Here is a 54682-nt window from a genome sequence, read left to right on the forward strand (position 1 = left end):
CAGGCCGGTCGCCTTCTCGATGACCGAGAACATGCCCTCGCCCTGCAGCGCCCACATCCCGGCCACCGAGGCCATGGCGCGCCAGACCTCGTGCTTCGACTGCACGCCGCCGATGAAGCGCGTCGTCTCAGGGTCGCTCATGAAGTCGGCCCAGCGCGGGAAGTCGTCATGCGTCGGCGGGCGCAGGAACAGGCGCTCCGTCTCCAGCGTGGGGCCGAGGGGCGAGGTGGGACGCTCGATCACAACAGATACTCCCGCTCCAGAGTGTAGACGCTGCCGTCCCCGGTCAGGACGCTGGAATAGAGGCCGAAGCGATCCACCCGGATCGGCGGCGACTTCAGCAGATTGTGTCCGGCGATCCAGGCGCCGATCCGGTCAGGATTCGCCTGCGGCTTCAGATAGGCCAGGGTGACGTGGGGCCGGTATTCGCGCTTCTCCGGCGGGACGCCCGCGCGCTCGCCCGCCGCGCGGCACCGTCCGGCCAGGACGTTCAGCGGTTCGGACCGCTCCAGCCCGGCCCACAGGGTGTGGCTGCGGTGGGCGTCGCCAAAGGCGCCGACGCCACTCAGGGCGATCTCGAACGCCCCCCCGCCCTCGGCGCGGGTCAGTTCAGAGGCCAGGTCGTCGGCCGTGCGCTCTGACGCCTCGCCATAGAAGGCCAGGGTGACGTGCAGCGCATCCAGCGGCCGCCAGCGGGCGCCGGGCAGGCCGGACTGCCGCCGCGCCAGGGTCTCGGCGACGTCCTCGGGAATGGCGATGGCGGTGAACAGGCGCAACATGCGACCCTTGGTAGCGGGCGGAACCGGCAGCCGGAAGCCCGCTTTTTCTTGCATGGACGCCCCGGCGTGCCGATATTTGAGCCAAAGGTCGGGACCATCCCGGCCGAATGGGAGACTTCTTTCGCGATGAGCGATTTCAACAACGGCTATGCGCGCCCGCTTCCGCAGTCGGCGGACATGTCCGTCGACGCCGGCCTGCGCGCCTTCATGCTGGGCGTCTACAACAAGCTGGCGATCGGTCTGGTCGTCGCCGGCGTCCTGGCCTACGTCACCGGCAACGTCCCGGCCGTGCAGCAGCTGCTGTTCGCCCGCATGCCGGACGGCCGCATCGGCCTGACCATGCTGGGCATGATCATCCAGTTCTCGCCGCTGGTCATGCTGTTCGGCTCCATGTTCTTCATGAAGAACCCGACGGCCAAGGGCGTGAACATGCTCTACTGGGCCGTGGTCGCCACCATCGGCGCCGGTCTGGGCGTGCTGTTCCTGCGCTATACGGGCGGTTCGCTGGCCTCGACCTTCTTCGTCACGGCGGCGGCCTTCGGCGGTCTGAGCCTGGTCGGCTACACGACCAAGAAGGACCTCAGCGGCATGGGCACCTTCCTGATCATGGCCCTGATCGGCCTGATCCTGGCCATGCTGGTCAACGCCTTCCTGGTGAAGTCGGGCATGTTCGGCCTGGTGATCTCGGGTCTGGGCGTGCTGATCTTCTCGGGCCTGATCGCCTATGACACCCAGCGCCTGAAGATGACCTACTACGCCCTGGGCGGCGACAAGAACGCCATGGGCGTGGCCACGGGCTTCGGCGCCCTGAGCCTCTTCATCAACTTCATCAACCTGTTCCAGTTCCTGCTGGCCTTCATGGGCGGCAGCCGGGAATAGGGGCTTTTTGAGTGCGCTATGGCCGTGACGCGGTCACGGCCGACTTGAGCGCCAACGGCCTCAAGCCGCCCGAAGGGCGATAGGCAAATAAGGAACGGGCCCCGGCAGCGATGTCGGGGCCTTTTCTTTGGCGCCCTTACTCCACCACCGTGAACTTCCGACTGTCGAAGACCCGCAGCACCTGCGCCAGGTCCCGGCCGCGCTTCAGCACATGGCCGCCCTCGCCGATCACCGCCCACTCTCCCTGCTTCAAACGCAGGGCCGGACGCTTCTCGATGCGGTAGACCGGCGCATCGCCGTGACGGCGAAAGACGGCGAATTCGGCGTGGTCTTTCTGGCCCGCCATGGCGTAGTCGCGCCATTCGCCCGCAGCCACCATCCGTCCGTAGACCCGCAGCATCTGATCCAGTTCGCGGCGGTCGAAGAAGACCGGCCCGCCTTGGGGCTGCGCATTCGAACTGTCTGCCTCGAAGCTCATGGCTTCAACTTAAGGCCCGGATCACGAAACGCCAGCGCGGCCGCACCTTGTCACCCGCCGCGCGGGCGTCCAAAAGGCGCGTCAACGATCTGATTTGACGGAGACGAACCATGGCGACGAGCGAAGGCTGGGACATGCCCACCGGCGACCTCATGAAGGGCAAGAAGGGCCTGATCATGGGGGTGGCCAACTCCAACTCCATCGCCTGGGGCATCGCCTCGCAGCTGGCCGCCCAGGGCGCCGAGCTGGCCTTCACCTACCTCGGCGAAGGTCTTGAGCGCCGCGTGCGCCCCCTGGCCGAAAGCGTCGGCGCCAAGCTGCTGATCCAGGCCGACGTCACCGACGACGCCTCCATGGACAAGGCCTTCGAAGAGCTGGAGAAGGAGTTCGGCACGATCGACTTCGTCGTCCACGCCATCGCCTTCGCCAACAAGGACGAGCTGAAGGGCTCGTTCGTCGACAACACCACGCGCGACAGCTTCCTGCTGGCCATGAACATCTCGGCCTTCAGCTTCGTCGACGTGGCGCGCCGCTCGGCCAAGCTGATGCCCAACGGCGGCTCGATGATCACCCTGACCTACCTCGGGTCGGAGCGGGTCATCCCCAACTACAACACCATGGGCGTGGCCAAGGCCGCCCTGGAGGCCGCGACCCGCTACATCGCGCGCGACCTGGGGCCGAAGGGCATTCGCGTCAACGCCATCTCGGCGGGCGCCATGCGCACCCTGTCGCTGGCGGGCATCGCCGGCGGGCGCGGCCTGCACTCCAAGTCGGCGCAGTTCTCGCTGATCAAGGAAGAGACCTCCATGGAAGGCGTCGCCGGCGCCGCCCTGTGGCTGTGCTCGGACCTGGGCCGCTCGACCACGGGCGAAGTCGTCCACGTCGACGCCGGGTTCCACGCCGTCGGCCTGCCGGACGACATGGAGGGCTGAGCCAGCCTCGCCTCTGCGGAAATCAGGGCCGTCGGTTCGCCGACGGCCCTTTTCTTTGCCCCTCTTCCGATGATGCGCCGCCCGGCCTAGCTTGGGCGCATGAGTTCCTTACGCCTGCCGCCGCCCGCCAGCTTCTCCGCCGCCGCCGTGGCCACGATCGTTGGTTTCGGCGGCACGGTCGCCCTGGTGGTGCAGGCCGGACAGGCGATGGGCGCCTCGCCTGAACAGATCGTCTCCATGGTGACGGCCCTGTGCCTGGGCATCGCCGTGCCGGGCGCCTTGCTCAGTTGGCGGTTGAAGACGCCAGTCATCCTGGCCTGGTCGACGCCCGGCGCCGCCCTGCTGGCGGCTTCGACGCTGAGCCTCGGGTGGAGCACCGCCGTCGGCGCCTTCGTCCTGGCCGGCGTGATGATGACGCTGACGGGTCTGGTTCCGGCCCTGGGCCGGCTGGCCGAGCGCATCCCCGCGACCGTCGCCTCGGCCATGCTGGCGGGTGTGCTCCTGCCCTTCTGCCTCAAGCTGTTCCTGGTGTTCCCGAGCGATCTGGCCCTGGCCGGCGGCCTGCTGCTGGTGTTCCTGATCATGCGCCGCCTGGCGCCCGCGTGGGCCCTGCCGGCCGTCCTGGCCGCCGCCTTCGCGGTTCTGGCCTGGCGCGGCCAGCTGGGCCTGCCGCAGGGAAGCGGCCTGTTCGGCAGCCTGTTGCCGGTTCAGCTCGCCTTCGACTGGAAAGCGGCGGTCAGCCTGGCCCTGCCGCTGTATCTGGTGACCCTGGCCTCGCAGAACCTGCCGGGGCTGGTGGTGCTGAGGGCCGCGGGCTACGCGCCGCCGGCGGGCAAGCTGATCTTCTGGACCGGCCTGGCTAGCGCCCTGCTCGCCCCCTTCGGCGCGCACGGCGTCAACCTGGCCGCCCTCGTCGCCGCCATCGGCGCCGGGCCCGAGGCCCATCCCGATCCGGCCCAGCGCTGGGCCGTGGGGGTGCTCTACGGCCTGTTCTACCTCGGCGTCGCCCTGTTCGCCGCGCCCCTGGCCGGCCTGTTCATCGCCATGCCGACGGCGGCGCTGGCGCTCCTCACCGGCCTGGCCCTGATCGCTCCGCTGACGGGGTCGCTGAGCGGCATGATGAGCGCGGCCGAAGATCGCGAGGCGGCCGTGCTGACCTTCGCCGCCACGGCGTCGGGCATGGCGCTGTTCGGGGTCGGTTCGGCCTTCTGGGGCCTGGCGGTCGGCTTCATCGCCCTGGCGGCGCGTCGCTGGATCGGCGCGCGCTGAACACCCGGCGACAGGGAAAGCGGTCGCGGATGCGCGGCCCGAAGAAGCGCCCTTTCGACGGCGCCTGAGCCAGGCCCTCGGCCACCTCCGGCGGCACATCGTCGTAGTCGTAGACGTCGCCCGAGACGAAGGTCAGCCGCAATCGACGGGCGGCCTCGTCATAGCTGAAGCGACGGATGACGCTGGACGGCATGAGACAGGAACGGCCGGACCGCGTCTCGGCTCCCCCTCACGCACCCGTGTTCGGCGCGACATTGACGACCGAACCGACTGTGTCAGCTTGACCTTGGCCCGACTGGGGCCTGCGAAGCGAGGCGATCATGGCGCACAAGTTCGAGGTCTACCAAGACAAGGCAGGCGAGTATCGCGTCCGGTTCAAATACAATTCGGAGATCATCTTCTCGACCGAGGGTTATTCCGACAAGTCGGGCGCCAAGCGCGCCATCGAGTCGATCAAGAAGCACGTCGGCGACGCGCCGACCGAAGAAGTCTAAGTCGGCGCGGGGGCGCGGCGTCGCGCCCCCGCCTCCATTTACGCCCGCGCCGGGATCTCCAGCCCGCGCTGCACCGCCGGACGCGCCAGACCCCGCTCCAGCCAGGCGGCGACGCGCGGGAAGTCGGAAAAGCCGACCAGATCGCCCGCCTCATAGAAGCCGATCAGGTTGCGCACCCAGCCCAGGATGGCGATGTCGGCGATGGTGTAGTCGGCGCCCATGATCCAGTCGCGACCCGCGAGCCTGCCCTCCAGCACCCCCAGCAAGCGCTTGGATTCGGCGACGTAGCGATCGCGCGGCCGCTTGTCCTCGTACTCGCGCCCCGCGAACCGGTGGAAGAAGCCGAGCTGGCCGAACATCGGGCCGATGGCCGCCATCTGGAAGAAGACCCACTGCAGCGTCTCATAGCGCGCCGCCGGATCGGTCGGCAGGAAGCGCCCCGCCTTTTCAGCCAGATAGACCAGGATGGCGCCGGATTCGAACAGGACCAGCGGCTTTCCGCCCGGGCCGTCAGGATCGATGATGGCGGGGATCTTGCCGTTGGGATTCAGCGACAGGAACTCCGGCGTCCAGGTCTCGTCCTTGCTGATGTCGACCAGATGAGGCTCATAGGGCAGACCCAGCTCCTGCAGAAGAATCGAGACCTTCACGCCGTTGGGCGTGGGCAGCGAATAGAGCTGCAACCGGTCAGGATGCTGCGGCGGAAACTGACGGGTGACGGGGAAGGCGGACAGGTCGGCCATGGAATGCTCCGGCTGGTGTGACCCTGTCCATGTCGGGAGCCGCAGGGCGATCCGCAACCGTGTCGGCGTCAGTCTTCGTCGCGGTCGCTGACTTCGGTCGGGCGGACGATGCGCAGCCAGCCCTCTTTGATGTGCAGTTCCGGCGCCGCCTCACGGGTGAAGGGCAGGTACCAGGTCGGACCGTCCTCGGCCGGGGCGATCTCCAGCATGTCGTCGGCCCCGAAGTTCTGGACCGACTTCACCTTGCCCAGCACCACGTCGGCCGGATCGCGCCCTTCCAGGCCGATCAGGTCGGTCAGGTAGAACTCGTCCTCTTCCGGCTGGGGCAAGGCGTCGCGCGTGACGAACAGCTTCTGGCCGCGCCGGGCGTCGGCTTCTTCCTTGGTCGCGATCTCCTTGACCCGCGCCACAACGCCCGCCTTGTCCGGCCGCGCCGAGATAAGGGTCAGCGCCGGTTTTCCGTCGGGGCCCAGCAGCGGCGAATAGCCGACCAGGGCCATGGGCTCGGCGGTATAGGCGCTGATGCGCACCTCGCCCTTCACGCCGAAGGCGCCGCCGATCTGGCCCACCAGGATCAGTCTGTCTTCGCTGCTCATGACCGGGCTCCGTTTGCCGATGCGATGGGTCCAGATAGCAGAAAAGCAGCGCCCCGGAAGGACGCTGCTTTCCCGTTTCAACCGGCCGTGGCCGGATGAAGAGATAAGGCTTAGGCCTGCTCTTCGGTCGCCTCAGCGGCGGCTTCAGCGGCAGGAGCCTCTTCAGCCGGAGCTTCTTCCGCGGCCGGAGCGGCGGCGGCGGCGGCGGCGGCCTCAGCGGCCTCGGCCTTGGCGGCGGCTTCGGCTTCCAGGCGGTCGGCTTCGCGCTGGGCGCGCTCGGCGGCGCGTTCCTGGGCCTTCTTGCCCGGCTCGGCCTTCTTCGGGTTGTTGCCCTGGGCCCACTGGACCTTGCCGGCCAGCGCTTCGTCCTGGCTCTGGCTGATGAAGCGGGCGACGCGGTCGGTCGGCTGGGCGCCCTTGGCGAGCCACTCGGCGATGCGGTCGGCCTTCAGGACGATGCGCGGGGTGGCGCTGTCCTTGGGCAGCATCGGGTTGTAGCTGCCGACGCGCTCGATGAACTTGCCGTCGCGCGGGGCGTGCGAGTCGGCGATGACGATGTGGTAGTAGGGGCGCTTCTTGGCGCCGCCGCGGGACAGACGAATCTTCAGCATTTTCAGTCTCTTTCTAGAAAGGCGTTAGTTCTTTTTGGGGAAGCCCGGCAGACCCGGAAGGCCCCCCGGAAGTTGTCCGCCGCCCAGACCCGCCAAGCGGTCCTGAATGGCTTTCATTTCATCGGCCGAGGGTTCCGGCATCTTGCCGCCGCCCAGAGCCTTCAGACGGTTCATGTCCGGACCGCCGCCGCCCATGCCCGGCAGGCCGCCCATCATGGAGGCCATCTTCTGCAGGTTCTTGCCGCCGCCCTTGGACAGCGACTTGACCATGTCGGCCATCTGGCGGTGCTGTTTCAGCAGGCGGTTGATGTCCTGGACCTCTACGCCGGCGCCCTTGGCCACGCGCTTCTTGCGGCTGGCGTTCAGCAGGTCCGGCTTCTTGCGCTCGGCCATGGTCATGGAGTTGATGACGGCCAGCTGGCGGTCGATCATCTTGTCCGAGACGTTGTTCTCGGCCATCTGGTTCTTCAGCTTGGCCACGCCGGGCAGCAGGCCCATGATGCCCTGAAGACCGCCCATCTTCTTCATCTGGTTCAGTTGACCCGCCAGATCGTCCAGATCGAACTGGCCCTTGGCCAGCTTGCGGGCCATCTTCTCGGCCTTGGCCTGGTCCAGCTCGCCCGCGGCCTTCTCGACCAGGGCGACGATGTCCCCCTGACCCAGGATGCGGCCAGCGACGCGGCGGGCGTCGAAGACGTCCAGCGCATCGACCTTTTCGCCCGCGCCCAGATATTTGATCGGCAGGCCGGTGACGGCGCGCATCGACAGCATGGCGCCGCCGCGCCCGTCGCCGTCGGCGCGGGTCAGCACCAGACCCGTCAGGGGCAGACGCTCGTGGAAGGCGGCGGCGGTGCGCACCGCGTCCTGACCGGTCAGGCTGTCGGCGACCAGCAGGGTCTCGACCGGCTTGGCGATCTCGGCGACCTCGGCCACCTCGTTCATCAGCCCTTCGTCCAGGGTGATGCGGCCGGCGGTGTCGAGGATCAGGACGTCGAAGCCCTGCAGCTTGGCCGACTGAAGCGCACGGCGGGTGATCTGGACCGCGCTCTCGCCCGCCACGATGGGCAGGGTCGCGACCTCGATCTGCTGGCCGAGCGTGGCCAGCTGCTCCATGGCCGCCGGACGACGCGTGTCCAGCGAGGCCATCATGACCTTCTTCTTGTCGAACTTCGACAGGCGCAGGGCCAGCTTGGCCGAGGTCGTCGTCTTGCCCGAGCCCTGCAGACCGGCCATCAGCACGACGGCGGGCGGGGTCGCATTGGTGTTCAGCGGAACCGGCTCTTCGCCGCCCAGCATGTCGACCAGGCCGTCATAGACGATCTTGATGACCTGATCGGCGGGCTTGACCGCGCGGATGACGTCTTCGCCGGTCGCGGCCGTCTTGGCGCGGGCGATGAAGTCCTTGACCACCGGCAGGGCGACGTCGGCCTCGAGCAGGGCGACGCGGACCTCGCGCAGGGCCTCCTCGACATCCTTTTCGGACAGGGCGCCGCGGCCGGTGATCCGGTCGAAGACGCCTGTCAGCCGCTCGTTCAGAGCCTCGAACATTCAAACCCTTTCATGCGCCTGGGCCTTGGCCTCCGTGAGCAGCGCCCATGGGCGGGCGACCTCTGCGAACGATCACGTCGACAGAGGCCCTCTCCCGCCTCGTCCTGAAGAAGATCAGGGGTCGTGCGGGTGGAGGCGCAGGTTCAATTGCGCCGGAAGTCGCGGCTTATGGCGGAAAAGCAAGGCGATGTCGACTCCGTTCTCATGACGAAAGGCGACTCCTCAAGGGTTTGCGCGTTGCCTCATGGACTAGCGCGCCGGGATCACCCTGATACGGTTTGGCTTCCGGCCTCGCCCTTGAGAGACAATCCATGAGCCAGACTACGGAACTTCCCCATGATCGTCTCCGCGCGGAGGTCCGGCTTCTGGGCGCCCTTCTGGGGGAGGTGATCCGGGACGAGGGGGGACAGGCGCTCTACGACCGCATCGAGGCCGTGCGCCAGGCCTCGGTCGCCTATCACCGGGACCCGGCCTCGGACGGCGCTTCGAAACTGGAGCGGCTCTTGGGCGAGCTGTCGCTGGATCAGGCTATCGGCCTGACGCACGGATTCGCCGCCTTTTCGCTGCTGGCCAATGTCGCCGAGGACCGGGCGGGCAAGCGCCGCGCCCAGGCTCAGGCCGAGGCGGGCGAACGGGCCGACACCCCCGAGGGCGTGCTCAAGCGTCTGGCCGAGGCAGGCGTCGACAAGGGCGCCGTGCGCGACCTCCTGGCCCAGGCGTTGATCTCGCCGGTGCTGACCGCTCACCCGTCCGAGGTGCGACGGAAGAGCGTGTTGGACCGCACCGCGGCGGTCGGCGAACTGCTGGATGGCTGCGACCGCGACGGCGTCGCCTGCGACGCCATAACCCTGAAGGACGCGCTTCGCCGCCAGATCGTCATCCTGTGGACCACGCGGCTGACCCGCGCCTCGGCCCTGGTGGTGCAGGACGAAATCGACACCGTGGTCGACTGGCTGCGGCGCATCTTCCTGCATGTCGCCCCGGCCCAGCTGGCCGAGTGGCGCAAGCTGCTGGACGCGCCGGACCTGACGCCCTTCGTGCGCATCGGCTCCTGGGTCGGCGGCGACCGCGACGGCAACCCGAACGTCGACGCCGACACCCTGCGCGCCGCCTTCCGCAGTCAGGCCCGCGCCGCGCTTGGCTTCTATCTGGACGAGGTGCACGCCCTGGGCGCCGAGCTCAGCCTGTCCATCGACCTGACCCGCGTCACCCCGGAACTGGCCGCATTGGCGCAAGGGTCGGGCGACGCCTCCATCCAGCGCGCGGACGAGCCCTATCGCCGAGCCCTCAGCCAGATCTACGCCCGCCTGTCCGCCGCCTATCCGAATCTGACCGGAGAGCCGACGCCGCGCCCTGCCCGCTTCGAAGCCCCGCCCTACGACGGACCCGACGCCTTCCGCGCCGATTTGAACACCCTGCACGACAGCCTGGTGCGGACCCACGGCGCCGTCTTCGCCGATGATCGGCTGGCGCGGCTGATCACGGCGGCGGACGTGTTCGGCTTCCACATGGCGACGCTGGACCTGCGTCAGAACGCCGACGTGCATGAGCGCGTGGTCGCCGACCTGCTCAAAGTGGCGGGTGTCTGCCCCGACTACGCCGCCCTGGACGAGGCCGATCGGCTGGCCGTGCTGGCGCGCGAACTGGCCGGCCCCCGCCCCCTCTTCTCGCCCTATGCCGACTATGCGACCGAGACGCTGAAGGAGCGCGCCATCCTTCAGGCCGCCGCCGAGGCTCTTTCGACGTTCGGCCCGCAGGCGATCCGCACCCACATCGTGTCCAAGACCGACGCCGCCTCGGACATGCTGGAGGTCTATCTGCTGCTGAAAGAGGTCGGCCTTTACGACCCGGCCGACGCGTCCGCCTGCCCCATCCAGGCCGCCCCCCTGTTCGAGACCATCGACGACCTGCGCGCCGCCCGCGCCACGCTGGAGCGCGTCCTGGCCGAGCCGTCCGCCCGCGCCGTGGCCGAGGCGCGCGGCGTGCAGGAGGTGATGATCGGCTATTCCGACAGCAACAAGGACGGCTCCTACCTGACCTCGGGCTGGGAATTGCACGAGGCCTCGCGCGGCCTGCTGGACGTCGCCCACGCCGCCGGCGTGCGGCTGCAGCTGTTCCACGGCCGGGGCGGCGCTGTGGGGCGCGGTGGCGGTTCCGCCTTCTCCGCCGTGCTGGGCCAGCCCGCCGGCACGGTGGCGGGCCGCATCCGCGTCACCGAACAGGGCGAGGTCATCGCCAACAAATACGGCGAGCCGGAGGTGGCCCAACGCAACCTCGACGCCCTGACCTGCGGAACCCTGCTGGCCTCGCTGGGGCCGCAATCGGACGCGGACTACAGCGCCCGCTACGGCGCGACGGCGGCGCGTCTGTCGGCCGCCTCGATGAAGGCCTATCGCGCGCTCGTTTATGAGACGCCCGGCTTCGTCGACTATTTCCGCGCCGCCACCCCCATCGCCGAGATCGCCGACCTGAAGATCGGCTCGCGCCCGGCCAGCCGCACCGCCTCGCCCGCCATCGAGGACCTGCGCGCCATTCCCTGGGTGTTCAGCTGGTCGCTATCGCGGGTCATGCTGCCCGGCTGGTTCGGCTTCGGCTCGGCGGTGCAGGGCGAGGACCCCGCCGAGCTGCGCGCCATGGCCGAGACCTGGCCCTTCTTCCGCACCGTGGTCCAGAACATGGAGATGGTGATGGCCAAGGCCGACATGGCCATCGCCCGCCGCTACGCCGGGCTGGTCCCCGACGCGGCGCTGGCCGAGCGGATCTACGCTTCCATCCGCGCCGAATGGGACCGCACCGTCACGGCCGTGCTGTCGATTACCGGACAGCAGACCCTGCTGGGCGGCCAGCCCGAGCTGGATCGGCTGATCCGTCAGCGAATGCCTTACGTCGAGCCGCTGAACCATGTGCAGATCGAACTGATCCGCCGCCGCCGGGCGGGCGACGACGACCCGCGCGTTCGCAACGGCATCCTTCTGGCCATCAACGGCGTGGCGGCGGGTCTCAGGAACAGCGGCTGATCACAGCCACCGCGTCCGCTTGAAGGTCACGTACAGGCCGATGCAGATCACCACGATCAAGCCTAGGACCGCCGGATAGCCATAGGTCCAGCGCAGCTCGGGCATGTGCTCGAAATTCATGCCGTAGATGCCCGCCACCGCCGTCGGTGTGGCCAGGATAGCGGCCCAGGCGGCCAGCTTGCGGGTGATGACGCCCTGACGCTGCTGCTCCAGCAGGTTGGACACCTCGAACACCGAGGCCAGGATGTCGCGCAGGCCCGCCGCCCGGCTGGACACCCGCCGCACATGGTCGGCCACGTCGCGGAAATAGGGCCGCACCTCGCGGTCGATGCAGGGCAGATCCAGCGACTGCAGCTTGACGCTGACTTCCTCCATCGGCCCCAGCACCCGACTGAACTTCACCAGTTCGCGGCGCAGCTGGAACAGACGGGTGATGTCGGCGCGCGACAGAAAGCTGTCCAGCGCGACCTGCTCCATCTCGAGCACCTTGTCCTCGATGGCGTCGATGATGGGGATGTAGCCGTCGACGATGAAGTCCAGCACCCCATGCAGGATGAAGTCCGGCCCGTGTTTCAGCTGTTGCGGCGAAGCCTCCAGCTGGGCGCGCAACTGGGTGTGGGCGCGGGCCGAGCCGTGGCGGATGGTGATGACGTAGTTGGGTCCGACGAAGACGTGCGTCTCGCCGTACAGGATGCGGTCGCCCTTGGCCTGGGCCGTGCGGGCGACGATGAACAGCTCGGAGCCATAGACTTCCAGCTTCGGGATCTGGTGCGCCGTCAGGGCGTCCTCGACCGCCAGGGGGTGCAGGTGAAAGCGCCGCACCAGAACGTCGAACTCCTCGTCCGTGGGCTCATGCAGGCCGATCCAGAGATACTCGCCCGCCGCCAGGGTCAGGCCCTGATCCGTCAGCGGCGCCGCGCGCACCCGTTTGCCGTCCTTGTAGACGTAGGAGGCGACGACGCTCATGGGCTCTCCTTCCTAGTGGGGCCGCGATCAGAAGGCTTGCGCCTTCTCGACCCGACGCGGCCCGTGACGCGACCCGTGACGCGACCAAGGCTTAGCATGGACGCAGGCCCCGTCGAGGCCTCCATCTTCCGTCATGCTCGGGGCAAGTCCGAGGATGACGGAGCATAACTGGCAACGAAAAGGCCCGGCGGATTTCTCCTCCGAGCCTTTCCATGTTCAGCGTCTAACGGGCCTCAAGTAGGCCGAAGGCCGATAGGCCCCTTAAGAGGTGGGGAACCCGCGCACCTTCAGAAGGGCCGTCACGTCGGGATTGCGGCCGCGGAAGCGGCGATAGGCCTCGGCGCGGTCCGTGGTGTTGCCCTCGGCCAGGATGATGGCCTTGTAGCGGGCGCCGATGTCCGGGTTGAAGACGTCGCCGGACTCTTCGAAATAGGCCCAGGTGTCGGCGTCCATCACTTCCGACCACAGGTAGGAGTAGTAGCCGGCCGAATAGGCGTCCGAGGTGAACAGGTGATTGAACTGCGGCAGGCGGTGCCGCATCACGATCTCCTTGGGCATGCCCAGACGGTTCAGGCTGTCGCGCTCGAAGGCGTCGATGTCGGTCGGCGGCGTCGCCTGGGTGTGCAGGTCCATGTCCACCAGGGCCGACGACAGGTAGGACACCGTCGTATAGCCCTGGTTGAAGGTGGCGGCGGCCTCGATCTTCTCGACCAGGGCCTGGGGCATCGGCTGGCCGGTTTCGACGTGCTTCAGGAAGCCGTCGATGATCGGACGCGACAGCACCCAGTGCTCGTGCACCTGCGACGGATATTCGACATAGTCGCGCGGCGTGCCGGCCAGAGCCGGGTAGCGCACTTGCGACGACAGCGAGTGCAGGGCGTGGCCGAACTCGTGGAACAGGGTCTCGGCGTCGTCCAGCGAGATCAACAGCGGGCCGCTGGCGGCCTTGATGAAGTTGTTGTTGTTCGAAGCCAGGACGTTCTTCACGCCGTCATAGGTCGAGTACGACCGGTAGGTCGTGGCCCAGGCGCCCGACCGCTTGCCCGAGCGGGCGAAGTCGTCGGAGTAGAACAGGCCGACGTGCGAGCCGTCCGCCTTGTTGCGGACCTCGAACACCTCGACGTCCGGATGGAAGACCGGCACCGAGCCGTCGGTGATCTTGTGGAAGGTGAAGCCGTACAGGCGCTCGGCCATGTAGAAGGCGCCGCGCTTGACGTTGTTCAGCTCGAGGTAGGGCTTCATCTCGTTCTGATCGAGGTCGTACTTCGCCTTACGCACCTTCTCTGCGTAGTAGAGGTAGTCCCACGGCTCGATGTCGTGACCGGCGATCGCCTTCATGTCGGCGACCTCCTCGGCGACGCGGGCCTTGGCCGGCGCCCAGACGCGCTCCATCAGCTCCATGGCCGCCGCAGGCGTCTTGGCCATGGTGTCCTGCATGCGCCACTCGGCATGGTTGGTGAAGCCCAGCAGCTTGGCGCGCTGCTGACGCAGGTCGACGATCTGGGCGATCGTCGCATTGGTGTCGTTGGCGTCGCCGTTGTCGCCGCGGTTGACGAACTTCTTCCAGACCTGCTCGCGCAGGGCGCGGTCATCGGCGAACGACAGGAAGGGGTCGACGCTGGAGCGGGTGTTGTTGATGGCCCAGCCGCTGAGGCCGTGGGCCTGTGCGGCGGCCGCTGCGGCGGCCTTGTTGGAGGCCGGCAGGCCGGCGACGCCGGCTTCGTTCGGGATGTGGGTCCAGGTCTTCTCGTCCTCGACCACCTTCTGGCCGAAGCTGGTGAAGGCGTTCGACAGGGCGGTGTTGATGCGGCCCAGCTCGGCCTTGCCGGCGGCGTCCAGGGCGGCGCCGTTGCGGATGAAGCTGTCGCGGCTGCGCTCGGCCAGACGGGTCTGCTCAGCCGTCAGCCCCATGGCGGCGGCGTTGTCGGCCACCGACTTGATGCGGGCGAACAGGCGCTCGTTGAAGGTCGTCTCGTCGCTAGCGGCCGACAGGAGCGGCGACACTTCGCGGGCCAGGTCCTGATACTCGGCGGAGCCGATGTTGGAGGTCATGACGCCGAAGACGGCCATGGCGCGGCCTTGCGGCTCGCCGGCCATCTGCATGGCGACCAGGGTGTTGGCGAAGGAGGCCGGCTCGGGATTGTCGGCGATGGCGTTGATCTCGGCGCGGCGCAGCTCAATGCCTTCGAGGATGGCTTCGCGCAGCTTCGGCGCCGTCACCTTGTCCCACGGCGGCACGCCTTCATAGGGGCCGGTCCACACCTGAAGCAGCTCGGCGCGCGGCGCGGTCGTCGGCAGGACGGCGCGGGCGATGCGGGCCTCATCGGCGGTCGGGGCGACGCCTGTCATTGCGGTCTCCATGGCGCCGGCCGAAGCGCAGCCCGCGAGGGCGAAGAGGCTCGCGCCCCCGATGAGAAGGTGGCGTCTGTGCATGCGGTTCTCCCAACCTTTGACGTCGTGGCGCGCCCGCGACCAGACGATCTGGGCGACGCATCGGCCTGATGTAATGGTATCCATTGGACGGCGAAACCCCGCGAGGCTAAAGGCCGCTGCATGGCGATAGGCGTTTTCGACTCCGGCGTGGGGGGCCTGACGGTCCACCGCGAACTCACGACCCGCTTTCCGACGCGGGATTTCATCTATCTGGGCGACCAGGCCCACGCCCCCTATGGCGGGCGAAACGGCGAAGACATCGTCGAGCTGACCCGCGCCGGCTGCGAGCGCCTGTTCGAGGCGGGCGCCTCCATCGTCGTGCTGGCCTGCAACACGGCCTCGGCGATTGCGCTGCGCCGGCTGCAGCAGACCTGGATTCCGGGAATGCGCGAAAAGCTGGGCCGGCCGGTCAATGTGCTGGGCATCATCGTCCCGACCATCGAGGCGGCCACCGGCCTGCCCTGGTCCTACGAAGCCGAGCGCAACGGGCGTATGGAAGGCGAGAAGAAGCAGGCGATCGACATCACCGGCGTCTTCTGCACCGCCGCCACGGCGATGAGCCGCGTCTACGAGATCGAGATCGACAAACGCCGCGACGACCTGGCCGTCTTTACCGAGGCCTGCCCCGGCCTGGCCGGTCTGATCGAACTGGGCGCGCCGTCAGAGGAGTTGAAGGTGGTGATCGACGACCACGTCGACGCCCTGCGTCGCCGCATCGGCCGTCACCCGGACAAGGCGGTCCTGGGCTGCACCCACTATGAGATCGTCGCCGACCTGTTCGCCCAGGCCCTGCCCGCCGGCGTCCAGATCATCAGCCAGCCGGCCGCCGTCGCCGACTCGCTGGAGCGCTACTTTGAGCGCCACCCGGAATACGAGCTGGGTTCCTCGGCCCGGCGCGACTTCCTGACCACAGGAACGCCCGGCCCGCAGTCGGACCTGGTCGCCCAGTTCTGGGGCGCGCCCCTGACGTTTGATCAGGCCTGACGTCAACGCGCAGCGCTGGCGCGAGGCTATTCCTCCGCAGTCCTGCGCTGGCCGAAGGTCGGCGCCCGCTCTTTTTGCTGCGCCCAATAGGCCGGGCCGTCGTCCGGCTTGAACATGGTGCGCGGCACGCCGTTGCGGTCCACCACGGCGAAGGTGTTCGTCGCGGCCTGATAGAAGAGGGTGTCGCCGTTGGCGCGCTTCACCGTCTCGGTTCCCTTCGGCGTCGCTTCGGTGAAGGTCCGCACCTTCTGCAGATAGTCGTCCGCCGAGCTGGCCCCGAAGGCGGCGCCATTGCGCTCATACAGCCGCTGCACCTTGGCGTCGGCGGTCTCGCGTCGGTTGGCGGTGACGGTGGGCTTGGCCGCCTCGGCCGCACCTGCCCCATCCGCAGCCTCGGGCGCGGTCGTCGAGATCAGGCCGGCCGGTTCGGCCGCATTGCGATCCCGCGTCTCTACCGCCGAACCGCCGTTGTCGCATCCGGCCACAACCAACACCGCAGCCAGCGCCGCGAACCTCCGTACCACCATGGCGTCCCCTCCCAGAATTTCACCGAACACAGATAGCCATAGAATTTCCCGTCCGGCAAAGTTCCCTTTCAAGGAGCACTGACCCCGCCGCTTTGTCTCGACGCCGTCACCCAGCGCCGCTAGACCTTGGCTCATGACCTCACCCTCGCTTTCCAGCGCCCTGGCCGGCCGCAAGGTCCTGTTGATCATCGGCGGCGGCATCGCCGCCTATAAGGCGCTGGAGCTGATCCGCCTGCTCAGCAAGGCGGGGGCCGAGACCATGACCGTGCTGACCAAGGCCGGGGCCGAGTTCGTCACCCCCATGTCGCTGGCCGCCCTGAGCGGCCATCCGGTGCGGCAGGAACTGTTCATGCCGGAAGACGAAACCGCCATGGGCCATATCGAACTGTCGCGCTGGGCCGATCTGGTAGTGGTGGCGCCCGCCACGGCCGGGCTGATCGCCAAGGCCGCCAACGGCATGGCCGACGACCTGGCCTCGACCACGCTTCTGGCCACCGACAAGAAGGTGCTGCTGGCCCCGGCGATGAATGTGCGCATGTGGCTGCACCCCGCAGTTCAGGCCAATGTCGAGCGGCTGAAGGGCTTCGACGGCTATCACGGCATGGCCGTGGTCGGGCCGGACGACGGCATAATGGCCTGCGGCGAGTTCGGGCCGGGCCGCATGGCCGAGCCTCCGGTGATCTTCGATGCGATCGCCCGCCTGTTGGCCGGGCCGGACGGACGTCCGCTCACGGGCCGGACCGCCGTCGTGACGGCCGGGCCGACGTTCGAGCCGATCGACCCGGTTCGCGGCCTCACCAACCGCTCCAGCGGCAAGCAGGGCTACGCCGTCGCCGCCGCCCTGGCCGACCTCGGGGCGCAGGTGACGCTGATCTCCGGCCCGGTGGCGCTGGACGCCCCTGTCGGCGTGACCCGCGTCTGGGTCGAGGCCGCGACCGAAATGAAGGCCGCCGTCGAAGCCGCGCTTCCTGCCGACATCGCCGTGATGAGCGCCGCCGTCGCCGACTGGCGCGTGGACGGGGTGGCTTCCGGCAAGATCAAGAAGGCGCCCGGCGGCCCGCCCTCGCTGGCCCTCATCGAAAACCCCGACATCCTGGCGGGTGTCTCCGCGCCCGGCCCGCGTCGCCCGAAGCTGGTGGTGGGTTTCGCCGCCGAGACCAACGACCTGGAGGCCAACGCCCGCGCCAAGCTGTCGCGCAAGGGGTGCGACTGGATCGTCGGCAACGACGTCTCTGACGAGGTGTTCGGCTCGGACGGCAACGCCGTGACCCTGTTCACCCGCGACGGCGAGGAGCCCTGGCCCCGCCAGTCCAAGACCGAAGTCGCCAGGAAGCTGGCCCAGCGCATCGCCGATCACTTCAAGGCCTGAGACCATGACCGCCCTTCGCATCGAACGTCTGCCCCACGCCGAAGGCCTGGCGCTGCCCGCCTACGAGACCGCCGGCTCGGCCGGCATGGACCTTCGCGCCGCCCTCGCCGAGGGCGAGACCCTGGTGCTGGAGCCGGGTCAGCGTAAACTCGTCCCCACCGGGCTGAAGATCGCCCTGGAGCCCGGCTATGAGGCCCAGATCCGTCCGCGCTCGGGCCTGGCGCTGAAGCACGGCGTCTCGGCGCCTAATTCGCCAGGCACCATCGACAGCGACTATCGCGGCGAGGTCGGCGTCATCCTGATCAATCACGGCGAGCTGCCGTTCGAGATCAAACGCGGCGATCGCATCGCCCAGATGGTCATCGCCCGCTATGAACAAGCGCAGATCGTCGAGGTCGCAGCCCTGGACGAGACGGAGCGGGGCGCGGGCGGCTTCGGCTCAACCGGGCGTTGATCAAGTCTCTGCTTTCACATCCGTAGATACTCGTTTAGCGTGGCTGTCATGAACACGCTGGAACAGCTCGTCTACTGCAGCCGATCACGGCTCGCTCGGGAAGATGAGGCGGCGGCGATGGCCGACATTGTCCATGTCGCGGCCTATTTGAACGCCCGAAACGGCATCAGCGGGGCCCTGACCCTGCAAGACGGAATGTTCGTTCAGGTCCTCGAAGGCTCGCCCAGCGCGCTGGATATCCTCATGCTGCATCTGCATTTCGACGAGCGGCATGAAGACATCGAAGTGTTGTGCCGGGACACCATCGAGCGCCGCGACTTTCCGGCCTGGGGCATGGCGGCGCCGTCCCGCCTTCAATCAGAGGCGCTAGGACGACTGATCGCAGCCCGCTCGCCCGATCTGTGCGCCTGGCGGGCCGCCATGACCGAACTGCTGGTCGAGGCGGCCTGACGCCAAGAGGGCGATTGCGCTGAAGCCAAGCACCGCCGCGCGGAGAGCGCCAGCGCGGCGTTACGCCTGACGGAAGCCCAAGACGTCCTGCATGTCGTAAAGGCCGGGGCGACGATTGCGCACCCAGGCGGCGGCGGCCACCGCGCCCTTGGCGAACAGGCTGCGGTCGATCGCCGAATGCGACAGGGTCAGCATCTCGTCTTCTGAGGCAAACATGACGGTGTGCTCGCCGATCACACCGCCGGCGCGCAGGGAGGCGAAGCCGATCTTGCCCGGTTCGCGCGGACCGGTGATGCCGTCGTAAGGGGCGCTTTGCAGCTCGGCCAGATCGCGGCCCCGACCGTTGGCGGCCGCCTCGCCCAGCATCAGGGCCGTGCCCGAAGGGGCGTCGACCTTGCGCCGGTGATGGGTCTCCAGCACCTCGATGTCCCAGTCGCGCGCGTCCAGCCGCAGGGCGGCGTGTTCGACCAGACCGATCAGGATGTTCACGCCCAGGGAGAAGTTGCCGCTCATGACGATGGCGATCTTCTCGGCGGCGGCCTCGATCTCGGCCTCCTGCCCCGGCGTCAGGCCGGTGGAGCCGATGACCAGGGCCGGGCCGCCCGCCTCGGCGCACGCCTTGGCCAGAGCCACCGAGGCCTCGGGCGTCGAGAAGTCGATGATGACGTCGCACAGCTTCAGGTCGACGGTCTCGCCGCGATCGAAGCGGGCGGCGACCACCACGTCGTCGCGGGCGTCCAGAACCTGAGACACGGCGCGGCCCATGCGGCCCCGGGCGCCGGAGATGCCGGCGTGGAAGATGTCGCTCACGCGGTCTCTTTCGGATTGTCGGCGTCGCCGCCCAGGATATCGGCCCAGAAACGCTTGGCCTTGCCGGCGAAGCTGGTGTTGCGCGGGGTCTGGCTCTCGCCGAGCGACGCGGCCAGTTCAGCCAGCAGCTCCTTCTGGCGGGCATTCAGGTCCGTCGGCGTCTCGACGAACAGTTCGACCACCAGATCGCCGCGGCCGCGCCCGTTCAGGTGCGGCATGCCCTTGCCCTTGATGCGGACGGTCTTGCCGGTCTGGGCGCCCGCGGGCACCTCGACCGGGGCCTTGCACTTGCCGTCGCAGGCGTCCGAGATCAGGCAGGGCGCGTCGACGGCGCCGCCCAGGGCCGCCACCGTCATCGGCACCGGCACCGTGACCAGCAGGTCGAGGTTGTCGCGCTCGAACAGTTCGTGCGGCGTGACCGACAGGAAGACGTAGAGGTCGCCGCGCGGGCCGCCGCGCTGGCCCGCCTCGCCCTCGCCCGACAGGCGGATGCGCGAACCGTCGTCGACGCCCGCCGGAACCTTGAGGCTGAGCTTGCGGGTCTTGCGGACCTGGCCGTGGCCCCGGCAGGTGGTGCAGGGGTCGGCGATCATCTCGCCCGAACCGCCGCAGCGGGGGCAGGTGCGCTCGACCTGGAAGAAGCCATTGGCCTGGCGCACGCGCCCGGCGCCGCCGCAGGTGTTGCAGATGGTCGGCTGAGTGCCCGCCTTGGCGCCCGAGCCGTCGCAGACCTCGCAACTCATCAGGGTCGGGATGGCGATCTCGACCTCGGCGCCCTGATAGGCCTGCTCCAGGGTGATCTCGAGGTCGTAGCGCAGGTCCGAGCCCCGGCGCGGGCCGTGGCTCTGCCGCCCGCCGCCGCCCCGGCCGCCGAAGGCGTCTCCGAAGGCGTCGCCGAAGACCTGGGAGAAGATGTCGTTGATGTCGTGGAAGCCCTGGCCGCCGCCCTGGCCGAAGGGATTGCCGCCCCCGCCGCCGTTGACCCCGGCGTGGCCGAAGCGGTCGTAGGCCGCGCGCTTCTGCTCGTCCGACAGGACCGTGTAGGCCTCGGAGATTTCCTTGAACTTGGCGAGAGAATCTTCCGACCCGCCATTGCGGTCGGGGTGGTGCTCCATCGCCAGCTTGCGATAGGCGCTCTTCAGCGCTGCCGCATCGACCGTGCGCTCGACCCCCAGAATCTCGTAATAGTCACGTTGCGCCATCAGGCGTTCGTCCTCTTACTTTCCCGCCGCTTCAGGCCTCTCTTGATCGGAGGCGTTCCGTTCGCGGATGACCGACAGCCTGCCTGATGACATGGGCGCCCGGTCGAATGATGCAAGTTCTATGAAACGGCCCCGCCTGCCGTCTGACAAGCGGGGCCGAACATCATGCAGGCGCCGTTTTAGGCGTCCTTCTTCTCGTCCGTGTCCGAGACTTCCTCGAACTCGGCGTCGACCACGCCGTCGTCGGCCGGTTGGCCCTCGACGTCGCCTTCAGCCCCGCCCTGCTGGGCGGCGTACATGGCCTCGCCCAGCTTCATCGAAGCCTGAGCCAGGGTGTTGGTCTTCTCGCGGATGGCCTCGGGGTCCGTGCCGTCCTTGGCCGACTTCAGATCGTCCAGAGCCGACTGGATGGTCGCCTTGGTCGCCTCGTCGATCTTGTCGCCGTGCTCGGACAGGGCCTTCTCGGTCGAGTGGACCAGGCTGTCGGCGCCGTTCTGGGCCTCGACCAGTTCCTTGCGGGCCTTGTCGGCCGCGGCGTTGGCCTCGGCTTCCTTGACCATCTGGTCGATGTCCGCGTCCGACAGGCCGCCGTTGGCCTGAATGCGGATCGACTGCTCCTTGTTGGTCGCCTTGTCCTTGGCGGTGACGTGGACAATGCCGTTGGCGTCGATGTCGAAGGCGACCTCGATCTGCGGCATGCCGCGCGGCGCCGGCGGAATGCCCATCAGGTCGAACTGACCCAGGACCTTGTTGTCGGCGGCCATGGGGCGCTCGCCCTGGAAGACGCGGATCGTCACGGCCGACTGGTTGTCGTCGGCGGTCGAGAAGACCTGGGCCTTCTTGGTCGGGATCGTCGTGTTGCGCTCGATCAGCGGGGTGAACACGCCGCCCAGCGTCTCGATGCCCAGCGTCAGCGGGGTCACGTCCAGCAGCAGCACGTCCTTGACGTCGCCCTGCAGCACGCCCGCCTGAACGGCGGCGCCCAGAGCCACGACCTCGTCCGGGTTCACGCCCTTGTGCGGCTCCTTGCCGAAGAAGGCCTTCACGGCCTCCTGCACCTTGGGCATGCGGGTCATGCCGCCGACCAGGACCACTTCGTCGATGTCCGAGGCCTTCAGGCCGGCGTCGGCCAGGGCCTTCTTGCACGGCTCGATGGTGCGGGCGACCAGGTCGTCCACCAGGGCTTCCAGCTTGGCGCGCGACAGCTTGATGTTCAGGTGCAGCGGGCCCGACTGGTTCATGGTGATGAACGGCAGGTTGACCTCGTACTGGGTCGTCGAGGACAGCTCCTTCTTGGCCTTTTCGGCCTCTTCCTTCAGGCGCTGCAGGGCCAGCTTGTCCGAGCGCAGGTCGACGCCCTGCTCCTTCTTGAACTCGTCGGCCAGGTAGTCGACCAGACGCATGTCGAAGTCTTCACCGCCCAGGAAGGTGTCGCCGTTGGTCGACTTCACCTCGAACACGCCGTCGCCGATCTCCAGGATGGAGACGTCGAAGGTGCCGCCGCCCAGGTCGTAGACGGCGATCTTCTGACCGTCGTTCTTCTCCAGCCCATAGGCCAGGGCCGCCGCAGTCGGTTCGTTGATGATGCGCAGGACTTCCAGGCCGGCGATCTTGCCGGCGTCCTTGGTCGCCTGACGCTGGGCGTCGTTGAAATAGGCGGGAACGGTGATGACGGCCTGGGTGACCTTCTCGCCCAGATAGGCCTCGGCGGCCTCCTTCATCTTGCCCAGGGTGAAGGCCGAAACCTGCTGGGGCGAATAGTCCTTGCCGTGGGCCTGGACCCAGGCGTCGCCGGTCGGGCCCTTGACGATCTCGAAGGGCACCATGCCCTTGTCCTTGGCCACCACCGGGTCATCGAAATTGCGGCCGATCAGGCGCTTGATGGCGAAGAAGGTGTTGGCGGGGTTGGTCACCGCCTGACGGCGCGCGGGCTGGCCGACGAGGATTTCGCCGCCGTCCTGAATGGCGACCACCGACGGGGTGGTGCGGGCGCCTTCGGCGTTCTCGATGACCTTGGGGTTCTTGCCGTCCATGACGGCGACGCACGAGTTGGTCGTGCCGAGGTCGATGCCGATGATCTTGGCCATGGGCTTGTCTTTTTCACTCCTTGCGGCGGGCGATGCGGCGGCCTCGCAAAATCAAGCGCCGCGCGTGACCGCCCCCTGATGGGCTTCTGAAATCATGCCGCGCCGGACACTAGGCCCGGTTCGGCGGTGGATGGGGTCGGCGGACAAGCCCCTAACGAAAAGGGGGTTATCGCCGGATTGGCTCGGATATGGGAAAGACCGCAGGGGCTGCAAGGCCTTCCGCCCGGTTCGGACCAGATTCCGCGCCTTATGGCGGACAAGGACGCATCGCGCCGCTAAATTCGGCCGATGACCTCGCAAATCCCACCGCTAGCGCCTCCGGAGACCCCGACCGCCCTGCCTGGATTTCGGTTGTGGCCGGGCCTGCTGGATGCAACCGAGCAAGCGGACCTGCTGGCCGAGGTGCGGGCAGGGTTGGAGGCGGCGCCCCTGTACCGGCCGACAACGCCGGGGGGGCGGCCCTTTTCGGTGCGTATGAGCAACTTCGGCGCCCTGGGCTGGGTGTCGGACCGTCAGGGCTATCGCTATCAGCCGACCCACCCGGTGACCGGCGCGCCCTGGCCTGCCATTCCGGCCCGCTTGTTGAGTCTGTGGGACGCCCTGACCGGCTGGCCGACCCCGCCCGACGCCTGCCTGATCAACCTCTATCAGAGCGAAGCGAAGATGGGTCTGCATCAGGACAAGGACGAACGCGACCTGACGGCGCCGGTGCTGTCGGTGTCGCTGGGCGATACGGCGGTGTTCCGCATCGGCCCGGCCCCCGACGAAACCGGAAAGGGCGGCGCCACCCGCACGGTGCGCCTGGCCTCCGGCGACGTCTGCGCCCTGACCGGGCCTGCAAGGCTGGCGCGGCACGGGATCGACCGGCTGCTGGCCGGTTCGTCGCGACTGCTGCCCGGCGGCGGGCGGGTGAACCTGACGCTGCGGGTCGCCAGATAAGCCGGAAAGACTCGACGGCGGAGGGAAAGCCGAGGCACTGTCGCCGCTTCCACAGCGCCGACCGGAGACCCGAGATGACCCTGATCACCCGGCCCGAGGGCCTGAGCCCCGACCAGATCGCCCCCAGCCGCCGCAGCCTGGGCGTGGCGACAGCCGGCGGGCTGTTCTTCGCCGCCTACGCCCCCGCCGCCCTCAGCCAGTCGGCCCAGCCGATCGCCACCGACGCGGCGGGGCTGGTCATGCAGGACGCAGCCTATCCGGCGCCCGACGGCTTTGCCCTGCCCGCCTATGTCGCCCGGCCCGAAGGCGACGGCCCCTTCCCGGTCGTCATCGTCGTGTCCGAGATTTTCGGCGTGCACGAATACATTCGCGACGTCTGCCGCCGGCTGGCCAAGGCGGGCTACGCCGCCGTGGCGCCCGCCTTCTTCGTGCGCGTCCAGGACCCCGCCCCGCTCAGCGACATGCAAGAGATCCAGCGCATCGTCGCCGCCGCCGGCTACGGTCAGGTGATGGGCGACATCTCCGCTACCCTGGACTGGATCGGCGCCCAGTCCTGGGCCAAGGCGGACAAGGTCGGGATCACCGGCTTCTGCTGGGGCGGCAAGGTGGTGTGGCAGGCGATGGCCCGCTTCCCGACACTGGACGCCGGGGTCGCCTGGTACGGCCGTCTGGCCCCTGCGGCGAACGCCACCGATGAACAGAAGGCGGCGGGTCGCCCCTGGCCCATCGACCTGGCGGGCGAACTGAAGGCGCCGGTGCTGGGTCTTTACGGCGGCCAGGACAGCGGCATTCCCAACGACACGGTCAAGGCGATGAACGAGGCTCTTAGTGCGGCCGGCCGAGCCGACAGCCAGATCACCCTCTATGACGACGCCCCGCACGGCTTCCACGCCGACTACCGCGCCTCCTACCGAGAGGCGGACGCGAAGGACGGCTGGCGCCGGTTGCTGGAACTGTTCGAGCAGAAGTTGAAGCGCTGACCTCTCCACCCGCTCACCCCAGCGGATACACAGGGGTGGCAAATAGAAAACGGCCCGACGCGTCTGCGCCGGGCCGTCATCGTTTCAGCGCGCGAAAGCCTCAGGCCTTGGCGTCGAAATTCCCACCGGTCGTGTTCGGATCGGCATAGGCGCCGCCCGTCGCCGGGCCGGAGCCCTTGGCCGCGACCACCACCATGGCGGCGCGCACGGTGCGGCCGAACAGGGCGTAGCCCGGCTGCAGCGTCTGGATGACGGCGCCGCCCGGCACGGTGTCCGAGGGCTGCTCCATCATCGCCTGATGCAGGTGCGGGTCGAAAGCGTCGCCCGGCGCCGGATCGACGCGGGTCAGGCCGTTGGCCTCAAAGGCCGACAGCAGGGACTTCTGCGTCAGCTCCAGGCCCGTGACCATGGCCGCCGTCGGGCCGTCCGCGTCCTTGGGCGCCGTCGCCAGACCGCGCTCCAGCGTATCGGCCACGCCCAGCAGATCCTTGGCGAAGCGCTGGATGGCGTAGGCGCGCGCGTCGTTCTGCTGCGTCTCGGCGCGGCGCTTGGTGTTCTCGGCGTCGGCCACGGCGCGCAGGGCGCGGTCCTTCCACTGGTCGCGCTCGGCGATCAGGGCGTCGACCACGGCGTTGTCATCGCCTTCAGGCGCAGCTTCGCCCTCGTGGATGTCCTGCTCGAGTTGGTCCCGGGTCTCGTCGTTGATGTCGTTCACGTCTCTTGTCCGTCCAGAATCCGGCCCAGCACCCGGGCGGTATAGTCCACCAACGGTATGACACGGGCGTAGTTCAACCGCGCGGGCCCGATAACGCCGATGGCGCCCAGCACCCGCTGCCGGCCCGACATATAGGGCGCCGCGATCACGGCGGAACCCGAAAGCGAAAAGAGTCGCGTTTCGGCGCCGATATAGATGCGCACGCCCTGGGCCGCGCCGACGTCGTCCAGCAGGCCGATCAACTGTTCCTTCTGCTCCAGATCGTCGAACAGAACGCGCACCCGCTCCAGATCCTCGGCCGCGCGGGCGTCCTGCAGCAGATTGCCGCGCCCGCGCACGATCAGGTTGCGGTCGTGGCCCCCGCCGCCTGCGCCGCCGGTCCATGCGGCCAGCCCGTCTTCGACCAGACGGGCGGCGGCGGCGTCCAGATCGCGCCGGGCGGCCTCCATCTCGGCCTTCATCTCGTGCCGGGCCTCGGCCAGCGGGCGCCCCTTCAGCCGCGCGCTGAGAAAGTTCGACGCCTCCTGCAGGGTCGAGGGCGTCACGCCGGGCGCCAGATTCATCAGCCGGTTCTCGACCACCCCGTCGTCGGCGACCAGCACCGCCAGCGCCTGTCCGCCGCCCAAAGCCACGAACTCGACATGGCGCACCCCCGCCTCGCGCACCGGGCTGGCGACGATGCCCGCCCCGCCCGCCAGACCCGACAGCAGGGAGGAGGCCGCATCCAGCGCCTCCTCGACGTTGCGGCCGCCGCCCTTGGCGCCCAGCACCGCCAGACGGGCGTCGATCTCGCGCCGCTCCTCCTGACCGATGTCGCCGACCTCCAGCAGGCCGTCCACGAACAGCCGCAGCCCCGCATGGGTCGGCGCCCGCCCGGCTGACGCATGCGGCGAGGCCAGCAGCCCGGCCTGCGTCAGCGCCTGCATGGTGTTGCGGATCGAGGCGGGCGACAGGTCCAGCCCGGCGCGCGAGAGGGTGTGCGACCCCACCGGCTCGCCCGTCTCCAGATAGGTCTCGACCACCCGCCGGAAGATGTCGCGCGCCCGCGCATCCAGCGTCGCCAGGCCCGGCGAGGGGTAAAGCAGGCTCATGGCGCCGCCCTCCGCCCCGTCAAAACGGAACGGAGACACACCGCAAACGGGTCAGGGCGGGACAGGCTCATGGTTTCAGGATAAGCACGCGCCATCCCGCTTCCAAGGAATTCCCATGCGCCCGTCCGAACGCACCCCTGAACAACTCCGCACCGTCACGCTGGAGACCGGCGTCAACCGCTACGCCGAAGGCTCCTGCCTGGTCTCCTTCGGCCACACCAAGGTGCTGGTCACAGCCTCGATCGAGGAGAAGGTGCCGGGCTGGATGCGCAACACCGGCCAGGGCTGGGTCACCGCCGAATACGGCATGCTGCCGCGCGCCACCCACACGCGCGGCCGCCGCGAAGCCGCCGCCGGCAAGCAGTCGGGCCGCACCCAGGAGATTCAGCGCCTGATCGGCCGCAGCTTGCGCGCCGTGGTCGACCTCAAGGCGCTGGGCGAGCGTCAGGTGCTGATCGACTGCGACGTGATCCAGGCCGACGGCGGCACCCGCACCGCCTCCATCACCGGCGCCTGGGTGGCGATGGCCTCGGCGCTCAACTACCTCAAGGACGAGGGCGTGCTGACGACCGACCCCATTCTGGATCAGGTGGCGGCCGTGTCATGCGGCGTGTTCAAGGATCTGCCGGTGCTGGACCTCGACTATGAGGAAGACTCCACTGCCGAGGCCGACAGCAACTTCGTCCTGACCGGCGCGGGCCAGATCGTCGAGATCCAGGCCACCGGCGAGAAGCGCGGCTTCAGCCGGGCCGAGTTCGACCGCCTGTTCGAACTGGCCGAGATCGGCTGCGCCGAACTGTTCGCCCTGCAGCGCGCCGCCGTCGAGGCCGCCCGCCGATAAGGCTTTTCGCGGAGCCGGATCGGGGCCATCGTCGTTGCATAGGCGAACCCCGATCCGGAGCCCCGCATGACCCGACCGCCCCTTCTGGCCTGCCTGATCCTCGGCGGCCTGCTCGCCGCCTGCCAGCCGCGTCCCGAGCCAGCGGCCCCCGCGCCGGTCCCGACACCAGCGCCCGCCTCGGCCCCCGAGCCCGAAGCCCGCCTGCCCGAAGGCCCGGACATGGCGCCCCAGCCGGTTCCGCTCGACGACCGCCCCTGCCTTGAGACCCTGGGCGAAGCCGCCTCTGCCCGCCTGGTCCAGCGCTGCATCGCCGTCAGCCCGGCCACGCGCCCGCCCTGCAACGCCGCCAATCCCTGCGACCTGATCCAGGGCGAGATCGACCGCTCCTGCGCCCTATGGACCCGCGACGGCGAAACCCCGCCGAAAGAGTGCAAGGGCTGATCTTCTCTCTCCCCGCTCAAACAGCGAGCCGCCGCGCGGCACGCGACAGCGCCCAAGAAAAAACCCCGGCGGATCGCTCCGCCGGGGTCTTCTTCAGTTCAGCGATGACGCCGAGGCTTAGTCGCGACGGCGACGGCCGCGGTCGCCGCCGTTGCGGTCGCCCTTGGGACGGCCGCCGGTGTCTTCCGACAGCGGGGCTTCACCGCGTTCAGCGCGCTCGGCGTTGATCTTGTCGGTGATGTCCTCGCCGGTTTCCTGGTCGACGACCTTCATCGACAGCTTGGTCTTGCCGCGATCGTCGAAGCCCAGGAACTTGACCTTGACCTCCTGGCCTTCCGACAGGACGTCGGCCGGGTTGGCGACGCGCTCCAGAGCGATCTGGGACACGTGGACCAGACCGTCCTTGGCGCCGAAGAAGTTCACGAAGGCGCCGAAGTCGACGACCTTCACGACCTTGCCCGAGTAGATCGTGCCGACTTCCGGCTCCGAGGCGATGGACTGGATCCAGGCCTTGGCGGCTTCGATCTTTTCCTGCTCGTTGGCGGCGATCTTGATGGTGCCGTCGTCGCCGATGTCGACCTTGGCGCCGGTCTTCTCGACGATTTCGCGGATGACCTTGCCGCCCGAACCGATCACTTCACGGATCTTGTCGACCGCGATCTTGATGGATTCGATCTTGGGCGCGAACTCGCCCAGTTCGGCGCGCGGAGCTTCCATCGCCTTCGACATTTCGTCGAGGATGTGCAGACGGCCGGCCGAAGCCTGCGTCAGGGCCTGCTGCATGATCTCCTTGGTGATGCCGGCGACCTTGATGTCCATCTGAAGGCTGGTGATGCCTTCCGAGGTGCCCGCGACCTTGAAGTCCATGTCGCCCAGGTGGTCTTCGTCGCCCAGGATGTCCGACAGGATGGCGAACTCGCCCGACGGCTCCAGGATCAGACCCATGGCGATGCCCGAGACCGGACGGGCCAGCGGCACGCCGGCGTCCATCAGGGCCAGCGACGAACCGCAGACCGTGGCCATCGAGGACGAGCCGTTCGACTCGGTGATCTCCGACACCAGACGGATGGTGTAGGGGAAGTCCTCGCGCGACGGCAGCATCGGGCGGATGGCGCGCCAGGCCAGCTTGCCGTGACCGATTTCGCGACGGCCCGGCGAGCCCATGCGGCCCGCTTCACCGACCGAATAGGGCGGGAAGTTGTAGTGCAGCAGGAAGGACTCTTTGTACGTGCCCGTCAGGCTGTCGATGTACTGCTCGTCCTCGCCGGTGCCGAGCGTGGCGACGACCAGGGCTTGCGTTTCACCGCGCGTGAACAGCGACGAACCGTGGGTGCGCGGCAGGACGCCGACTTCCGAGACGATGGCGCGGACCTTGTCCAGGGCGCGGCCGTCGACGCGGTGGCTGTTCTCGATGATGTCGCGACGCAGGACGTCGGCTTCGCATTCCTTGAACGCAGCCGAGAACTTCGACGAGTCGACGCCTTCCGGCTTGTCGTCGGTCTTCACCAGGGCCTCGGCGGCCTTCTTCTTGGCGGCGTCCACGCCCGAGCGGCGCTCATACTTGCCCGGGTGGGCGTAGGCGGCCTTGATCTCTTCGCCGACCAGCGACTTGATCGAGGCGACCACGTCCGAGTGGTCCTCAGCCTGGAAGTCTAACGGCTCCTTGGCGGCGTGCTCGGCCAGGTCGATGATAGCATCGATCACCGGCTGCATGCCCGCGTGCGCGAACATCAGGGCCTCGAGCATCTTCTCTTCCGACAGCTCCTTGGCTTCGGATTCAACCATCATCAGGGCGTCTTGCGTACCCGCGACGACCAGGTCCAGGGCGCTTTCGCCCATCTGGTCGATGGCCGGGTTCAGCACCAGCTCGCCGTCGATCATGCCGACGCGCGCGGCGCCGATCGGGCCCATGAAGGGCACGCCCGAGATGGTCAGGGCGGCCGAGGCGGCGACCATGCCCAGGATGTCCGGGTCGTTCTCCAGGTCGTGCTGCAGCACAGTGATGATGACCTGGGTCTCGTTCTTGAAGCCCTTGACGAACAGGGGGCGGATCGGGCGGTCGATCAGGCGGGAGACCAGGGTCTCCTTCTCGGTCGGACGGCCTTCACGCTTGAAGTAGCCGCCCGGGATCTTGCCGGCGGCGAACGTCTTCTCTTGATAGTTGACGGTCAGCGGGAAGAAATCCAGGCCCGGCTTGGGCTGACGGCCGTAGACGACGGTGGCCAGGACCACGGTCTCGCCGTAGGTCGCCAGCACGGCGCCGTCGGCCTGACGGGCGATGCGGCCCGTCTCGAGGGTCAGCGGGCGGCCGGCCCACTCGATCGTCTTGCGTTTGATATCGAACATTATGCTTCTTTCGTCTCCCGCGGGCGTATTCCCGTCGGGGGTGTGCGGAGCGGCAGGCCGTTCAGTCCTGCGGTCCCCATGAGCCAGGCCGCGTCATCGCGGCCGGACGGGTGATTGAGGACCGGATTCCAGGCCCTCGCGTCGGTTGCGCCGTCAAGACCCGCGGCGCGCGGGAAGCTTGCTACTAATAGCGGAACGAGGCGCGGACGTGTCCGCCCGCGCCTCGTGGAGATTATCCGATCCGCAACCGGGGCGCCTTAGCGACGCAGGCCCAGCTTGGCGATCAGCGCCTGGTAGCGGGCGCTGTCGGTCTTGTTCAGGTGGTCCAGAAGGCGACGACGCTGCGAAACCTGCTTCAGCAGGCCACGACGCGAGTGGTTGTCCTTCTTGTGGGTCTTGAAGTGCTCGGTCAGGTTGGCGATGCGTTCCGTCAGGATCGCGACCTGCACTTCGGCCGAACCGGTGTCGCCCGTCGAGCGAGCGTTGTCGGCGATGACTTCAGCTTTACGTTGAGCCGTAATCGACATCAGAGTTCTCCGTTATGGGAGGTTGAAAACACGATCGGGTTCAAGCCGACCGGCCCTGAGATTGCCGAGCGCGACCAGGGTTCCGCCCTCGAAGACCGAAACCAGCCGCGAACCGGCGGTGAGCCGGGCCTTGAGCGTTTCAATCTGTCGGGGGAGCAGAACGATCGGCCGTCCCTGCCTCAGAGAGAGGGCGTCCTGATCCGTCACGGCCAACTCCGGGATGTCGTCCAGAGCGGTCGAAACGGGCAGCAAGCCCTCAAAGGCGGCGCCCTTATGCGCCAACTCTTCCAGAAAATCCAGAGTGACGGCGTTCTCGGTCGAGAACGGCCCCACCCGCTCGCGCCGGAGGTCCGAGACATGGCCCTCGGCGCCCAGCAGGATCGCCAGGTCGCGCGCCAGCGAGCGGACATAGACGCCCTTGCCCGTCCGCATCGTGATCTCGACGTGATCGGCGTCGGGCGCGGCCGTCACCGCCGCCTCATGAATGATCACCCGGCGCGACTGCAGCTCGACCTCGACCCCCGCCCGCGCCAGATCATAGGCGCGCTCGCCATTGACCCGCACAGCCGAAAAGGCGGGCGGCGTCTGGTCGATCTCGCCGACGAAGGACGGCAGGGCCGCCGTCACCGCCTCGACCGAAGGGCGCACGTCCGAGCGGGCGATGATCTCGCCCTCGCGGTCGATACTGTCGGTGGAGATGCCCCAGTGGATGGTGAAGCGATAGACCTTCTGCGCCTCCATCATGAAGGGCACGGTCTTGGTCGCCTCGCCGAGCGCGATGGGCAGAATGCCCGAGGCCAGTGGGTCCAGCGTCCCGGCATGGCCCGCCTTCTGGGCGTTGAACAGGCGACGGACCTTCGTCACCGCCTCGGTCGAGCCCATCTCATAGGGCTTGTCCAGACACACCCAGCCGTTGACGATGTCGCCCTTCTTGCGTCGCGCCATCGCTTATTCTTCCTCTGGGCCTGCCGCGCCTGGCGCTGCTTGAGGCCCGTCATCCTCATCGTCTGCCTGTTCGATATCGGCGCGCACGCGCGGATCATTGAACAGACGGTCCATGTGGCTGGCCGCGTCGAAGCTCTCGTCGTGGCGGAATTTCAGGTCCGGCGTGAACTTCATGTCGATGCGACGGCCCAGCTGGCCGCGCAGGAATTTGGCGTGTTCGTTCAGCGCCTTGATGATGGCGCTCTCCTGCCCCGCCGTCTCGGCCGCCTCGACGCCGGCGCCCAGCGGCTCGACGAAACAGGTGGCGTGGCGCAGGTCCGGGCTCATCCGCACCTCGGTCACGGTAACGGAGACGCCCAGCAAGGCCTCGTCGTGGATCTCATGCTCGCGCATGACGTCGACCAGGGCGTGGCGGATCAGCTCGCCGGCGCGCAGCTGGCGCTGCGACGGGCCCAGCGGGCCGCTGGCGTTGCGGGTGTGTTGCTTGCGGGCCATGACGGCTCCTCCTGCTCGCGCCGCCGGGGATCGGACGCCGGCTCTGAAACGCGAAGGGGCGGGGTCTAGTCGCCTGCGCCGCGCAAGTCCAGTTCCGCCGCGCGCTGTTCGGCGGTTCGCGCCGCCCGCATCACCGCGCTCGACCTCAGACTGCGGACCATGGGCATGGGCAGGCCGCCCGCGTTCAGCACCTCGGCCGTCCAATGGTTGCACAGATGCCCGACCCAGAAGGTTTCATGGCTGGCGTAGAAGACGGCGTCGTCGCCCGGCCTGCTGGCCACGACGACCGCCCGCCCCTCTGCATCCAGCCGCAGCGAGGACGCCACGCGCGCGCGCAAGGCCGCAAAGCCGGCGGGCGACAGACGCACCGTGGCCCGTGTCGCCTCAGACAACCGCGCCGGGTCGACCGGATCCGGGTCCAGCATGACCACGGAGGGATTGCCGCCCGGCCTGAAGAAGGCCCGCGCGCCGTCCTGCAGCCGACTGCTGATCGGCCCCTGTTCGACATAGAAGACGGCGTCGCCCCAGCCGATCCGCACCCAGTCGCCTGGCGGCAGGGCCCGTACCGCCCACGCCAGGGGGTCGTCTCCGCCCGCCAGCGCCGCGCGCGGCGCGGCCAGATCAGTGTGAAACCCGTTATCGAGCAGATGGACGACAATCGCCGCCTGCCCTCCGTGCGGCGGAAACAGCGCCGGATGGTCCGGCCGCTGCGCCGTCCACAGACCCGCCAGCAGACCTACGAGAACGGCGCAGCTCCAGCGGATCAGCACGTCCGCCTCGCCTTAGTTGTTGCCGAAGGCCGCCGGGACGTCGCGGGCGGGCGAAGAACCCTGCATCGTCGCCCACTCGCCGCGATAGCTGTAGTTCAGGCTGACGCAGTGGCGGAACTGGCCGTCAGCCCAGCGGCCGACCGTCTCGATCGTCAGCGGATGGCCGGCGCGCACCCTGCCCACGACGATGAAGGCCTCGTCGGCCCCCGGACACAGGGCGCGCGACAGGGCGCGGCCGTCGCCGTCGGCCAGGATGCTGTAGACGCCGCCGTCCGCAGCGCCCTGGGGCAGGACGCGCCGGACCTGGTCCGGCCCGCCGCGCTCGAACCGGGCCGACCCGCGCGAGGTCGAGGAGAACAGGTTCTTCACCGATGTAGCCCCGAACCAGCCGCGCTCCACTTCCAGCGTCACCCCGCGCGTCAGAGCCTGGGTCGTGCGGTCGCTGGCGTCGAACGACAGGAACCGCGTGTCGGCCATGGCCGGGGAAGCGGCCGCGCTAGCCAGCGCGGCGATCAGCAGAAGAGACGGTCCAGGACGTGACATTGGCGGTCCATTGTTCGGCGCCCCCCGACGCGATGGCCGAACCCTAAGGCCAACGGAAGGCCAGATGAAGCCTACAATGCGCAGCCGCTGGCGAGGCGGGCGTCGGTCCGGCATGATGGGCGCGCGAGCTTACGGATCCCTGCCGAGGCATCCTTTCGCCCGTTCCTCCTCTTCATGATCCGAGCGCCGTGTTCAAAGACCCCTTCGACATCGACAACTACGCCCAAGACCCGGACCATTATCTGGCCGTGCCCTTCGTTCCGACGGAGGAAGACACCGTCGCCGCCATGCTGGCCCTGGCGGGCGTAGGGCCGAAGGATCGCCTCTATGACCTCGGCTGCGGCGACGGCCGGATCGTGATCGCCGCCGCCCGCGACCGCGACGCCCACGGCATCGGCTTCGACATCGACCCCATGCGCATCGCCGACGCCATGGAGTACGCCGGCTGGGCCGGGGTCGAGCATATGGTCGACTTCGTCGAGGAAGACCTGTTCAGCGTTGATGTCCGCGAGGCCACCGTCGTCAGCCTCTATCTGCTGCAGTCGATCAATGTGGAGCTGCGCCCCCGCCTGCTCAGCCAGCTGAAGCCCGGCGCCCGGATCGTCTCTCACGCCTTCGACATGGGCGACTGGCCAGCGGATGAGCGGATCAAGGTCGCCGACGGCTACATCTACAAATGGACCGTTCCGGCCCCGGTCGCCGGGCGATGGGACTGGACGCGCGAGGACGGGACGGCCTGCCGACTGGAGCTGGAGCAGACCTATCAACAGGTCACGGGCCGCGCCTGGCTGGACGAGACCGAGGTCGCCATGGTCGCCGAACTGGCGGGCGAACGGCTGGAGATCGAACTGCAGGCCGACGACGCGGCGCCGGTCCAGCGCTTTATCCTGACCTTTTCGAACGGCGCCTTGCAGTCCGCCGTCGCAATCTGACTCGCCCAAACAGCTGAAAAGACGAAGGGCGCGGCTTCTTTCGAAACCGCGCCCTTCATGTTTCAGGCCGTGAGCCTCAAACGTCCAGATCTAGGCGTCCTAGTCCAGGGTGCGCTTGATCTCTTCGACGGTGAAGCACTCGATGTAGTCGCCTTCCTTGATGTCCTGGAAGCCCTGGAACTGCATGCCGCACTCCTGGCCCGAAGGCACCTCGTTGACCTCGTCCTTGAAGCGTTTGAGCGTGTTGAGCACGCCCAGCTCCAGAACCACCACGTCGTCGCGGACGATGCGGACGCGCGCGCCCTTGCGGACCACGCCCTCGGTGACGCGGCAGCCCGCGACCCGGCCGACCTTCGTGATGTCGAAGGTCTGCAGCACCTTGGCGTTGCCCAGGAAGGTTTCGCGCTGGAGCGGCGCCAGCATGCCCGAGAGCACGCCCTTAATGTCGTCCAGCAGGTCGTAGATGATCGAGTAGTAGCGGATCTCGACGCCTTCGCGTTCGGCCAGATCGCGCGCCTGCTTCGAGGCCCGGACGTTGAAGCCCAGGATCGGAGCCCCGGCCGACTTGGCCAGGTTGACGTCGCTCTCGGTGATGCCGCCGGCGCCCGAATAGACGGTGCGGGCGCGGACCTCGTCGTTGCCCATCTTGTCCAGCGAGCCGACGATGGCTTCGGCCGTACCCTGAACGTCGGCCTTGATGAGGACCGGCAGCTCCGAGACCTTCTTGGACTGGAGTTTGGACATCATGTCGACCAGCGACAGCGAACCGCCCGAGACCTGGGTCTTCTCGCGCTTCACGCGCTGACGGTATTCGGTCAGTTCGCGGGCGCGCGCCTCGGATTCCACCACGGCGAAGACGTCGCCCGGCGACGGGGCCTCGTCCAGGCCGAGGATCTCGACCGGCACCGAAGGACCGGCTTCCGGCAGTTGCTCGTTGCGCTCGTTCAGCAGCGCGCGCGCCTTGCCCCAGGCCGAACCGGCCACGACGATGTCGCCGCGACGCAGGGTGCCCCGCTTGACCAGGACGGTCGCGACCGGGCCGCGGCCCTTGTCCAGCTTGGCCTCGATGACCACGCCTTCGGCCGAACGATCGGCGTTGGCGCGCAGGTCCATGACCTCGGCCTGCAACAGGATGGCGTCGGTCAGGCCGTTGAGATTGAGCTTCTCCTTGGCCGACAGCTCGATGATCTGGGTGTCGCCGCCCAGGCTCTCCGAGATGACTTCATACTGCAGCAGTTCGTTGACGACCTTCTGCGGATTGGCGTCCGGTTTGTCGATCTTGTTGACGGCCACGATGATCGGGGCCCCGGCCGCCTTGGCGTGCTGGATGGCCTCGACCGTCTGCGGCATGACGCCGTCGTCGGCCGCGACGACCAGGACGACGATGTCGGTGACGTTGGCGCCGCGCGCCCGCATCGCCGAGAAGGCCGCGTGGCCTGGCGTGTCCAGGAAGGTGATGCGCTGACCGTCGCCCAGCCGCACCTGATAGGCGCCGATGTGCTGAGTGATGCCGCCGGCTTCGCCCGCCGCCACGTCGGTGGTGCGCAGGGCGTCCAGCAGGCTGGTCTTGCCGTGGTCGACGTGGCCCATGATGGCCACGACCGGAGCGCGCTCGTCGCCGGTGTCGGCGTCGTCGGCTTCGGCGATGAAGCCTTCTTCGATGTCGGATTCCGACACGCGCTTGACGGCCATGCCGTATTCTTCGGCCACCAGTTCGGCGGTGTCGGAATCGATCACGTCGTTGATCTTCATCATCAGGCCCTGACGCATCAGGAATTTGATGATGTCGACGCCGCGCACGGCCATCCGGTTAGCCAGTTCGCCAACGGTGATGGTGTCGGGAATGACCACTTCACGCGGACGGTTGGGCGTTTCGGTCGAACCGCCGCGACGCTTTTCCTTCTCGCGTTCGCGAGCACGACGCACCGAAGCCAGCGAGCGCATCCGCTCGACGGCGTCCTCGTCGCCTCCCGCCACCGAGTGGATGGTCAGGCGGCCTTCGCGGCGCTTGGGCTCGCCACGCGTGCGGCTGACAGCCTTGCCCGGCGCATTGTCGCCGAAACGCTTCTCGCGGTCGTCTTCACGTCCGGCCGGGCGGGCGAAGCCGCCGCCGGCTCGGCTGGGACGAGCCACCTCGGGCTGGGCCGGGGGCTGGTTCGGGGCCGGACGACCGCCAGGACGCGCCGCGCCGGCGGCGCCGGTGCGGGCACCGGGCGCCGGGCGCGGATTCAGGGCCGAATAGCGGACCGTCTGGGCCGGACGCGCGGGCCGCTCGCCGCCTTCACGGCCGCCTTCACGCGGCGCCGGTTCGCTAGCCTGCGGACGCTCGCCGCCCATCGCCTGTTCGCGAGCCGAGCGGCCCCCGAAGGCGGGACGTTCCAGCGGCGCGCGGCCTTGTGGAATCTTGGGCGCGCGCTGGCCGAAGTTGACGGCCGGGCGCTTGGGAGCGGCCGGCTTGACCGGCTCCGGCTTGACCGGCTCCGGCTTCGCCTCAACCTTGGGCGCTTCAACCTTAGGGGCCTCGACCTTCGGCGCGGCCGGCTTGGCCGGTGCCGGGGCGGCGGCGCCCAGCTTGGCGGCCTCGACCCGCGCCGCTTCAGCGGCGGCCTTGGCGGCGGCGGCTTCGGCGACGGCCTTGGCGGCGGCGGCTTCAGCGGCGGCGGCCTGCTGACGCTCGGCGGCCTCAGCGGCGGCCTTGGCGGCTACGGCCTGGCGTTCCTTCTCGGCGGCCTGCTGGGTCGCCAGAGCGATGGCGCGACGACGCGCTTCCTGCTCCTCGGCCGACAGGCCTCCGCCCATCGGTTGACGCGGCGCAGCAGAACGCGGCGCGCCGCCTTCGGAACGCGGACGCGCGACCTCGAAGCCCTGCGGACGCTGATGCCCGCCCTGGGCGCCAGCCCGGCGCTTGGTCTCGACGACGACGGTCTTGGAACGGCCGTGGCTGAAGCTCTGCTTCACCGTGCCGGTCGAGACCGAACCCGTCGCGCGCGGCTTCAGGCTCAGCGGAGCGCGCGGCCCCGTCTGCGAAGGCGCGTTGGCAGGAGTCTTGCCGTCGTTGGAATTGTTGTTTTCGTCGCTCATCCGGTCGCTTTACTCAGGGCGGAGAATTCCGCCTTCGCCTGTCTCAATCACCCATAGCAGAATGCGGCCCCGCCTCCGTTGTTTCGGAAACAGGCCCGCAACCGCTCAAACCCTAAGGCTCTCCATCCGGGGCGCCGCCCCGGTCGTCCTCTGCGCCGTGTTCGGGTCCCGCCCGGTTCCAGCTCTGGGGACAGAGAGGTCGAAATCCCGCCAGCCGCTGAACCTCCAGGGTCCAACGATCAGCCCGCCCGCCTTGCAGCAGGACGGCGTGTATCGCATTTTCCAGCCCAAGGGCCAAACTCAAATCGTCCGCGCTGAAAGCCCCGCAGATTTCGGGGGCGGGCGAGGCGTGTCTGGAGAGGGCCAGAAGCTTGCCGCGCCCGTCGGCCGAGCCGTCGTCGGCTTCGATCAGCCATGCGGCGCGGCCGCTGCGGATCGCCGCAGCGCATTTTTCGAAGCCAGAGATAAGCACGCCTTCGCGCCGGGCAAGACCCAGCTGGTCCAGACAGCGCCGAACCAGCAGCTTTTCAACCAGCTCCGGCAGGTCGGCGGCGGGCTTAAGCGGCGCCTTGGCGGCGCGCGCGAACAGGTTCTTCTTGATCGCCGCCTCCAGCGAGGCGCGGTCGGCGGCGACCCACAGGCCCCGGCCCGGCAGCTTGCGCGCCAGATCGGGGACGACCGCGCCGTCCGGGCCGGCCACGAAACGGATCAGGCGAGATTCATCGAGGGCCTGGCGCGACGCCAGGTCCTGACGATCCCTATCGATCAACGTCTCGGACGACCTCATGGACGGCTGCGGCTCCCATCACATGTCGCGGGACTGGTCGTCGAGGTCGTCGGCGGCGGCCTGGGCCTCGCCGTCGTCGCTCGCATCGGCGGCCGGGGCGCCTTCGCCCTCGCCGTCGAAGTCACCGTCAAACTCGCCTTCGAACGTCTCTTCTTCGACGTACTCAGGCTGGGGCAGTTCCGAAGCGTCGATCCAGCCGGCGGCCACGCGCGCCTGCAGGATGAGCATTTCGGCGTCTTCCTGGCTCAGATTGAAGCTTTCCAGCACGCCGGCGACCTTGACCCGCTCGCCGCCGCGCACTTCGTAGCCGCCGCGGATTTCGTCGGTGGCCAGGTCGGCCAGATCCTCGACCGTCTTCACCCCGCCTTCGCCCAGGGCGACGGCGATAGCGGCGGTCACGCCGGGAACCTCAAGCACGCCGTCTTCGACGCCCAGGGCCACGCGCTTGGCGTCCAGCTCGGCCGCCAGGCGATCGAGGTGCTCACGGGCGCGGGTCTGCAGCTCTTCGGCGGTGTCCTCGTCGAAGCCTTCGATCTCCGATATTTCATAGGGCTCGACGAAGGCCAGATCCTCGACCGTGGCGAAGCCTTCGGTGACCAACAGCTGGGCGATCGTCTCGTCCACGTCCAGGGCTTCCTGGAACAGGGTGGTCCGCTCGGCGAACTCGCGCTGGCGACGCTCGCTGTCCTGGCTCTCGGTGATGATGTCGATCTGCCAGCCGGTCAGTTGCGAGGCCAGGCGGACGTTCTGGCCGCGACGGCCGATGGCCAGCGACAGCTGCTCGTCCGGCACCACGACTTCCACGCGGTCGGCTTCTTCGTCCAGCACCACCTTGGCCACTTCGGCCGGGGCCAGGGCGTTGACGATGAAGGTCGGCTCGTCGTCGACCCACGGGATGATGTCGATCTTCTCGCCCTGCAGTTCGGCCACGACCGCCTGCACGCGCGAGCCGCGCATGCCGACGCAGGCGCCGACCGGATCGATCGAGCTGTCGTTCGACAGCACGGCCATCTTGGCGCGCGAACCGGCGTCGCGGGCGGCGGCGCGGATTTCGATCACGCCGTCATAGACTTCCGGAACTTCCTGAGCGAACAGCTTGGCCATGAAGCCCGGATGGGCGCGCGACAGCATGACCTGAGGGCCCTTGGCCTCCGGGCGCACGTCGTAGATGTAGGTGCGGACGCGGTCGCCGATGTTGAACACTTCGCGCGGGATCGACTGGTCGCGGCGCATGATGCCTTCGCCACGGCCCAGGTCGACGATGGTGTTGCCGTATTCGACGCGCTTGACCGTGCCGTTGACGATCTCGCCGACGCGATCCTTGAACTCTTCGTACTGGTTGGCGCGCTCGGCCTCGCGGACCTTTCCGGTCACGACCTGGCGGGCCATCTGCGTCTGGACGCGGCCGAACTCGAACGGCGGCAGAACCTCGACGTATTCCTTGCCGACCTCGGCTTCCGGATCGCGCTTCAGGGCGTCGCGCAGACGCACCATGGCGCTGTCGTTGAACTCTTCCAGCTCGTCTTCGGGCTGCCAGTCGTCGCCGACGATGGTGACGTGGCGCGTCAGGCTCAGCTCGCCAGTCTTGTGGTCGATCTTGGCGCGGATGTCATGATGCGCGCCGTAGCGCGACTTGGCGCCCTTCTGGATCGCTTCCTCGATCGCCTCGATGACGATCTCCCGGTCGATGCTCTTCTCGCGCGCGACGGCGTCGGCGATGGAGAGCAGTTCCAGGCGGTTGGCGGAGATTCCGGTCACGGCCATCAGGCGTCGTCCTTGGTGGAGTCTTGGGTGGAGTCGGAGTTGTCAGCGTCGAGCGCGCCCCCAGACGTATCTTGGGGCAGGCCGTCGTCTTCGGGTTCGCCGCGCGCCGCGCGCAGGGCCGCGCCGCGTTTCAGCAGTTCGTCGGTCAGCACCAGCTTGGCGTCGGCCAGCCAGGCGAAGGGGATCAGGGCGGTTTCGTCCTCGCCGTCCAGGTCGATGGCGACGTTCTCGCCTTCGGTCCCGGCCAGGACGCCCTTGAAGCGCTTGCGGCCCTCGACCATGCGGTCGGTTTCGAGGCGGGCCTCATAGCCCTCGAACAGGCTGAAATCGATCAGGCGGGTCAGCGGCCGGTCGATGCCGGGCGACGAGACTTCCAGAAGGTATTCGCCCGCGATCGGGTCGGCGGCGTCCAGCACTTCCGACACGGCGCGCGACAGGCGGGCGCATTCCTCGACCGAAATGTCGTGGTCGGCCTGGCGCTCGGCCATGACCTGCAGGCGACGACGCAGCGTCCCGCCCATCAGGCGCACGCGCACGACCGCCAGCCCGAGGCTCTCGGCCACGGGGTCGATCAGCTCCAGCAGAGCCCGGTCTTCGGCGGTCTTGGCCCGCAAACGGCTACTCCAGAAAACAAAAGCGACGGTCCATCCGGGCCGCCGCTTGAAACGACGCCGTTGGACGTCGGTCTAACGATGTAGGGTCCCTATAGGCGAAAGCGTAAGCCGTGTCAGCCCCAAAGACCGCTTGCGCCGAATCCGGCCTTGGGTTCTGTCCGCATCATGTCCCGCACCACGCCTCTTCGCCCGATGTTCCAACGCCTGATCGGGTTCACCGCACTGGTGGCTCTGATGGCTGTCGGCGCCCAGGCCGATGTGCCGATGCAGCCCGTGCCGATGACGCTGCAAAGTCTCGCCATCGTGCTGGCGGGCCTGTGCCTGGGGCCGGTCGGCGGCGTGCTGGCGGTCCTGACCTACCTGCTGCTGGCCCTGATCGGCCTGCCGGTCCTATCGGACGGCGCTTCCGGCCTGGCGCCGTTTTCAGGGGCGACGGCGGGCTATATCTACGCCTTCCCGGTCGTGGCCGGGCTGGCAGGCCTGGCGGGCCGGGCAAGATGGGCGGAGCGGCCGGTGACCGGCGTGGCGGCCCTGTTCGGCCTGCATCTGCTGCTGTTGGCGGCCGGAACGGCCTGGCTGGCCCTTTATCTGCCGGCGCCCCAGGCCCTGGCCGTCGGCTTTACGCCCTTTCTGCCGGGCGCAGCGGTCAAATCCGTCGCAGCCTGGTTGATCTGGAAAGGGATCAGACGCGTCGGAACTCGATGAAGATGGGGTCGGTGTCGCCGAGCTTCTTCTCTTCGTAACGGGTGACGACGTGATCAGTCGGGGCGACGAACCAGTCCTCGCCCTCGGTCTGGATCCGCGCAAGCCCGGGGGTCCGCAGCAGGCGCTCCAGCGCCCAGTCGGCGTAGTCCAGCCAGTCGGTGACGAACCGCACAGCGCCGCCCGGCTTCAGCAGGCGGGCGATCTCTGCCGCCGTCTCGTCCTGCAGAAAGCGGCGCTTGTTGTGGCGCGCCTTGTGCCAAGGGTCGGGGAACAGGATCATCACCCGGTCCAGCGAGGCGTCCGGCAGGGCCGCCATCACCGCGCGCGCGTCGTCGGCGTGCAGGCGCACGTTCTCTAGCCCGCCCTCCTCGACGTGGCGCAGGGCCGAGGCCACGCCGTTCAGGAAGGGCTCGCAGCCGATCATCACCGCCTCGGGATGACGGGCCGCCTGGGCCGCCAGATGCTCGCCGCCGCCGAAGCCGATCTCCAGCCAGGCGGCCTTTGCGGCCGGCATTAGGGCCAGGGGGTCGATCGGCCCCTTGGCCGGGTCCGGCACGGCGATACGCGGCATCAGGGTGTCGAACAGGGCCGCCTGCTTCGCCTTGATCGGCCGCGACTTGATGCGCCCGAAGGAGCGCAGCGGGCCATGCGCCTTGGCCCACTCAGGGCGGTTGGCGTCGGACGGCTTGGGATCGGTCTCGTCGGTCATGGCGCGCGCTCTAGCGGCTAATGCCCGCGCACGCAAAGCCCCATCCTGCGGGCGATCAGCCCCACGGGCCGCGTTGCGGCGATGCAGGACCGTCATCGGTCGTGGGCACGCTGGTCCCACGGATCGGCGCGGCGGAAGGCGCAGGCGCGACGAAGGCCGCCGCCGGCCGCACCCGCCCGCCCATGCCCATCTTCGCGCCCAACTCCATCAGGGCGCGCACGCGGTTGCCCGTGGCCGGGTGGGTCGAGAACAGGCTGTCCGCCCCCTTGCCGTTCAGCGGATTGATGATGAACATATGGGCCGTGGCCGGATTGCGCTCGGCCGGGGCGTTGACCGCCCCGCGCGCATAGGCCTCGATCTTCTGCAGGGCCGAGGCCAGGGCCTGGGGGTCGTTGGCGATTTCGGCGCCGACGCGGTCGGCCTCGTATTCGCGGGCGCGGCTGATGGCCATCTGCACCAGACCCGCCGCCATCGGCGCCAGCAGCATCAGGGCGATGGTCCCGATCATGCCGCCCGGCCGTTCGCGATCGTCGCCGCCGCCGAAGAACAGGGCGAAGTTGGCCAGCATGGCGATGGCGCCCGCCACCGTCGCCGTGACCGTCATGGTCAGGGTGTCGCGGTTCTTCACATGAGCCAGTTCGTGCGCCATCACGCCGCGGATCTCCTCGCGCGTCAGCATGTCCAGCAGGCCCGTCGTCGCCGCCACCGCCGCGTTCTGAGGGTTGCGCCCCGTGGCGAAGGCGTTGGGCTGGTCGTTCGGAATGATCGTGATGTTCGGCAGGGGCAGACCGGCGTCATTCGCCATCTGCTTCACATCGGCGACATAGGCGCGCACCACGGCGTTGGGATGCGTCTCGTCCACCGGCTGGGCGCGGTACATCTTCAGAACGATCTTGTCGGCGTTCCAGTAGCTGAACAGGTTCATCCCGGCCGCCACGGCCAGGGCGATCGCCATGCCCGTGGCGCCGCCGATCAGATAGCCGATCCCCATGAACAGGGCGGTCATCACGGCCAGCAGGGCGAATGTCTTCAGGTGGTTCATGCGAGCGTTCGAGCGAGCTAACGGGCTTCAGGGGTGGCGTGTTCGGCCGGAACGTCTATTTGAGCCCCAGTATCCCCGCTCTCAAGGCAGGCGACCTGTGACCGAACAGCCCACCCCCCCGACCGAATCCTCCGCCGAGGAAGCCTTCAACGCCGACGTGCCTCACGCCACGCCGGAACGCCCCTTAACCGACGCCGCCCGCCGCGCCTTGCTGGAAGCGGCCGAACGCCGCGCGACCGAAGAGGCCGCAGCCCTGCCCAACGAAGTCGGCGGCCGCAAAGGGCCCGAACCGACCCGTTTCGGCGACTGGGAGAAAAAGGGCCTGGCGGTGGACTTCTAAGTCGCGCCACGGCGCTGCGGGCGCTGACAGCAGAGCCCTGCTCCGGGGTCATCGCTCGCCACGGCCCGTTCCCTTGACGGGAGAATAATGAACGCTGCGCCGAGATCCGCATTAACCTTTGCGGCCGAAACAAGGAGCGCAGCCATGAAGGCTCTATTCTACGCCGCCGCCGGCGCGGCGGTGCTGATCGCCGGCGCCGCCGAGGCCCATCAGGCCGGCGCCCGATACAACGCCGCCGCCGGCTACGCGCGGGGCCCCGTGGTCCAGAGCCGCGCGCAGACCTGGTACAGCGACACCGGCTGGCAAGGCGGCTACGGCCCAATCGAGAGCTACGGCTATGGTTATGGCTACGGCGGGGCCGGGGTTCGTGCGCCCGTCGTGATCGCCCCATCGCATCCGCCCATCCAGCAGGGGAGCTATGGTGACGCCGGCGTCACCCGCTCCATGCCCTACGGCTATCCGGTCGACGGCTACGGCCGCTATCCGTGGGCGCGCTACGGCTATGGCGGCTACGGCGGCGAGTACAGCGGCAGCCAATATAGCGGCAGTCAGTACGGCGGCGGTTACCAGCAGCAGGGGCACTACCAGCACGGGCATTATCAGGGCGCGTACGCCGCTCCGCAGCAATATCGCGGCGAGCCGATCTACGTCAGCCAGCCTCCGATCTATGTCTCGCAGCCGCCCGTCTATGTGGAGACGCCGCCGATCTATGTGCAGCCGGCGCCAGTCTACGTCGAACCGGCCCGCGTCCATGTCGCCCCGCCGCCGGTGCATGTGGCGGCCGCCGACGTGCGCGTCGCCCCGGCTCAGGTCGAAGTGGCCCGTCCCGACATCTATGTCGAGCCGCCGCGCGTCGAAGCGGCCCCGCCGGTCGTGAACTTCGATCAGGGCTACTACGCCGTGCCGCCGCCCCCGCCGCCTCCGCCCTCGCCTACCGAGCGGCCCTACCGCCAGGAACGCGGCGAGCGCGGTTGATACGAAAAGGGCGGCGTCTGCAGACGCCGCCCCTTCTGTTTCACGTGAAGCACGATCTTCTTCAGGATCAGGCCCCTAGCGGTCAAACGCGTGCAATCTCTTGCGTGATCGCCTGCGCCGCTGCGCGCGGGTCTGGCGCCGCCGTGATCGGGCGGCCGATGACCAGATGGGTGGCGCCAGCCTCCAGAGCGCTGGCCGGGCTCGCGGCGCGCGCCTGATCATCCATCGCCGCCCCGGCAGGCCGCACGCCCGGCGTAACGATCAGGAAATCCTCGCAGCCTGCTTCAGCCGCGATCTGCCGCGCCCGACCCGCCTCGTGCGGGCTGGAGACGACGCCGTGGACGCCCGCCTCCAGCGCCTGACGCACCCGCAGCTCCACCAGTTCGGCGGCCGACAGACTGTGAGCATCCGCCCTCAGATCATCGTCGGTCAGGCTGGTCAGGACGGTGACGCCCAAGATCTTCAGGCTTGAGCCCGCCGCGCCCCGCGCCGCCGCCGCCATCACCTGCGGCCGGGCGTGAACCGTCAGCAGGTCGCAACCCGCGTTCGCCAGCACCGCCGTCGCCTTCTCCACCGTCGCGCCGATGTCGTGCAGCTTCCAGTCCAGAAACACCTGGGCGCCGGACGCTTTCAGCTCCCGCGCCAGCGCCATGCCGTCCGAGGCGAACAGCTGCAGACCCACCTTGTAGAACCCGACCGCATCGCCGATCCGCTCGACCAGAGCCCGCGCCTCATCGGTCGTCGGCACGTCCAGAGCGCAGATGACGCGCGGGTCAAAGGGACGATTGGCATGAGGTTCTGACATTTCCAGCTCTCGGCGGCTTGCAGGCGCGCGCGGATGCCCCGATAGGTGGGGCAAGGAGTCGCGGTCGCGCGGCGGGTTTTAAGGGCGGGATGGAGCAATGAACGCGGTCGATCTGGGGGTCAACCTGTTCGTGGCGCTGTTCGCCTTGCTGGACCCCATCGGCAATGTGCCGATCTTCGCCGCGGCCACGGCGGGCGCCTCCCTGCGTCAGCGGATCAGCGTTTCGGCCATGATCTGCCTGTTCGCCGTCGTCTTCCTCGGCTTCTTCTTCTTCACCGGCCTGGGCCTGCTGCAGTTCTTCGGCATTTCGCTGGCCGCCTTCCGCATCGCAGGCGGCATCCTGCTGCTGTTGCTCGGGCTGGACATGGCGCGCGAGGACTTCCTCGCCATCTTCGCCGACGCCGACGCCGCGACCGACGCCAAGGACGTGCGCGGCTACGCCAAGCGCCGGTTCAAGCGGCTGATCGTGCCCTTCGCCATTCCCCTGATGATCGGCCCCGGCGCCATCTCGGCCGTCATCATCAACGCCGGCGAGGCGGCCAAGCTGGGCCTGGTCGGCACCGTCTCCTCCCTGGTCGCCATGGTCGCCGCCTGCGTGGTCACCTTCCTGTGCTTTTCCGCCACCGGTCCGATCAGCCGCCTGCTGGGCGACGTGGGCATGGCCATCGTCGTGCGGGTGCTGGGCCTGATCCTGTGCGCCCTGGCGATCCAGTTCATCCTGATGGGTCTGGGCGAGGCCCTGCCGGGCATGTTCAGCGCCGGCGTCACCGCCCCCTACCCGGCCGGCGGCGAATAGGCGCTAGAGGCGGTCCAGCCGCTTGGCGTGGCCGCCGACCATCTTCAGCGCCATCGCATCGGGCAGCATTCCGCCCAGAGCCGCCAGCACATTGTTCATGACGCCCGGCGTCACGCGCGGCCGGTTCGCCTCCACCGCGTTCCAGCCGATGCGCGCGACGCGGTCGGCGTCCATCCACATCCATCGGGGATAGGCGGCCGAGACCTGGTCCCGCGAACCATTGACGTCGTGGAACTCGGTGTAGGTATAGCCGGGGCACAGGGCGGTGACGTGCACGCCGGTCCCCTGCATCTCCAACCACAGCCCTTGTGACGCCTTGATCAGGAAGCTCTTGATCGGACCGTACAGGGTGTCGCCGCCGGTCGCGGGCATCTGTCCGGCCAGGGAAGCCACGTTCAGCACCCGGCCCCAGCCGCGCGCGGCCATGCCCGGCAGCAGCAGACGCGACAGCTCGACCGGCGCGCTCAGCATGACGCGGATCATGGCGGCGTGGTCGGCCGGGTCGGTGCTCAGAAAGCCCGTGGTGCGGCTGAAGCCCGCATTGTTGATGAGGCCGTCGATGGTCAGGCCCCGCGTCGCGACCGTCTCGACCAGACGCGCTGGCGCATCAGGGTCAGCCAGATCAGCAGGAATGACAGTGATCGCGACGCCGTACGCGGCGCTCAGTTCCTCGGCCAGGGCCTGCAGCGGCCCTTCACGACGGGCGGTCAGGATCAGGTCGTATCCGCGCGCGGCGCAGACCCGAGCCAGCGCCGCGCCGATGCCCGCCGAAGCGCCGGTGATCAGAATGGTGCGGCGCCCCTCCCCCACGGACGGCGCGTCAGGCCGCGTCGACGTCAGGGCAGGCCGGGTGCGGCGCAAAGGCGCGCAGGACCTCAGGGTCTTCTTCCAGCAGGTCGGCGATGGTGATCTTCGACAGGGCCGCGCCCGCCGCCTGGTCCGCCGCCGTCAGGGCCTTGGCGACCTGACGCGGTATATGTTCGCCGATCGGGCAGCCCTTGGCCCCCGCAGGCGGCGAGCCCAGATGCGCGCAGCCGTTCACCGCCCGCAACACCTCGTCCAGGCAGATGGTCTCGGGCCGCCGCAGCAGCCACGATCCGCCCGAGGCGCCCGGACGCGTCGCGATCAGACCCGCCTTGGCCAGCAAAGCGGTCACGCGGCGGATCACCACCGGATTGGTCGGCACCGAAGCGGCCAGAACGGCGCTCGGCTCGGCCTCGGTCGCCGCATAGGCTCCCTTGTGGGCCAGATAGGCCAGGGCGTGGGCGGCGACGGGAAAACGTTGGCTGTCAGACATCAGTGTTCATGCTCCAGACCGATAGGTAGGCCTTCCGCACCCGTTTCACAAATCAATCTGCAATAATAACTGTTCTAGATAGCGGTCGGGAGCCCGCCTACTCGGGTCGCGCAGCCGCGACGGCCGCCCGCACGGCGGCGCGCCATCCTGTCAGCAGACGCGCTCTTTCCGCTGGCGCCATACGCGGGCGCCAGACGGCAGGCGCTTCGGCCGGGGCGGCCCACAGGGCCTCGGTCAGGCCGACGCCGAAAGCCGCCAGCCTTGCCGCCCCCATGGCCGTCATCTCCTGGAAGGCCGGGCGCTCGACCTCGACTTCGCAGATGTCGGCGACGAACTGCATGGCGAAGGCGTTGGCGGTGACGCCGCCGTCGACCTTGAGCCGCTTCAGCGGCGGCGCCCCGTCCTTCTTCAAGGCGTCCAGCAGGTCGCGGGTCTGATAGGCCAGGCTCTCCAGCGCCGCGCGAACCATGTGCGCCGGGCCGCTGTCGCGCGTCAGACCCACGATCGTCCCGCGCGCCTCCGGCTCCCACCACGGGGCGCCCAGGCCGGTGAAGCCGGGCACCAGATAGACCCCGCCATTGTCCGTCAGCGACTGGGCCACAGCCTCGGACTGGCGCGAGTCCGACAGCACCTTCAGACCGTCGCGCAGCCACTGGATCGCAGAACCGGCCGAGAAGATGGAGCCCTCCAGCGCATAGGCGGCCTCGCCTCCCGCCGCATAGCCCAGCGTGCCCAACAGCCGCGAGGTCGAGGTCACCGGCGCCGCCCCGACATTGGCGACCAGGAAGGCGCCGGTGCCGTAGGTGATCTTGGCGTCGCCCGGTTTCAGCGCCCCGTGGCCGACCAGAGCCGCCTGCTGGTCCCCCGCCGCGCCGTGAATGGGCAGGGCGCGCCCAAACAGGGCCGGGTCCGTCTGGCCCAACAGGGCGTCGCAGTCGCGGATCTCCGGCAGGGCCTCAATCGGCACGCCGAACAGGTCGCACAGGTCCGAGCGCCACGCGCGCGTCGTCAGATCCATCAGGCTGGTGCGGCTGGCGTTGGTGGCGTCGGTGACGTGGCTGCGCCCGCCCGTCAGCTTCCAGATCAGCCAGGCGTCGATGGTGCCCAGCTTGACCTCGCCCCGCGCCGCCCGCTCGCGCGCGCCCGGCACGGCGTCCAGCAGCCAGGCGTATTTCGAAGCCGAGAAATAGGGGTCGAGGATCAGGCCCGTGGCCGCCTGCACCTTCGCTTCATGCCCCTCAGCCGCCAGCTTGCTCGTCGCCTCGGCCGTGCGCCGGTCCTGCCAGACGATGGCGCGATGCAGGGGCTCGCCCGTCGCCGCATCCCAGATCACCGAGGTTTCGCGCTGGTTGGTGATGCCGATGGCGGCGAAGCGGCCGACGCCGCCCGCCTTCCTCACCACCTCGCGACAGGTCTGCAGCGTCGCCCGCCAGATTTCGGCCGCGTCGTGCTCGACCCAGCCCGAGTGCGGGAAATGCTGCGCCAGCTCAATCTGGCTGACGGCGGCGGCGTTAAACGCCCCTTCGAGCCAGACTTCAAACGCAATCGCTCGCGTCGAGGTCGTGCCCTGATCAATGGCGAGGATCATATTTGTGTGCATTCTCGCAGTTATGCAGAGGCTGCGTCTCTCCGTAAAAGGAAATCCATGCATACGCCCAGCTTCCAAGGCGTCGTCGACGCCGCCCGCCAGATCGCCCCCGCCGCCGTCCGCACGCCGCTGATCGAGCATCCGGCCCTGAACGAGGCCGTTGGCGGTCGTGTCCTGATGAAGGCCGAGACGTTTCAGGTCGCGGGCGCCTTCAAGTTCCGCGGCGCCTATAACCGCATCAGCCGCCTGACGGACGAAGAGAAGGCGCGCGGCGTCGTGGCCTATTCATCCGGCAACCACGCGCAGGGGGTGGCGGCCTCCGCCAAGGCTGTCAGCACGCCCGCCCTGATCGTCATGCCGTCCGACAGCCCGGCGGTGAAGGTCGAGGGCGTGCGCGCCTTCGGCGGCGAGGTGCGCTTCTACGACCGCTGGACCGAGAGCCGCGAGGCCATCGGCGCCGAGATCGCGACCGAGCGGGGCTCCGTGCTGGTCCCGCCGTTCGACGATCCCTTCATCATCGAGGGGCAGGGCACGGTCGGGCTGGAGATGCTGGAGCAGGCGGGCGTGCCAATGGATCAGATTCTGTGCGGCGCCTCGGGCGGCGGGCTGATCGCCGGGATCAATCTGGTCATGGCCGAACAGAGCCCCGACACCCGCGTCATCGTGGTCGAGCCCGACGCTTTCGACGACACCCGCCGCTCGCTGGACGCGGGCCAGCGCACGCCCCATCCGCAAGGAACGCCGTCCATCTGCGACGCCCTGATGGCGCCCATGCCGGGCGAGCTGACCTGGCCGATCAACCGGCGTCTGGCGGGCGCGACGACGGTCACCGACGCCGAGGTGGCCGAGGCCATGCGCTTCGCCTTCCGCTGGCTGAAGCTGGTCATCGAGCCGGGCGGCGCTGTGTCTCTTGCGGCGCTTCTGGCGGGCAAGGTCGAGGCGGAGGGCCTGACCACGGGCCTCGTCCTGTCCGGCGGCAATGTCGACCCCGGCCTGTTCAGCGAAATCATCGAGGGGCGGTTCGCAGGCTAAACCTCGCTGGCGCGGCCGAGGCGATAGCGGCTAAGCTGACGCCCGTCTGTAAGGGGAGCGTCATCATGACCAAGGCCAGCGAACTTCAATCTCTGATCGATCAGGAAGTCGGCGTCAGCCGCTGGTTCGACCTGGATCAGGCGCGCATCGACGCCTTCGCCAGCCTGACCGAGGACGAGCAGTTCATCCACGTCGATCCTGAACGCGCCAAGGCGACCCCCTTTGGCGGGACCATCGCGCATGGCTTTTTGACCCTCAGCCTCGCCTCGGCGATGAGCATGGAGGCCGTCGCCCCGCTGGATGATCTGGTCATGTCGGTCAATTACGGCTTCGACCGCCTGCGCTTCCTCGCCCCGGCGCCGTCGGGATCGCGCGTGCGCGGCCGCTTCAAACTGCTGTCAGCTGAAGACAAAGACGCCCAAGGCGGCACGACGCGTTGGCTGCTGAAGCACGAACTGACCATCGAGATCGAAGGGGGCGACAAGCCCGCCCTGATCGCCGAATGGCTGACCATGCATGTGGTGAAGGTCTAGGCCTTTTCCCCCAGACACCTCAGCGCCACTTCCAGGTTGCGCAGGCCGTCCTCGCCGCTGACGGCCGCCGTCTCGCCGGTGCGGATGGCGTCGATGAAGGCCTCGTGCTCCTTCTTGAGCGGTTCGGCGGGCCAGGCGTTCAGCATCCGCGTCGAGTAGGAGCCGTCCGGCTGCTGGCCGAAATACTCGGTCACCTGGCGGGTGATCAGGTCGGCGACGATGAAACGGCTCTTGGTCGCGACCTGCAGCACGCGGGTCTTGTAGGGCGTGACCCAGTTGGTGGTGATGTGGGCGATCACCCCGTTTTCCATGCGGAACTGCAACAGAGCCGAATCCTCGCGCGAGGCGTGGGTATGGCCCAGCAGGGACTGGACCTCGGTCATCTCCGAGCCCGTCAGGTGGCGGATGATGTCGATGTCGTGCACCGCCAGATCGATGACCACCCCGACCTCGCCCATGCGCGGCGGGAAGGGGCCGACCCGGGTGATCTGGATGGAGATGATCTCGTCGCCGTCGATGGCGCGTTTGACCGTCTCGACCGCCGGGTTGAAGCGCTCAACGTGGCCGACCATCAGCACGCGGTTGTTCTCCTTGGCCGCGTCGATCATGGCCTGGGCGTCGGCGACCGTGGCCGCGATGGGCTTTTCGACCAGGACGTGCACGCCTGCGTTCAGCAGGGCCACGCCCAGCTCGGCGTGATAGCGGTTCGGCGTGGCGATGACGGCGGCGTCCAGACCGGCGGCGACGAAGGCCTCGGCAGTCGTCACGGCGGTCGCGCCATAGGCGGCGGCCACGCCTTCGGCCGTCACGGCGTCGGGGTCGAACACGGTCGTCAGTTCGACATCGCGCAGCTCGGCCAGAACGCGGGCATGGTTGCGCCCCATGACGCCGGCGCCGGCGACACCGATCTTGAGAGGGGTCTGGTGGATGGTCATGCGGATCAGGCCTTGAAGCTGGCGACGGCGGCGATGATGCGGTCTTGGGTGGCCGCGTCCAGATCAGAGTGCATCGGCAGGCTGATCACCACGTCTTTCAGCCGCTCGGTGACGGGCAGGCCGCCCGCGCCGCGCGGATAGTGCTCATAGGCGGGCTGGAGGTGCAGCGGGATCGGATAATAGACCGCCGTCGGCACGCCCTCAGCCTTCAGATGCGCGGCCAGGGCGTCGCGATCGGGATGTTCGACCGTGTACTGCGCCCAGTTGGAGACGTTGCCCGCCGGGACGTCCGGAACCTTGGCGACGTGGGGGCGCAGGCCCTCGTTGTAGCGGGCGGCGGCGGCGTTGCGCCATTCGATCTCCTGAGCGAAGACCTTCAGCTTCTCGATCAGGACGGCGGCCTGGATGGTGTCCAGCCGGCTGTTCAGGCCGATGCGCATGTTCAGATATTTGGGGTCGTGGTCGAAAGTCCGGTCCTTCAGATCCACCGCGACCGCCTTGCCGTGGACGCGGATGGAATCCATCAGCTGGGCCAGCTCGTCGTCGTTGGTCAGCACCGCCCCGCCGTCGCCGTAGCAGCCCAGCGGCTTGGCCGGGAAGAAGCTGGTGGTGGTCACGTCAGCCCATTTCAGCGGGTGGTCGCCGTCGATGGTGCAGCCGAACCCCTGAGCCGAATCCGAGATCAGCTTCAGATCGTATTTATCGCAGATCGCCTTGATGGCCGGATAGTCGGCGGGCTGGCCGAACAGGTCGACGGCGATGACCACGCGCGGGGTCAGGCGGCCCTCGGCCTTGATGCCCTCGATGGCGCGCTCCAGGGCGGCCGGGTCCATGTTGTAGGTGTTTTCATCCACGTCGACGAAGACCGGCTCGGCGTCGAACCAGGGCACGACCTCGGCCGTGGCGGCGAAGGTGAAGCTGGGCACGAAGACGGCGTCGCCGCGCCCGATCCCCCAGGCCATCAGCGGCAGGGCCAGGGCGTCGGTGCCGTTGGCGCAGCCCAGGGCGTGTTTGGCCTTGCCGAAGGCGGCCAGATCCCCCTCGAACTGGCGCACCTGCGGGCCCATGACCCAGGCGCCGCCGACGACGGCCTCCTGGACGGCGGCCTCGATCTTGCCGCCGAGGCGAAGGCGCTGGGCCTGAAGGTCGATGAAGGGAATGGTCATTGCGATGTCGCTCTCTCGATAGGGCCGGCGCGGCGGGGGTCGTCTTCCGGGGCGCGGACGCGAAGGCGGGTCGTCGGTGTTGTGGGCGTCCTACCAAAGCGGCGGGGTGCAGAACAAACCCCCCGGGGTCACATCGCGTTGCGCGATGCAACGAAGGGGCCGCTTGGCAAAGGCCTGGGCCCCGCCTAATCCGAGGGCATGACTTTTGACGGCGCCGCCAATAACCGGGTTCGCGACTGGCTGTTCGGCCAGGCCCTGCCGCTGTGGGCGAAGGCCGGCGTCGGCGACGACGGGCGCTTCTACGAGAAGCTTGATTTCGACGGGCGGGCCATCACCGGCGTGCCGCGCCGCACCCGGGTGCAGGCGCGCCAGATCCATGTCTTCACCGAGGCTGCGGCCTTGGGCTGGGCCGAAGGCGAGACGATCGGCCGCGCCGGGCTTGACGCCTTGATCGCCACCGCCCGACGGGACGACGGCCTGTGGGTGCGCGCCACGGACGACGCGGGCGCCGTCCTCGACGCCGCGCCGGATCTGTACGATCTGGCCTTCCTGCTGTTCGCCCTGGCAGGCGCGCATCGGGTGCTGAAGGACGAACGAGCGCGGCCGCTGGCGCTCGAGACCCTGGCCGCCATCGAAGCGCAGATGGCCGACCCGGAACACGGCGGCTGGCAGGAGGCGCTGCCGCCCGTTCTGCCGCGCCGCCAGAACCCGCACATGCATATGCTGGAGGCCCTGCTGGCCTGGCAGGCGACAGCGCCTGATCCCGCGTTCGGCACGGCCGCCCGGTCTGTGCTGGACCTGTTCAACCGACGCTTTTTCGACCGCGAACACCTGATGCTGGGGGAGTTCTACGAGCGCGACTGGAGCGTGCGTCCGGGGTCCGAAGGCCAGTGCATCGAACCCGGCCACCACATGGAATGGGTCTGGCTGTTGAGCGAGGCGGCGCGCCTGGGCCTGCCGGATCACGGCTCGGCGGCGCGCGCGCTTTACACCAGCGCCCTGACCTGCGGGGTTCGCGCCGATGGTCTGGCCGTGCGCGAGATCAGCCGGATCGGCCAGGTCCGCGACGGCGGCGTGCGCCTGTGGGCCCAGACGGAGCTGCTGCGCGCCCTGCATCTGCGCGGCGATCACGACCGAGCGGCCCGCCTGGTCGAGCGCCTGTTCGATACGCACCTGGCGACGCCGGTTCCAGGCCTGTGGTTCGACGCCTTCGACGCCGACGGCCGCTCGCACGACGCGTCTGTGCCCGCCTCGACCTTCTACCATCTGATGACGGCCTTTTCGGCCCTGCTGACGGAGCCTTCATGAGCCGACCCATGAAACGTCCAGGGGCCTTTCTGGATCGCGACGGCGTGCTGATCGTCGACAGCGGCTATCCGCATCGGCCTGACCAGTTGGTGCTGATCCCTGGCGCCGCTGAAGCGGTGAAGCGGCTGAACGACGCGGGCTATGTCACCGTCATCGTCACCAACCAGTCAGGGGTAGCGCGCGGCATGTTCAGCGAAGAGGTGATGCACGACTTCAACCGTCAGCTGGTCCAGCGGCTGGCCGAGGGCGGCGGGCGCATCGACGCCGTCTACGCCTGCCCCTTCCATTCTGAGGCGGCGGACGAACGTTATCGTCACCCCGACCATCCCGACCGCAAGCCCAATCCGGGCATGTTGCTGAAAGCCGCCGCCGAGCATGATCTGGATCTTTCGCGCTCGCTGATGATCGGCGACCAGCCCTCGGACATGGAGGCGGCGCGGCGTGCGGGCGTGGCGGGCCATCGCTTCACCGACGGCGATCTGGATCAATTCGTGCGCGATCTTCTGGCCGCCTGATCGCTATTCCGCATCTGATGAATTAACGTCATCCGCACAAGCAGATTGTACCGGAGACTTTCATGCCGATGACGACCCCGTTGGCCGACCGTTTCGTCGAGCGGCGCTGGACCTCGCCGGACGGATTGAGCCTCTACGCTCGCGACTACGCCCCCGCAGAGGGTCCGGCGCGTCTGCCGGTGATCGCCATCCACGGCCTGACGCGCAACAGCGCCGATTTCGGCGTCATCGCCGGACTGATCGCCCACAGCGGCCGCCGTGTGCTGGCGCTCGACGTACGAGGCCGCGGCCGGTCCGACCGCGCGCCCGACCCGATGACCTACACGCCGGACGTCTACGCCAAGGACGTCGTCGCCCTGATGGAGCAGACAGGGATTGAAAAGGCGGTGTTTCTCGGCACCTCCATGGGCGGGCTTATCACCATGGCGCTGACGGCGCTGAAGCCCAAAGCCATCGGCGCCGCCATCCTGAACGACGTCGGCCCCGAAGTCGCCGCC

57 protein-coding genes (2 of these 57 running past the window's edge) are annotated in these 54682 nt (G+C 68.5%); 23 read left to right on the forward strand and 34 right to left on the reverse strand.

The window, feature by feature from the left end; genetic code table 11:
• A protein-coding gene (locus tag H9656_RS11800) for a GNAT family N-acetyltransferase (protein ID WP_191744465.1) crosses the window boundary here: on the reverse strand, window positions 1-243 show its 5' portion. Its footprint begins 324 nt before the window's first position; 243 of the gene's 567 nt are visible here — the first part of the coding sequence; its start codon is at window positions 241-243; its stop codon lies off the left edge, out of view.
• Window positions 240-779 (reverse strand): RNA 2',3'-cyclic phosphodiesterase, encoded by a 540-nt coding sequence (gene thpR / locus H9656_RS11805; protein ID WP_191744466.1) that lies wholly within the window; start codon window positions 777-779, stop codon window positions 240-242. Before thpR ends, H9656_RS11800 begins: the two co-directional genes overlap by 4 nt.
• A gap of 126 nt (window positions 780-905) precedes the next feature.
• Between thpR and H9656_RS11810 the strand changes: the two genes are divergently transcribed.
• Window positions 906-1658: a Bax inhibitor-1/YccA family protein gene (locus H9656_RS11810; protein WP_191744467.1), complete on the forward strand. Its 753-nt coding sequence runs from the start codon at window positions 906-908 to the stop codon at window positions 1656-1658.
• Window positions 1659-1794: 136 nt separating this feature from the next.
• Here H9656_RS11810 and H9656_RS11815 read toward each other — a convergent pair whose 3' ends face one another.
• Complete coding sequence (locus tag H9656_RS11815) at window positions 1795-2136, reverse strand: DUF2794 domain-containing protein (RefSeq protein WP_191744468.1); 342 nt, start codon at window positions 2134-2136, stop codon at window positions 1795-1797.
• A 134-nt stretch (window positions 2137-2270) separates the two neighbouring features.
• On the opposite strand from H9656_RS11815, the gene H9656_RS11820 reads away from it, so the two are divergent.
• Both H9656_RS11820 and H9656_RS11825 read left to right on the forward strand, forming a co-directional pair.
• Window positions 2271-3068 carry an enoyl-ACP reductase FabI gene (locus tag H9656_RS11820; RefSeq protein ID WP_191744821.1) on the forward strand — a complete coding sequence of 266 codons (798 nt, stop codon included), beginning with the start codon at window positions 2271-2273 and terminating at the stop codon, window positions 3066-3068.
• 99 nt (window positions 3069-3167) lie between these two features.
• A complete protein-coding gene (locus H9656_RS11825; protein ID WP_191744469.1) occupies window positions 3168-4337 on the forward strand; it encodes a benzoate/H(+) symporter BenE family transporter in 1170 nt (389 codons plus the stop codon).
• Here the strand turns inward: H9656_RS11825 and H9656_RS11830 are convergent.
• Window positions 4297-4530, reverse strand: coding sequence for a KTSC domain-containing protein (locus H9656_RS11830; RefSeq protein ID WP_191744470.1), 234 nt, complete (start codon window positions 4528-4530; stop codon window positions 4297-4299). The two genes, H9656_RS11825 and H9656_RS11830, sit on opposite strands and share 41 nt — an antisense overlap.
• Window positions 4531-4657: 127 nt before the next feature.
• Between H9656_RS11830 and H9656_RS11835 the strand changes: the two genes are divergently transcribed.
• The gene (locus tag H9656_RS11835; protein WP_191744471.1) at window positions 4658-4831 is read left to right on the forward strand and encodes a YegP family protein; all 174 of its coding nucleotides are present in this window, start codon (window positions 4658-4660) and stop codon (window positions 4829-4831) included.
• A gap of 38 nt (window positions 4832-4869) precedes the next feature.
• Here the strand turns inward: H9656_RS11835 and H9656_RS11840 are convergent, their stop codons facing one another.
• The 4 genes from H9656_RS11840 to ffh all read right to left on the reverse strand — a co-directional run bounded on the left by H9656_RS11840 (window position 4870) and on the right by ffh (window position 8329).
• The gene (locus H9656_RS11840; protein WP_191744472.1) at window positions 4870-5574 is read right to left on the reverse strand and encodes a glutathione S-transferase N-terminal domain-containing protein; all 705 of its coding nucleotides are present in this window, start codon (window positions 5572-5574) and stop codon (window positions 4870-4872) included.
• A 68-nt stretch (window positions 5575-5642) separates the two neighbouring features.
• On the reverse strand, window positions 5643-6170 hold the full coding sequence (rimM, locus tag H9656_RS11845; RefSeq protein WP_191744473.1) for a ribosome maturation factor RimM: 528 nt from the start codon (window positions 6168-6170) through the stop codon (window positions 5643-5645).
• Window positions 6171-6280: 110 nt separating this feature from the next.
• The gene (rpsP, locus tag H9656_RS11850) at window positions 6281-6781 is read right to left on the reverse strand and encodes a 30S ribosomal protein S16 (protein WP_191744474.1); all 501 of its coding nucleotides are present in this window, start codon (window positions 6779-6781) and stop codon (window positions 6281-6283) included.
• A gap of 24 nt (window positions 6782-6805) precedes the next feature.
• Entirely contained in the window at window positions 6806-8329 is a 1524-nt protein-coding gene (ffh, locus tag H9656_RS11855; protein WP_191744475.1) for a signal recognition particle protein, read from the reverse strand.
• A gap of 311 nt (window positions 8330-8640) precedes the next feature.
• On the opposite strand from ffh, the gene ppc reads away from it, so the two are divergent.
• Window positions 8641-11346 carry a phosphoenolpyruvate carboxylase gene (ppc, locus tag H9656_RS11860; protein WP_191744476.1) on the forward strand — a complete coding sequence of 902 codons (2706 nt, stop codon included), beginning with the start codon at window positions 8641-8643 and terminating at the stop codon, window positions 11344-11346.
• Here the strand turns inward: ppc and H9656_RS11865 are convergent, their stop codons facing one another.
• A complete protein-coding gene (locus tag H9656_RS11865) occupies window positions 11347-12312 on the reverse strand; it encodes a magnesium and cobalt transport protein CorA (RefSeq protein WP_191744477.1) in 966 nt (321 codons plus the stop codon).
• A 261-nt stretch (window positions 12313-12573) separates the two neighbouring features.
• Window positions 12574-14661: a M3 family metallopeptidase gene (locus H9656_RS11870; protein ID WP_225212503.1), complete on the reverse strand. Its 2088-nt coding sequence runs from the start codon at window positions 14659-14661 to the stop codon at window positions 12574-12576.
• A 204-nt stretch (window positions 14662-14865) separates the two neighbouring features.
• Between H9656_RS11870 and H9656_RS11875 the strand changes: the two genes are divergently transcribed.
• Complete coding sequence (locus tag H9656_RS11875; RefSeq protein WP_191744479.1) at window positions 14866-15729, forward strand: glutamate racemase; 864 nt, start codon at window positions 14866-14868, stop codon at window positions 15727-15729.
• Window positions 15730-15755: 26 nt separating this feature from the next.
• On the opposite strand, the gene H9656_RS11880 is transcribed toward H9656_RS11875, so the two are convergent.
• Window positions 15756-16256 carry an S-type pyocin family protein gene (locus H9656_RS11880; protein ID WP_191744480.1) on the reverse strand — a complete coding sequence of 167 codons (501 nt, stop codon included), beginning with the start codon at window positions 16254-16256 and terminating at the stop codon, window positions 15756-15758.
• Between the two features lie 133 nt (window positions 16257-16389).
• Between H9656_RS11880 and coaBC the strand changes: the two genes are divergently transcribed.
• Genes coaBC through H9656_RS11895 form a run of 3 tightly spaced genes read left to right on the forward strand, consistent with a single transcriptional unit; the run spans window position 16390 to window position 18529 of the window.
• Entirely contained in the window at window positions 16390-17625 is a 1236-nt protein-coding gene (gene coaBC / locus H9656_RS11885) for a bifunctional phosphopantothenoylcysteine decarboxylase/phosphopantothenate--cysteine ligase CoaBC (protein WP_191744481.1), read from the forward strand.
• Between the two features lie 4 nt (window positions 17626-17629).
• Window positions 17630-18079 carry a dUTP diphosphatase gene (gene dut / locus H9656_RS11890; protein ID WP_191744482.1) on the forward strand — a complete coding sequence of 150 codons (450 nt, stop codon included), beginning with the start codon at window positions 17630-17632 and terminating at the stop codon, window positions 18077-18079.
• Window positions 18080-18127: 48 nt separating this feature from the next.
• Complete coding sequence (locus tag H9656_RS11895; protein ID WP_191744822.1) at window positions 18128-18529, forward strand: BLUF domain-containing protein; 402 nt, start codon at window positions 18128-18130, stop codon at window positions 18527-18529.
• A gap of 60 nt (window positions 18530-18589) precedes the next feature.
• Here the strand turns inward: H9656_RS11895 and dapB are convergent, their stop codons facing one another.
• The 3 genes from dapB to dnaK form a co-directional block, all read right to left on the reverse strand.
• The gene (gene dapB / locus H9656_RS11900) at window positions 18590-19339 is read right to left on the reverse strand and encodes a 4-hydroxy-tetrahydrodipicolinate reductase (RefSeq protein WP_191744483.1); all 750 of its coding nucleotides are present in this window, start codon (window positions 19337-19339) and stop codon (window positions 18590-18592) included.
• Entirely contained in the window at window positions 19336-20541 is a 1206-nt protein-coding gene (dnaJ, locus tag H9656_RS11905) for a molecular chaperone DnaJ (protein ID WP_191744484.1), read from the reverse strand. Before dnaJ ends, dapB begins: the two co-directional genes overlap by 4 nt.
• A gap of 179 nt (window positions 20542-20720) precedes the next feature.
• Window positions 20721-22628, reverse strand: a complete 1908-nt coding sequence (gene dnaK, locus H9656_RS11910; protein WP_191744485.1) for a molecular chaperone DnaK — start codon at window positions 22626-22628, stop codon at window positions 20721-20723.
• A gap of 288 nt (window positions 22629-22916) precedes the next feature.
• On the opposite strand from dnaK, the gene H9656_RS11915 reads away from it, so the two are divergent.
• Both H9656_RS11915 and H9656_RS11920 read left to right on the forward strand, forming a co-directional pair.
• Window positions 22917-23567 carry an alpha-ketoglutarate-dependent dioxygenase AlkB gene (locus tag H9656_RS11915; protein ID WP_191744486.1) on the forward strand — a complete coding sequence of 217 codons (651 nt, stop codon included), beginning with the start codon at window positions 22917-22919 and terminating at the stop codon, window positions 23565-23567.
• A gap of 74 nt (window positions 23568-23641) precedes the next feature.
• Window positions 23642-24547 (forward strand): dienelactone hydrolase family protein, encoded by a 906-nt coding sequence (locus H9656_RS11920; protein WP_191744487.1) that lies wholly within the window; start codon window positions 23642-23644, stop codon window positions 24545-24547.
• 100 nt (window positions 24548-24647) lie between these two features.
• Here the strand turns inward: H9656_RS11920 and grpE are convergent, their stop codons facing one another.
• Both grpE and hrcA read right to left on the reverse strand, forming a co-directional pair.
• Window positions 24648-25262: a nucleotide exchange factor GrpE gene (gene grpE / locus H9656_RS11925; protein ID WP_191744488.1), complete on the reverse strand. Its 615-nt coding sequence runs from the start codon at window positions 25260-25262 to the stop codon at window positions 24648-24650.
• On the reverse strand, window positions 25259-26353 hold the full coding sequence (gene hrcA, locus H9656_RS11930; RefSeq protein ID WP_191744489.1) for a heat-inducible transcriptional repressor HrcA: 1095 nt from the start codon (window positions 26351-26353) through the stop codon (window positions 25259-25261). Before hrcA ends, grpE begins: the two co-directional genes overlap by 4 nt.
• A gap of 115 nt (window positions 26354-26468) precedes the next feature.
• Between hrcA and rph the strand changes: the two genes are divergently transcribed.
• Window positions 26469-27194 (forward strand): ribonuclease PH, encoded by a 726-nt coding sequence (gene rph / locus H9656_RS11935; RefSeq protein WP_191744490.1) that lies wholly within the window; start codon window positions 26469-26471, stop codon window positions 27192-27194.
• 66 nt (window positions 27195-27260) lie between these two features.
• Window positions 27261-27635, forward strand: coding sequence for a hypothetical protein (locus H9656_RS11940; protein ID WP_191744491.1), 375 nt, complete (start codon window positions 27261-27263; stop codon window positions 27633-27635).
• A gap of 117 nt (window positions 27636-27752) precedes the next feature.
• Here H9656_RS11940 and pnp read toward each other — a convergent pair whose 3' ends face one another.
• The 6 genes from pnp to H9656_RS11970 all read right to left on the reverse strand — a co-directional run bounded on the left by pnp (window position 27753) and on the right by H9656_RS11970 (window position 33261).
• Window positions 27753-29981 (reverse strand): polyribonucleotide nucleotidyltransferase, encoded by a 2229-nt coding sequence (gene pnp / locus H9656_RS11945; protein WP_191744492.1) that lies wholly within the window; start codon window positions 29979-29981, stop codon window positions 27753-27755.
• A gap of 257 nt (window positions 29982-30238) precedes the next feature.
• Window positions 30239-30508 carry a 30S ribosomal protein S15 gene (rpsO, locus tag H9656_RS11950; RefSeq protein ID WP_003166644.1) on the reverse strand — a complete coding sequence of 90 codons (270 nt, stop codon included), beginning with the start codon at window positions 30506-30508 and terminating at the stop codon, window positions 30239-30241.
• 12 nt (window positions 30509-30520) lie between these two features.
• Entirely contained in the window at window positions 30521-31453 is a 933-nt protein-coding gene (gene truB, locus H9656_RS11955) for a tRNA pseudouridine(55) synthase TruB (protein ID WP_191744493.1), read from the reverse strand.
• Between the two features lie 3 nt (window positions 31454-31456).
• Window positions 31457-31948: a 30S ribosome-binding factor RbfA gene (gene rbfA / locus H9656_RS11960; protein WP_191744494.1), complete on the reverse strand. Its 492-nt coding sequence runs from the start codon at window positions 31946-31948 to the stop codon at window positions 31457-31459.
• A gap of 65 nt (window positions 31949-32013) precedes the next feature.
• Window positions 32014-32718 carry a DUF2459 domain-containing protein gene (locus H9656_RS11965; protein WP_318240641.1) on the reverse strand — a complete coding sequence of 235 codons (705 nt, stop codon included), beginning with the start codon at window positions 32716-32718 and terminating at the stop codon, window positions 32014-32016.
• 12 nt (window positions 32719-32730) lie between these two features.
• Entirely contained in the window at window positions 32731-33261 is a 531-nt protein-coding gene (locus H9656_RS11970; protein ID WP_191744495.1) for a hypothetical protein, read from the reverse strand.
• 188 nt (window positions 33262-33449) lie between these two features.
• Here H9656_RS11970 and H9656_RS11975 point away from each other — a divergent pair, with 188 nt between their 5' ends.
• A complete protein-coding gene (locus tag H9656_RS11975; RefSeq protein ID WP_191744496.1) occupies window positions 33450-34193 on the forward strand; it encodes an SAM-dependent methyltransferase in 744 nt (247 codons plus the stop codon).
• Window positions 34194-34292: 99 nt separating this feature from the next.
• On the opposite strand, the gene infB is transcribed toward H9656_RS11975, so the two are convergent.
• The 4 genes from infB to rimP form a co-directional block, all read right to left on the reverse strand.
• Complete coding sequence (gene infB / locus H9656_RS11980; RefSeq protein ID WP_191744497.1) at window positions 34293-37274, reverse strand: translation initiation factor IF-2; 2982 nt, start codon at window positions 37272-37274, stop codon at window positions 34293-34295.
• A 112-nt stretch (window positions 37275-37386) separates the two neighbouring features.
• Window positions 37387-38061 carry an RNA-binding protein gene (locus H9656_RS11985; RefSeq protein ID WP_191744498.1) on the reverse strand — a complete coding sequence of 225 codons (675 nt, stop codon included), beginning with the start codon at window positions 38059-38061 and terminating at the stop codon, window positions 37387-37389.
• An 18-nt stretch (window positions 38062-38079) separates the two neighbouring features.
• On the reverse strand, window positions 38080-39825 hold the full coding sequence (gene nusA / locus H9656_RS11990; protein WP_191744499.1) for a transcription termination factor NusA: 1746 nt from the start codon (window positions 39823-39825) through the stop codon (window positions 38080-38082).
• Entirely contained in the window at window positions 39825-40439 is a 615-nt protein-coding gene (gene rimP / locus H9656_RS11995) for a ribosome maturation factor RimP (protein WP_191744500.1), read from the reverse strand. The genes nusA and rimP overlap by 1 nt, the downstream gene beginning before the upstream one ends.
• Before the next feature lie 147 nt (window positions 40440-40586).
• Between rimP and H9656_RS12000 the strand changes: the two genes are divergently transcribed.
• Window positions 40587-41144, forward strand: a complete 558-nt coding sequence (locus H9656_RS12000; RefSeq protein WP_191744501.1) for a biotin transporter BioY — start codon at window positions 40587-40589, stop codon at window positions 41142-41144.
• On the opposite strand, the gene trmB is transcribed toward H9656_RS12000, so the two are convergent.
• Both trmB and htpX read right to left on the reverse strand, forming a co-directional pair.
• A complete protein-coding gene (gene trmB, locus H9656_RS12005) occupies window positions 41122-41853 on the reverse strand; it encodes a tRNA (guanosine(46)-N7)-methyltransferase TrmB (protein WP_191744502.1) in 732 nt (243 codons plus the stop codon). The genes H9656_RS12000 and trmB overlap by 23 nt on opposite strands.
• Before the next feature lie 55 nt (window positions 41854-41908).
• Window positions 41909-42895: a zinc metalloprotease HtpX gene (htpX, locus tag H9656_RS12010; RefSeq protein ID WP_191744503.1), complete on the reverse strand. Its 987-nt coding sequence runs from the start codon at window positions 42893-42895 to the stop codon at window positions 41909-41911.
• A gap of 97 nt (window positions 42896-42992) precedes the next feature.
• Between htpX and H9656_RS14275 the strand changes: the two genes are divergently transcribed.
• Window positions 42993-43235, forward strand: coding sequence for a DUF1674 domain-containing protein (locus H9656_RS14275; protein WP_191744504.1), 243 nt, complete (start codon window positions 42993-42995; stop codon window positions 43233-43235).
• 144 nt (window positions 43236-43379) lie between these two features.
• The gene (locus tag H9656_RS12020) at window positions 43380-44210 is read left to right on the forward strand and encodes a hypothetical protein (RefSeq protein ID WP_191744505.1); all 831 of its coding nucleotides are present in this window, start codon (window positions 43380-43382) and stop codon (window positions 44208-44210) included.
• Window positions 44211-44292: 82 nt separating this feature from the next.
• On the opposite strand, the gene pyrF is transcribed toward H9656_RS12020, so the two are convergent.
• Complete coding sequence (gene pyrF / locus H9656_RS12025; RefSeq protein ID WP_191744506.1) at window positions 44293-45015, reverse strand: orotidine-5'-phosphate decarboxylase; 723 nt, start codon at window positions 45013-45015, stop codon at window positions 44293-44295.
• Window positions 45016-45112: 97 nt separating this feature from the next.
• Between pyrF and H9656_RS12030 the strand changes: the two genes are divergently transcribed.
• Complete coding sequence (locus tag H9656_RS12030; RefSeq protein WP_191744507.1) at window positions 45113-45811, forward strand: MarC family protein; 699 nt, start codon at window positions 45113-45115, stop codon at window positions 45809-45811.
• 3 nt (window positions 45812-45814) lie between these two features.
• Here H9656_RS12030 and H9656_RS12035 read toward each other — a convergent pair whose 3' ends face one another.
• From H9656_RS12035 to glpK, 3 genes are all read right to left on the reverse strand, one after another.
• Entirely contained in the window at window positions 45815-46621 is an 807-nt protein-coding gene (locus H9656_RS12035) for an SDR family NAD(P)-dependent oxidoreductase (RefSeq protein WP_191744508.1), read from the reverse strand.
• A gap of 10 nt (window positions 46622-46631) precedes the next feature.
• A complete protein-coding gene (locus H9656_RS12040) occupies window positions 46632-47108 on the reverse strand; it encodes an Rrf2 family transcriptional regulator (protein WP_191744509.1) in 477 nt (158 codons plus the stop codon).
• Window positions 47109-47205: 97 nt separating this feature from the next.
• Window positions 47206-48696, reverse strand: a complete 1491-nt coding sequence (gene glpK / locus H9656_RS12045; protein WP_191744510.1) for a glycerol kinase GlpK — start codon at window positions 48694-48696, stop codon at window positions 47206-47208.
• Between the two features lie 57 nt (window positions 48697-48753).
• On the opposite strand from glpK, the gene H9656_RS12050 reads away from it, so the two are divergent.
• Entirely contained in the window at window positions 48754-49728 is a 975-nt protein-coding gene (locus H9656_RS12050; protein ID WP_191744511.1) for a threonine ammonia-lyase, read from the forward strand.
• A 65-nt stretch (window positions 49729-49793) separates the two neighbouring features.
• Window positions 49794-50261: a MaoC family dehydratase gene (locus H9656_RS12055; RefSeq protein ID WP_191744512.1), complete on the forward strand. Its 468-nt coding sequence runs from the start codon at window positions 49794-49796 to the stop codon at window positions 50259-50261.
• Here H9656_RS12055 and H9656_RS12060 read toward each other — a convergent pair.
• Entirely contained in the window at window positions 50258-51196 is a 939-nt protein-coding gene (locus H9656_RS12060) for a Gfo/Idh/MocA family protein (RefSeq protein WP_191744513.1), read from the reverse strand. The two genes, H9656_RS12055 and H9656_RS12060, sit on opposite strands and share 4 nt — an antisense overlap.
• Window positions 51197-51201: 5 nt before the next feature.
• Window positions 51202-52362, reverse strand: coding sequence for a DegT/DnrJ/EryC1/StrS family aminotransferase (locus H9656_RS12065; protein WP_191744514.1), 1161 nt, complete (start codon window positions 52360-52362; stop codon window positions 51202-51204).
• Window positions 52363-52560: 198 nt separating this feature from the next.
• Here H9656_RS12065 and H9656_RS12070 point away from each other — a divergent pair, with 198 nt between their 5' ends.
• The 3 genes from H9656_RS12070 to H9656_RS12080 form a co-directional block, all read left to right on the forward strand.
• Window positions 52561-53670, forward strand: a complete 1110-nt coding sequence (locus H9656_RS12070; RefSeq protein WP_191744515.1) for an AGE family epimerase/isomerase — start codon at window positions 52561-52563, stop codon at window positions 53668-53670.
• Window positions 53671-53678: 8 nt separating this feature from the next.
• A complete protein-coding gene (locus H9656_RS12075) occupies window positions 53679-54185 on the forward strand; it encodes a D-glycero-alpha-D-manno-heptose-1,7-bisphosphate 7-phosphatase (protein WP_191744516.1) in 507 nt (168 codons plus the stop codon).
• 62 nt (window positions 54186-54247) lie between these two features.
• A protein-coding gene (locus tag H9656_RS12080; RefSeq protein WP_191744517.1) for an alpha/beta fold hydrolase crosses the window boundary here: on the forward strand, window positions 54248-54682 show its 5' portion. Its footprint extends 459 nt past the window's final position; only the first 435 of its 894 coding nucleotides appear in the window; it begins with the start codon at window positions 54248-54250; its stop codon lies beyond the right edge, outside the window.

Origin of the sequence: Brevundimonas guildfordensis (assembly GCF_014836405.1) — a bacterium.
In the GTDB taxonomy this organism is placed as follows: Bacteria; Pseudomonadota; Alphaproteobacteria; order Caulobacterales; family Caulobacteraceae; genus Brevundimonas; species Brevundimonas guildfordensis.

Excerpts from the sequence above, each read along its gene's own strand:
- H9656_RS11875 (WP_191744479.1), top strand. The coding sequence starts at position 14,866 with ATGGCGATAGGCGTTTTCGACTCCGGCGTGGGGGGCCTGACGGTCCAC.
- hrcA (WP_191744489.1), bottom strand. The coding sequence starts at position 26,353 with ATGAGCCTGCTTTACCCCTCGCCGGGCCTGGCGACGCTGGATGCGCGG.
- truB (WP_191744493.1), bottom strand. The coding sequence starts at position 31,453 with ATGGCGCGACGCAAGAAGGGCGACATCGTCAACGGCTGGGTGTGTCTG.
- H9656_RS12070 (WP_191744515.1), top strand. The coding sequence starts at position 52,561 with ATGACTTTTGACGGCGCCGCCAATAACCGGGTTCGCGACTGGCTGTTC.
- H9656_RS12050 (WP_191744511.1), top strand. The coding sequence starts at position 48,754 with ATGCATACGCCCAGCTTCCAAGGCGTCGTCGACGCCGCCCGCCAGATC.
- rimM (WP_191744473.1), bottom strand. The coding sequence starts at position 6,170 with ATGAGCAGCGAAGACAGACTGATCCTGGTGGGCCAGATCGGCGGCGCC.
- H9656_RS11895 (WP_191744822.1), top strand. The coding sequence starts at position 18,128 with ATGAACACGCTGGAACAGCTCGTCTACTGCAGCCGATCACGGCTCGCT.
- ffh (WP_191744475.1), bottom strand. The coding sequence starts at position 8,329 with ATGTTCGAGGCTCTGAACGAGCGGCTGACAGGCGTCTTCGACCGGATC.
- H9656_RS11985 (WP_191744498.1), bottom strand. The coding sequence starts at position 38,061 with ATGAGGTCGTCCGAGACGTTGATCGATAGGGATCGTCAGGACCTGGCG.
- H9656_RS11830 (WP_191744470.1), bottom strand. The coding sequence starts at position 4,530 with ATGCCGTCCAGCGTCATCCGTCGCTTCAGCTATGACGAGGCCGCCCGT.
- rpsO (WP_003166644.1), bottom strand. The coding sequence starts at position 30,508 with ATGTCGATTACGGCTCAACGTAAAGCTGAAGTCATCGCCGACAACGCT.
- H9656_RS11920 (WP_191744487.1), top strand. The coding sequence starts at position 23,642 with ATGACCCTGATCACCCGGCCCGAGGGCCTGAGCCCCGACCAGATCGCC.
- rbfA (WP_191744494.1), bottom strand. The coding sequence starts at position 31,948 with ATGGCCCGCAAGCAACACACCCGCAACGCCAGCGGCCCGCTGGGCCCG.
- ppc (WP_191744476.1), top strand. The coding sequence starts at position 8,641 with ATGAGCCAGACTACGGAACTTCCCCATGATCGTCTCCGCGCGGAGGTC.
- H9656_RS12065 (WP_191744514.1), bottom strand. The coding sequence starts at position 52,362 with ATGACCATTCCCTTCATCGACCTTCAGGCCCAGCGCCTTCGCCTCGGC.
- pnp (WP_191744492.1), bottom strand. The coding sequence starts at position 29,981 with ATGTTCGATATCAAACGCAAGACGATCGAGTGGGCCGGCCGCCCGCTG.
- rph (WP_191744490.1), top strand. The coding sequence starts at position 26,469 with ATGCGCCCGTCCGAACGCACCCCTGAACAACTCCGCACCGTCACGCTG.
- infB (WP_191744497.1), bottom strand. The coding sequence starts at position 37,274 with ATGAGCGACGAAAACAACAATTCCAACGACGGCAAGACTCCTGCCAAC.
- H9656_RS11880 (WP_191744480.1), bottom strand. The coding sequence starts at position 16,256 with ATGGTGGTACGGAGGTTCGCGGCGCTGGCTGCGGTGTTGGTTGTGGCC.
- H9656_RS11865 (WP_191744477.1), bottom strand. The coding sequence starts at position 12,312 with ATGAGCGTCGTCGCCTCCTACGTCTACAAGGACGGCAAACGGGTGCGC.
- trmB (WP_191744502.1), bottom strand. The coding sequence starts at position 41,853 with ATGACCGACGAGACCGATCCCAAGCCGTCCGACGCCAACCGCCCTGAG.
- H9656_RS11815 (WP_191744468.1), bottom strand. The coding sequence starts at position 2,136 with ATGAGCTTCGAGGCAGACAGTTCGAATGCGCAGCCCCAAGGCGGGCCG.
- dut (WP_191744482.1), top strand. The coding sequence starts at position 17,630 with ATGACCGCCCTTCGCATCGAACGTCTGCCCCACGCCGAAGGCCTGGCG.
- rpsP (WP_191744474.1), bottom strand. The coding sequence starts at position 6,781 with ATGCTGAAGATTCGTCTGTCCCGCGGCGGCGCCAAGAAGCGCCCCTAC.
- H9656_RS11840 (WP_191744472.1), bottom strand. The coding sequence starts at position 5,574 with ATGGCCGACCTGTCCGCCTTCCCCGTCACCCGTCAGTTTCCGCCGCAG.
- H9656_RS11810 (WP_191744467.1), top strand. The coding sequence starts at position 906 with ATGAGCGATTTCAACAACGGCTATGCGCGCCCGCTTCCGCAGTCGGCG.
- H9656_RS11870 (WP_225212503.1), bottom strand. The coding sequence starts at position 14,661 with ATGACAGGCGTCGCCCCGACCGCCGATGAGGCCCGCATCGCCCGCGCC.
- H9656_RS12030 (WP_191744507.1), top strand. The coding sequence starts at position 45,113 with ATGAACGCGGTCGATCTGGGGGTCAACCTGTTCGTGGCGCTGTTCGCC.
- H9656_RS12075 (WP_191744516.1), top strand. The coding sequence starts at position 53,679 with ATGAAACGTCCAGGGGCCTTTCTGGATCGCGACGGCGTGCTGATCGTC.
- dnaJ (WP_191744484.1), bottom strand. The coding sequence starts at position 20,541 with ATGGCGCAACGTGACTATTACGAGATTCTGGGGGTCGAGCGCACGGTC.
- coaBC (WP_191744481.1), top strand. The coding sequence starts at position 16,390 with ATGACCTCACCCTCGCTTTCCAGCGCCCTGGCCGGCCGCAAGGTCCTG.
- H9656_RS11970 (WP_191744495.1), bottom strand. The coding sequence starts at position 33,261 with ATGTCACGTCCTGGACCGTCTCTTCTGCTGATCGCCGCGCTGGCTAGC.
- H9656_RS11915 (WP_191744486.1), top strand. The coding sequence starts at position 22,917 with ATGACCTCGCAAATCCCACCGCTAGCGCCTCCGGAGACCCCGACCGCC.
- htpX (WP_191744503.1), bottom strand. The coding sequence starts at position 42,895 with ATGAACCACCTGAAGACATTCGCCCTGCTGGCCGTGATGACCGCCCTG.
- H9656_RS12060 (WP_191744513.1), bottom strand. The coding sequence starts at position 51,196 with ATGACCATCCACCAGACCCCTCTCAAGATCGGTGTCGCCGGCGCCGGC.
- nusA (WP_191744499.1), bottom strand. The coding sequence starts at position 39,825 with ATGGCCGTGACCGGAATCTCCGCCAACCGCCTGGAACTGCTCTCCATC.
- H9656_RS11820 (WP_191744821.1), top strand. The coding sequence starts at position 2,271 with ATGCCCACCGGCGACCTCATGAAGGGCAAGAAGGGCCTGATCATGGGG.
- H9656_RS11825 (WP_191744469.1), top strand. The coding sequence starts at position 3,168 with ATGAGTTCCTTACGCCTGCCGCCGCCCGCCAGCTTCTCCGCCGCCGCC.
- H9656_RS12055 (WP_191744512.1), top strand. The coding sequence starts at position 49,794 with ATGACCAAGGCCAGCGAACTTCAATCTCTGATCGATCAGGAAGTCGGC.
- H9656_RS11835 (WP_191744471.1), top strand. The coding sequence starts at position 4,658 with ATGGCGCACAAGTTCGAGGTCTACCAAGACAAGGCAGGCGAGTATCGC.
- pyrF (WP_191744506.1), bottom strand. The coding sequence starts at position 45,015 with ATGTCAGAACCTCATGCCAATCGTCCCTTTGACCCGCGCGTCATCTGC.
- glpK (WP_191744510.1), bottom strand. The coding sequence starts at position 48,696 with ATGATCCTCGCCATTGATCAGGGCACGACCTCGACGCGAGCGATTGCG.
- H9656_RS12040 (WP_191744509.1), bottom strand. The coding sequence starts at position 47,108 with ATGTCTGACAGCCAACGTTTTCCCGTCGCCGCCCACGCCCTGGCCTAT.
- dnaK (WP_191744485.1), bottom strand. The coding sequence starts at position 22,628 with ATGGCCAAGATCATCGGCATCGACCTCGGCACGACCAACTCGTGCGTC.
- thpR (WP_191744466.1), bottom strand. The coding sequence starts at position 779 with ATGTTGCGCCTGTTCACCGCCATCGCCATTCCCGAGGACGTCGCCGAG.
- H9656_RS12020 (WP_191744505.1), top strand. The coding sequence starts at position 43,380 with ATGAAGGCTCTATTCTACGCCGCCGCCGGCGCGGCGGTGCTGATCGCC.
- H9656_RS11940 (WP_191744491.1), top strand. The coding sequence starts at position 27,261 with ATGACCCGACCGCCCCTTCTGGCCTGCCTGATCCTCGGCGGCCTGCTC.